The organism is Kitasatospora sp. NPDC004669 (assembly GCF_040609455.1).
Lineage (GTDB): Bacteria > Actinomycetota > Actinomycetes > Streptomycetales > Streptomycetaceae > Kitasatospora.
Genome location: NZ_JBEXKB010000012.1, coordinates 115,344 through 171,730, shown reverse-complemented (window position 1 = coordinate 171,730; position 56,387 = coordinate 115,344). Strand labels below are relative to the sequence as shown.

The window sequence follows — 56,387 nt, the reverse complement described above, 5'->3', positions numbered from 1 at the left end:
TAGCAAGGGTCGCCTTGCTACACGGAGAACAGCAGCACGCCCGGGTGCAGCAAGGGCAGCCTTGCTGCACCCGTGACCGTCCGGTTCGGCGGGCGGTTGCACCGGTGTGACGACCTCCCCGCTGCCCTGGCTGCCGATCCCCTCCTCGCTCGACGCCGGGCCCGAGCCAGCGCCCGGGGATGAGCTGACCGATAAGGAGCGCGCCGGGCTGCAGCTGGCCGCCGCCGCGGGTGAGCGAGCGGCGGCCTGGGTGCGGGAGCTGGCCCGCCGACAGCCAGTCGAGATGCACGGGCGGGTGCTGGAGCTGACCGCCGAGGCGATCGAGCAGACCTGCACCCGCGAGATCATCCCCGGCAACGACGCCGACCTCACCGCCGAACTGCGCTACCGCCTGGACGGCAGCATGCTGCTCGGCGCGACCAACCTGGAGACCGTCCCCGAGCTCACCGGCGGGGAGCGGATCGCCCTGGCCGCCGTCGCCGCCCTCGCCCTGGCCATGCCGGGCACCGCGCTCACCCGATACGACCGCGAGCTGCCCCACCTCGCCCAGGTGATGGACGACGCGGTCGCCGCTGGCCGCGCCGCCCAACCCGGCCAGTGAACCCCAGCAGCACCGGAGCCCGGCCCGGCCGGGCCCGGCGGGCACTCGGCCCCGGCGCAGACCGGGCCCTGGCCGACACCGTCCGCGCGCCCCGCACCCCGCCCCCGTGGGCGCAGGACCGGCCGCTGGCGCCAGGCCCGCCAGGCGCTGATCGAGGCCATAGCCCGCCACCACCACGGCACCCTGCCCACCGGACCGCCGGACGACCGACCGTGGTGATCACCACCGCCCGTACCCGGGAGAATGAGCCGGGTGACCAGCACCCAGCCTCTGCCCCGCGGCATCAGCGCCCTGATCCCCGACGCCCGCGCCAAGGCCACGCCCGGCGAGAAGGCGGCCGCCCAGCTCCTGCACCTGCGCACCGCGACCGTCCCGGTGCCGGTCCTCGCCGCGGCCGCCGAGCTGATCGCCCCGCATCTCGAAGACCCGGACCCGGCCACCCGCGAAGCCGCTGGCGCCGTCCACGCCCGCCTGCTCACCGCCATCGAGGACGCCGCGCCCGACCAGTAGCCGGCCGACCGGGGCCGGATGTCCCAGCACTGTCCCAGCCCGCGCGCAGAACACCGTCACCAGGGAAGAGGCCTGGGACTGTCCTAGCGAAACGGTCGAAACCGGACCCCCTGAGACACGGGTAGGACAGGCCTGGGACAGCCCCGTCCCAGCCCCGGCGAACCCGGTGACCTCTGACAGGTGATCTTGACCGTTTGCCGGGCGAGTCTGACTGCCTGATCCAACAGGCAGGTCCCACGTGTTTTCGGAGGTGAACCTGCTCCACCGGGGCCGGCAGTCGTGCCGTGCAACGGTGCCCGGCTATCGGCTTCCCTATTCGAGCAGCCCCGCGTGAAGATGGTGTCCCCGGGGCGGCGCGGGCCGCGCGACCCCGCCACCGCTTGGAGGGATCCGTGCCCCAACCCGCGCGACTGATCTGGGCCAACAACCTCGACAACCCGGCTGGCGTCACGCTCGCCGGGACCGGCCACTCCGAGCCCATCGACCTGACCGCGGCGGAGGCGGTCTTCCTCTCCGTCGTCGTCGGCGCCCCCCCCCGCAGGACTTTCTACAGCCGCCCATCGGCTTACCGCAGCCCCGGCTCACCGTCAGGCTCCAGGTGCGCGACGCCGGCGGCACCTGGCTCCCCATCGCATCTGTGGAACCCCGCCTTCGGTATGGGTTTGAGCCGGAGCCCGAGTCCATCGCCCAGCCCAACGGTTATGTCTCCGTGGGACTCTCCCTTTCCCAGATCCAGAACAACACCAGGATCGTGCCGATCGTCCTGCCGCCCACCGCACGGATCCGCTGGGACGCCCACCGCGCGGAGGGCTCCAAGCGGCCGCACACCTATCAGCCCGTGCCCTTCGGGCAGACCGTGATCTCCCTGTACGGGCGCTGACCGCACCGCCGTACCTGCCCGCGCATCGCACAGACACCAGGACCGCTGCAGAGGCCACCCTTCCCCAGGTCGAGATCAAGCGGCAGGGGCCCGCAGGCCGTCAAGATCACTTGGCAAATGGTCAAGATCACCTGTCAGAGGACACCCGGTCGCCCGGCCGACTGGCGACACAACCCCCACAGGAAACACAGGCAGGCCACTCCACCAGGGCGAACACGGCCCCTATAACACAGCCCCCACAGGGCGAAACGGACATACCTGCCCAAGATGTCGCGGCGGAACACAGCCATCACACAGGGCACGACACAGCCCCCACAGCCCCCACCGACCCGGCCGCAGGGCGAGGACCCGAGCGCCGCGCGCCCGGCCTTCACACCGGTCCGCCGTACCAGCTGTTCGGATCCAGGCTCAGTGGCGGCGCGCAGCCGGCCGGGACCGCGGGGGCAAGGGGGGTGTCCGGGTCCCGGCCGGGGGAGGCTTCGGCCGTGCGGGGGCGCGGCCACTCTGCTCGGCAGCCCTGTCTTGGGGACGGTGGGGTTGCCGTGCCGGGAATGCTAGACGCGCGCGTCGGTGGTGAACAGGGCTGCGACCTGCGATTTTTCGGCCGCGAACATGCCAGGTGCCTGACCGGCCGCTGGCTGTTCTACGGCTCGGGCACGGCCGGTGCCCCGTGTCATATCAGCGGTCGCACGCGCCGTCCGGTGCCGCGCTGGGTGTCCGCTGGGCTTTGAGGGCGAGAGCGGTGGCGGTGGCGGTCTCGGCGTGGCCGAGCGCGGCCAGGGCCGGCAGGAAGTCCCCTTCGGAGGAGAACTTCGCGGCTTGGTCGAGGAACATCTCGACCGTGTTCCAGTGGTCGTCGGTCTCGATGTCGTACGCGGTGCGCAGGTGCTCGGTGGCGGCGGTCAGCAGGGCGGGCCAGCCGTCGTGGTCGGCGAGGTGCAGCCCGGTCAGCGGGGTGAGCCACAGATCGGCGTGGGCGCGCAGCGCCTGGTCTGGTTCGCGGTAGTCCACGGCGAGTCCGCAGGCGGAGGTCAGTACGGCCTTGGTGCTGGAACGCATGGTCAGGCCGGCGAACCAGGCCTTGGGTGGTGGGGTGTGGTCTGCGCAGACCTGGACGGTCAGGGCGAGGCTGTCGTCGGGATCGCTGTCGGTGCCGGTGTCGGGCAGGTGTCCTTCGACGACGGTGGTGGCTCGGCCGGGGCATCGGTGGATGTTGCGCATGCTCGTCACGTCGCCGCGCGTCCACCGCCGCACGCGGGTGGGGCGCTGCTCCTGTAGGGCGGCGCTGATCTCGTAGGGCAGCTGTTGGGCGAGGCGCGCGATCGGCTTGAGGAGGTTCGACCACGGCGGGTCGTGCTTGTCGTCGTCCAGATCGCTCAGCGGTAGACCGAGCGCCCTGTCCGGGTCCACGCCGCGGTGCGCGGCCCCCGCGCGCACGCTGTTCAGGGTGCGGACCAGCTGTGTGTGCTCCTCCTGGTTCAGCGCCCGTACGGTGGCGTTGCGGGCGGCGTAGCGCTTCTCGGCATCGACCTGCAGCAGGTCGATCAGGCCGCCGAGCGTGGGTTCCGTGAACAGCGGCTTCAGCTCTGCGAGCGACAGCGGCGGCTGCCCGGCGACGACCCGGTCCAGGACCGTCATGCCGACCACCGCGTAGGCGGCGGCCTGCTGCCACAGCATCCGCTCCAGGCGGGAAGTGAAGGTGAACGCTTCGGCCGCGACGCCCGACAGCACCTCGAAGTGCAGCGGCAGACCACCGCCGGCCGCGTCCAGGCGCCGCTCGGCGGCCTCCGTCGTCGTGGTCAGCCGCTCGCCCGTCGCCTCCGCCGACGCCAGCTCGTGCACCAGGCTCCCGACCGTGTCGTCGAACACGGCGATGACCTCGTACTCCACCGCGCTGAGACCCGACAAGCTCTCCCTGCTCGGGAAATCCACCCTTGTTCCCCTCCCACCACGGCCTATTGTCCGTCCGACGGCTCCACGCTAGCCCCCGGCGGTCACCGAGCGCAGGCGAACCGCTACGACCGTTCCGGAGGACCTCAGCCGGGGGGCGATTTATGAAACCGCCGCAGGTCAGGGGCCTGTGGCGGGACAGTCAGGGCCGCTCAGATCTGCCGGTCCGGGTCGGAGAAGGTCAGCCCGCCGGGCGAGAGGCGGCGGCGGGCCGGGGCGGGTCCGGCCACGGTCTCGCCGGGCGGCTGGCGGAAGTCGGCACCCTGCTCGACCGGCAGCAGCCGGCGCCCGCCGGACTGGGCGGGCAGGGGCGCGTCGGTGGCGGACTCAGAGAAGGCGGGCAGGGAGAGCCTGCGGCGGTCGGTCATGATCACCAGTCTCGCAGCCCGGACGGGACCGGGTAGGCCAAACCGCTACCAGCGGTGATAGCGGTTTGGCCCTGGCCAACAAACAAGAGCCCGGCCAGCTCGCGGCCGCCGGCGCCGTCCACGCCCCCTTGCCCGCCGCCAAGGACGCGCACCCGACCAGTAGTCCGGATGCCCCACCTTTCTCGGTCCGTTTTACGGCCGTAAAACGGACCGCCAGAGCTGCGCCCAGGCCACGGGCTTGTAACTACCGGGGTGCGTCAGACCGGCTGTGTCTCGGGGTCGCGGGTGCAGAGATGCGCGGTGGGGCAGGCCGGGCAGCCGCGGACGTCGACCAGGTCCGCGACGGCGTCGAAGAGCTCCTGGGCGCGTTCGACCGAGCCGACGCCCTCGAACGTCGCATACTCCTCGGCGGTGCCGACGGTGCCCTCGGCCAGGTGGGAGCGCAGGTAGGCGAGGGCTGCGAACCTGTCGGCGCCCAGGGTCCGCGGGTCTCCGGGGATGCACGCCTTGGGCACCAGGTCGCTGGCGATGTCGCCGCCGAACAGCCACGGGTCACCGGGCTTGGCGGGCTTGCCGACCACCACGCGCAGCACGGTGTCGTCCTCGCCGTCCGGTTCGACCAGCAGCATGCCGTTGGCGTGGAGCTCGTGGACGGTGCCCCGCACGTCCACCGCCTCGGCCGTACCGCCGAGCATGGCCGCGAGTTCACCGGCGGGCAGGTTCCCGACGCTGCCGTCCGTGCGGCGCAGCCGCAGGGCGCCGCCGTCGAGGGCCACGTCCAGCCACACGGCCTGCACCGGGATCTTCGGCCCGTAGACGGGGCGCAGCCGGACCAGACGACGCATCAGGCCGAGGGCCTGCGCGGAGAGGCCGGGGTCGGCGGCGGCCCGCTCGGGGTCGAGGTCCGGGGCTGGCGTCATCCACCGGTCGTAGCCGGGCGGCTGGAGCTGCTGGAGGGTGTACTCGGCTGCGGTGCGCTCCCGGCGCGGCTTGCCCGGCTTCTTGCGGCCCACGGGGGTCCTTCCAGATCAGCGTGCGTGACGGGGCCATTGAACACTCGCCGCAGCCGCATGATTCCCCCGGGTAGCAGCATCGGGCGGACGGGCCGGCCCTGGCCGAAGGCGTACGGGCCGCCCGGGTTGCCAGCCGCACCTCAGGGAGTCGACGCGCGCGGTCAAGGCTCCCGGCTGCAGGGCGGTGGGCCGGCCCTGACTTCACCACGACGCGGGACGCGACCCCGGCGCCTGGCCGATGATGTGACCTGCCCGGCGCCAGCGTGTGCGCGGGCTGTCGGCACTCACGCGGCGCAGTCCTTCACCGGGTAAAGCTTGGCGTGCAGCAGCCGCGCCTCCCACCACGGATCGTCCGGGGCGGAGACCGGAGCGGCCACCTGTTCGCACTTGGTCGGGGCGGGCACCACCCGCGGCAGTATGCGGTGCCGGAGAGTGCGGCGCCATCTTGCCCTGCTGTTCGAGTGAGTTTTTCAGAACCAACGTCTCAGACTCACACGATCAGCCGATGTTATGTCAGTCATCAAATCTACCGTTTTGCGAACAAACGTCACCTATCTGACAAAACGGAGATTCCGGTGTCCTCACTCGTCATTCCAGCCGTACCGGCTCCGGCCACCAGTCCTGATACCGCGACCGACGCGCTACTTCTGGATGTGCCGCGCGGAGACTTGCGCCGCGTCCTCGCCTATCTCCTGTCTCCCTCACACCATCAATACGCCGCGATCATGGATGTCCTCGACAACGCCGCGGGTTACCTGACGCTGGCCCAGGTCGCCGAAGGGCTCCAGGCCCGAGGGCACGATGCGACCCAGACGGCCGTGGCGGCCCGGCTCGACCGGCTGCATCGACACTTCGAGGCTGTGCGGCCCGATCCCGCCAACGACTTCGCCCGGCTCGAGGACCTTCGGGCCACCCGCTGGCGCTACCACCTCACCACAGCCGGACGCATGGTCCACCGGTTCTGGGGCCGCCTACGCGAGGAGAACACCGGAGCGCGGGAAATCCCTCTTACCAGCCTGCAGGCCATGGCGGACGGGCTCGGTCACCTCGCGCGCGACCGTCTGTCACCCCAGGAAGTCGCGCGGCAGGTGGAGGCGCTGTTCCTTGCTCATGACGCGTTGGACCAGGCGATGGAGGCCAGCGCGGATCACCTATCGGACCTGGCGAACCGGTTCAACTTGGACCGCGACGAGGCGATCGAGTTGAAGCGGCTCCTGGTGACGTACGCGACCCATGTCGCTGCCCAGGTGCACGACGCGCTCTTCCAAGCATTCGATCTGCTGACGGATCTACGACCGCGTTTCGCTGAGTTTGCGGCCGTCGCGGCGTCCCAGTCCAGGGCTGCCGAGCTGGTCGCACGAGGCCATCTGGCGGCCGCTCGCGGGACTTGTGAGGAGCACTGGGTCCAGCTACTGGAGTGGTGCCGACCGGTGGAGGGGCGGGCCGCTCGGTTCACCCGTGGTCTGGTGCTGGCGATCCGGCCGCTGCATCTGAACCTGCGCCGGCTTCAGGGAAGCGGCCCCACATCGTTGCGGTCCAAGGCGTTGCAGCTGGCCCGGGTGTGCGAGGACCGAGAGTGGGGGCCTCGGGTGAGCGCGGCGGCGCTGGGGGACCACGGGTGGCTGAAGCTCACCGGCTGGAGCGAGGACGGTGACGGGGCTTCCTGGCACGACGGACCGGTGGTCGGTATCGGCTCCCTGGAGCGGACCGCTGCGCGCTCGGGAAGCGTTAGCGGCTCCGTGGCGCGTGCCCGCAGTCGCAGTGAGGCCCAGGCACTGCTGGAGGAGGCCGAGCGTGAACAGGCCATGGCCAGGGCAGCAGCCATCGCCGAAGTGCTGTGCGGTCGGGCACCGTTGTCTCCAGAGGCAGGCCGGGTGGCGCTAGAGGCCGTGACTGCGGCCCTGTCCAGCCACGGACGGGACGGGATGCGCAGCGGTACGGACCGCAGCCGCCAGTTGGTGTGCACGGTGAACCTCTCGGCGGACACTGGCCGGCTGACAAGCCAGGACTGGTCCGCTCTGCTGCCGGGGCATCAGGTCGCCTTTCACCAGGCCGGCTCGGCTGCACCCGCCAGGCCCATGTCGGGAGGAACGGCGTGAGCGGGCTTCGCCAGGAGGCGCGGATGGAAGCACCGGAGGTGAGCCGGCTGCTCATGCGGCGGCCATGGTTGCTGGCGGGCCGTGATGACGCGGCCATCGAGGCCGTCCACCGGTTCGAGGATCACGTGCGCTCGCTGGTGCGGGATCTGCAGTGGCGACTGGTGGTCGAGCCAGACATGGTGCGCCTGGTCAAGAGCCCGCCGACGCGGCTGGGTGACCGGTTGCTGTCCGAGAGCGCGGCGACTCGCTGGATGTGGCTGTGCGTGGCCGCCATCGACGAGCTGCCGTTCGTAACGCGGACGGCAGACCTGGTCGCCGCCGCGCGGGAGGCGTCTGGCGAGGTCCGAATCGCGTATACCGGCAGTCGAGAGGATCTGCGGAAGCTGCGGTGTGGCATCGAGATGCTGATCGAGCGAGGGGTGGTGGAGATCCTCGACGGCACACTCGATGAACTTGAGGACGGGGACACCAGTGCCTTGCTGAAGCTTCGTCACGACCGGCTGCTGTCGCTGATGGGTAACACCGGGCCCCTTCACGCGGACGGCACCTGGCTGGTCGACCCGGCGAGCGAGCCCGAGCGGTGGATCGAGGAGGGCGCGGCCGAAGCGGTTACCTCCGCGAAGGTCCTGCGCCGGCTGGTGGACGACACGGTCGTCCACTGGGGTGACCTGGACCTGCCTGAGGAGCACTGGCTGCGCACCGAGCTGCAAGGCAAGGTGGCCGAGGTCGCCGAAGCCCTGGGGATGTGGGTGGAGGAGCGGGCTGAGGGGGTGGCGCTGGTCTTGGACGGCGAGCACGCGGGCCTGCGCGGGCACTCGTTTCCGAACCGCGGCACCGTCCACCACGCTGCGGTCCTGGTGCGCGACCACGCCCTCGCTGCCGGCCGCCGTGAGGGGCCTGGGCAGCCGGGCCCGGGCTGGCGGTCGGTGTCGGCCGGCTCCGTCGCCGACTTGCTGGCCAGGGGGGCCGGCGTCCACCGCTGGTGGGCAGAGGAGTACCGCCGCAGCATCCCCCGCTTGGCCGATGAGGTCCGGTCAATGTGGGCGCACCTAGGGCTGTTGCGGGTCTCCGCTGGTTACACCGACCGGTGGTGGTTGTCGCCGGCCGTCGCCCGCTGGGGCACGCCGAAGGAAGCCGAAAACACGAGCGAAGGGCAGACCGCATGACGACCACCACGTTCACTCAGGAGACCGGCCCAGGTACGGGCGGCGAGCTCGATGACCCGGAGCGGCCCATGTCATGGGACCGCCACGAACGACGTTGGCACTTGACAGAGGTCGGCGTCAGCAACGTGTGGAAGTACACCTGCGAGGTGTGCCGCATGGACTCCGGGCGGCTGATGTGGCTGGCCAGCAACGGCGTCGGCAAGACCACACTTCTGGAGATGACGGTTCCGTTCCTGCTTGACCTCGACACCGACCCACGCAAGCTCTCGGTGGGCACCGGCCGCCACGCCCGTGTGGAGGAGTGGATGCGTCTGGGCGCCGACGACAGCACCACCCGGCGCATCGGATACCTGTGGCTGGCCTTCGAGGGACCGCGCAGCGGTCGCAGCCACGGTGAGCGGCAGTCCTACGGTGTTCGGATCGAATTCACGGCCAACGCCACCCAGCCCGTCGTCCTGGTCCCCTTCCGACTGCCCGAGGTCGCGGTCACCTCACTGACCCTGCACGGCGAGGACGGCGACGCCGTGACGCGCGAGGACTTCGCGCAGCAGGTGAGCAATGCGGGCGGCCAGGTGTTTTCGGACACCAACAGCTACCGGGCAGACCTGGCACGGCGGCTGTTCGGCTGCGCGGTGGTGCAGCTGACGGACCTGTGCACCCTCATCCGCCGGCTTCGCGATCCGCGCCTTCTCCAGAGCACCAAGGTCAGCGACGCACAGAAAGCCCTGAGCGATGCCCTACCGAACGTGAGCGAAGCCCTGGTGGCCGCAGTCAGCCAGGCCCTCACCGAGGCGGCGGCGACGCGGGCCCGCTACGAGCACCGCCGCCGCACCGCGGACCTCACCGCCGACCTCGCGTACCGCTGGAGCGGACACTGCGCCGCCCTCGTGGCGGATCTACTCGGTGGCCTCGACGCCCGCATCGACGAGAACGCCCGTTCCCGCTCTGCTTTCGAGGCCGCCGCCGCAGCCCTCGCACTCGCCCAGAGGGAGCATCGGTTCGCCCAGGATGACCTAGCTGAACGCCAGGAGCAGCATCGCGAATGCAAGGCCACCGAGCAGGCCGCCCGCGACGAGGCCATGCGAAGCGACGAGCAGATCACGGCGACTCGCAGGGAGATCGGTGACTGCGAGAACCTCGTTACCGCCAAGCGCCAGGCGCTGCACTCGGCGGTGGCAGCCGATGGGGTCGCGCACGCGAGCCTGCTCCAACAGGCCCGGGTCCTCGAGAACGACATCAACGCCCTGGCCGCGCGGGCACACGGCTCGGAGACCACGCTGCTGCTGGCGGAGCAGCCCGTGACGGCGCGCGGGATCAACCGCCCCGACCTGCTGTTCGGCGGCGAGGTCCTGCCGCAGGCGGACCGCGCCGACATCCACGCCGATCCGGCGGCCCTGGAGCGGATGCGGACGGACGTGTATGAGTCCGCCGAGCGCCACCGGCAGCGGGCGGCTCAGGCCGAGGTGGTCCTGGCCGACCATGCCGAGGTCGCCGATGCGGACGACCAGGCACGCCAGGCGCGGGCGCTCGCGACCATGCAGGCTGAGCGGGCGGCGCAGGACCGGGAGAAGAGCGAGGCGGCGCTGGGCGTGGCACAGGCCGAGGCTGCTGCGTACACAGGCGCCGTCGTGAGCTGGGCAGCGGCGCTGCCCGGGTTGGGGCTCACTCCGCACCCGCGGCCGCCGCAGAAAATCCCGGGCACAGAACTGTTCACCCCCGACGGGATCCGGCAGTGGGCCGAGGAGTGCGGGGGACTCGAACCGGCTGCGGTGCTGGCTGCCGGCCAGGAGCTGGCCCGCCACGCGAAGGCGGTGTCGGGCGGACTCCTGGCGTGGGCCCGGGAGCGGGCGGCCGTCCATGAGCAGGCCGCCACCGAGCGGCGCCAGGACGCGCAGGCCGCCAGGCGGGAGTCCCACGCATACGCCAACGGGCGCCTGCCCGCCTTCCCCGTTCCCGCCTGGGCCTCTCCGGCTGACGAGGATCAGGCATTCGGTGCGGCCCTCACCTGGGCCGCCGACGCTCCCAGCGCGGGAGCGGAACGGGATCTGCTGGAGGCGGCGATCGCCGCGACGGGCCTGCTGGGCGCCACCCTGGGCCAGGCCTCCATCGAGGTCGCCGGGGCCTGGCGCATCGACCTCGACGAGAACGGCACCGAAGCGGCGGGTGGCTTGGACCAGGTACTGGCCGCACTACCCGGCCACCCTCATGCCGAGGCCGTCACCCGGGCGCTGCGCCGGGTCACGTTGGCCGACAGCGCAACCCACGCGGCGGACACCTCCCTGGCCATCGGCAGGGACGGCACCTACCGCACCGGACCCGCGCTCGGTCGTATCCCGGGTGCCGATGATCCCGCCGTACTACGGCGGGCCCATCTGATCGGGCTGGACAGCCGGCAGGCCGAAGCCGCCCGTCGTGCACGCGAGGCCCGCCTGCGGGCGGACCGCCTCGACCACCAGGCCCAGCGGCACCTGCAGGTCCGCGATCTGTTCAGTGCCCTTACCGACGCACTGGGCACAGTCATCGGTGCCCTACCCGATAGCGGGCTCCTTGACGATGCCGAGCGAAACCGCGCCGCTGCGGCGCTGATCGCCGACGGCTCGGAGGAGCAGGCCGCGCAGGCCGACGAGAAGGCGCAGCTGGCCGAGGCCGCACATGACACCTGCCTGGCACGGTGGCGCACCCGGGCCGAGGAGCTGGGCCTGCCCGGGGACGTGGAGCGGCTGCGTCGTGCCCTGACCACGACCCGCGAAGGCGGGCGCGACCTGACCGAGGTTGCCGACGGGCTGGCCCGGTTGCTCGAGCGAGTACGTGACCTGGCCGACCAGCTCGCTGACCACGCCCTGGACCAGGGCCACCACGAGGGGGCGGTTCTCGACCTGCAGGCGAACATCGACCGGCGCAATACCCTGCGGGCCCGGCTGACCGCACAGCTGGCGGCCCGCGATGCTGCCGACCGGGGCATCCACCTCGACCACCAGGCTGCCGTCGACGCCTTGGACGCAGCCGCCCGGGCTCTGCGACGGGCCATCTCCCGGGAGAAGGAAGCCGAGCTGGCCGCTCGCAACTGCGAGCTAGACCTCGCCGGCGCCCAGGCCGCGCAGACCGGCCAGGAGACGATCGATGCCGCGCTCACCGCGCTGCGTACTGTCCTGGAGGCCAAGGGCGTAGCCGGTGCCATCGGGGTGGACCCCGCGCTGCCCGTGGACGATCTGCGCGCCACGCTGTCCGAACGCCTTGGCGTCCTGCCGCGCAGCAACGGCGGGGAGGTCCACGCCGCAGCCGACCTGCTCGCCGCGCACCTTCGGGACCAGAGCATCGAGGACGAGTGGAGGCTGGAGTGGGAGAAGGGTGAGAGTCCGGGCGGTGTCCTGCCGGTGCGCCTGGCCCGGCCGGGCGCCGCCTACGCCCCGCCGAAGGCCGCCGACCTCACCGCGGCCGCGAGTACGAGTGCCGAGCAGGAGCTGAACGCCGCCGAACAGGAACTCTTGGACAACATGGTGATCGGTGAAATCCCGGCCGCGATCGGGGCCGCCTGGCAGGAGCTGGAGCAGTGGATCCGGCGCACCAACAAGCTCATGCGCATGGCCGCGGCCTCCTCCGGTGTTGGGGTGCAGATCCGGCGGAGTCTGCGGCCGGGCTTGTCTCCGGGACTGCGCCGTATCCATGAGCTGACATGCAAGGACTCGCGGGCCTCGCGCACTCCCGAGCAGGAGGCGGAGGTCCGGGCCGAACTCCTCGCCCAGTTGCGGCTGTCGGACGAGCACGTGCGGGTGTCGGCGGCCGACACCATCGAGCGGCTCAAAGCGATCGTCGACATCACCTCGTGGATCGATCTGTCCTACATCGTTCAGAAGCCGGGCCAGCCGGAGGAGAAGCTGACCGACCGCAGGACCACCGTGTCCGGGGGCGAGCGGCGGCTGGTCATCCTCGCGCCCATGCTCGCAGCGCTGGCGGCCGAGCACGACAAACTCGACCCGGCGGCGCCGCGGCTGGCGGCGCTGGACGAGGTCCCCGCCGAGGTGGACGCCGCCGGCAAGGACGGCCTCGCCCGCTACCTGTCCCACCTAGACCTCGACCTGCTGTGCACCAGCCACGGGTGGGACGGCTCCCCCGGATCGTGGGACGGCATCGACATCTACGCCTTGGAGAAGCTACCGGACGGCACCGTGGCGTCCAGTCCGATGCATATCCGAGAAGCCCGCCTCGTCCAGGCATTGGAGGGGTTGCTTGCCCAGAGCGGCGCGTGAACGACTGCAACATGTGCCCGGGCGCCTGTGAAGGCGCCCGCTTGTCCGCGCTCACCACGCCCGACCTGCTCTGGCTGTGGGAGCAGATCGCCGCGCGCGCCGACAAGCGCGGAGACCGGTCCCTGGTCAGCGGGCACATGAGCGTCGCCGTCCCCGCCGACCCGCGTCAGGCCGCCGCGGTTGGCCGTCTCGTGTCTCCTCGGCCACCACTGGGCGGGACCCGGATCCGGGCCGATCTGGCCCGGCTAACCGAGAATCTGCGCGGCCACGGTCCCCGTCTCACTCCGGCGGCCGTGGCCGCGCACGCCCTGCACCGGCCGCTAGGTCTCGCCGCTCAGGAACTGCAGGCGGCGCGCGAGCGCGCCCGCGACCTCGCGGACTTGGTACGGACACGTCTCATCGGGCTGCCGAGAAGTGCCCGGGTGCGGCCCGATCCGGAGGCAGCGCTCGCGGTACTACGCGGCAGCCGTTGGCTGCACCGCCTCGCTTCGGACGCTGATGGTGAGGAGTTGGTGGAGCTAGCGGTCCGCGCCCTGGCCGCTTTACCGCCGCCTGGAGAGCGGATCGACCGCAGGGTGCTCGCCCAGCGGCTCACCGGCTCTCCCAAAGCACTCGACCGCGGGAGTCTGCTTGCGGGCCTGATTCTCGCGCTGGCCTCCGCCGGCGGTGCTGTCGCCGACACCAGTGACCAGCGGACCGCCTGGAACGGACTCGGTGTCGACTTCGACCAACTCACCGGTGGGCTGCTGTGCCTCAACGTGTTGCCCGACGGTTGGCTCCTGCCGGCGGACGAGCCTGTCACCGTGACCCCCCACACCCTGGCTCGCTCCAGGTGGGCTCAACCGCCGGATCCGCAGGCCTGGGTGTTTGTCACCGAGAACCCGTCCGTCGTCGCAGCCCTTCTGGATCTGGTGCCCCTGCCGCGTGGGGCCCGGCTGGTATGCACTATCGGCACACCGTCCGCGGTGGAGGTCGCCGCGATCGCGCGCCTGGCCGAGGCCGGATGGCGCATCGCGGTCCGCGCCGACTTCGACGTGGCAGGCCTGCACCACGTCAGCGCCGTCACCGTTGCTCAGCCCGCCGCTCAGCCCTGGCGCATGGCCGCCGACGACTACCGGCAAAGCCTGAACGTCGGTGCCGACCGGTGGACCTACCCGCTGGACCCGGCACACCTTCCGCCCACCCCATGGAACCCGGCACTAGAGGTGGCGATGCGCCGCCACCGGCGGCCCGGCTTCGAAGAGGGCCTGCTCGATACGCTCCTCGGTGACGTCCTCACCGGACATCCACCGCAAGCCGCACCGGCCCCGCCACGAGAGCACACGTGAGCTGGCCGCCGCCGGGGCTGAGGTCGGCTTGAGCAGCGGTCAGCTCGGAGCCCATGGAACGTTCCCGCGCCCCTTGTTTGGGTCGGCCAGCAGCTCGGCCGCAGGCGCCAGGCTGATCACGAGCTGTCTTGCCTGGCGCAGCCGTTCCGTCATCGGCGGGATCGCCTCTGCCGTGTCGTAGCAGCGTTGGCGGACCCGCTCGGCCAGTTCGTCGGTGTCACGGCCCAGCGGGTCCAGCAGTGTGCCTTGGCGCTGGGAACTCATGAGGTGGCCGCTGAGATGGCACAGGGTGTTCGGCAGGCGCTCGAAGAGCGCGATCAGCCCGTCGAAAGCCTCGGTCAGGGCCATCGGGTTCAGGGTGGGGCCCGTCATGGCGGCTTCGTTGAACCCACGCAGCACCTGTGCGGCCCGGACAACCAGCGTCTCCGGATTGGTGCTGTTCGCCGGGGCGGCCGCTTCGATAGTGAACTCCGTCATGCCCGGGAACGTATGAAGGAGCACTGACGTGCTGTCTGGTAATCGGAGTAACGCAATCGTCTGAGGGTGACGCGCCCACTCGTTCGGCCGCCGCCAGCTTCCGGCCTGCCCGTGCCAGGGGACAGAATAATCGCTTCGTTCAAGCTCTGTTGGCGGTGCCCTGCAGGCACCGCTCTCGCCCTGGACGGTTGAGCGCCCCGGTGGCCCGGCCGCACGGCGCCCTCACCTCGTTGGCCACCGAGGTGGCGGTGCCGGACGGCTGCGCCGGGAGCTGCGGCACGCCCAGGCGCACCTTGCCGACCGTCCATACGCTAGCCAGGCCGCACCCTGATCCCAGGGCTGACTCTGCCCGGCCGCTGGACTCACTCGCCGGGTCGTCCGCCGTCGCCGGGCAGGAGGTTCTACTGCGGCAACGAGTGGCCGATGCTGTCCTTCCACAGGGTGCGGGCGTGGTCCAGGTGCAGCAGCGCGATGTACCACCACAGCGCGCCTTCGGCCGAGTCGCCCACGGTGGTGCGGCGTGCGGCGCTCTGGGCCTCCTGCAGAGCACTGCTGACGTTCCACCACGCCGGGGCCGTGCTGTCCAGGGAGGCGATCCGGCGCCGGACGCTCTCGCTGACCGTCTCCCACAGCGCTTGCAGGCTGTAGCGCAGGGAGCGCTCGTCGGGCGCGTCCGCTTGCGTCGGCGGGAGGGTGGGATCGAGGACGACGCGCCCCCAGGTGTTGATGTACTGGGCGATCAGCGTGTGCGTGACGTGTCGCGGCGGAACCTGCGGACCGGCGACGACTGTGCCAAGGGCGGCTGGCGCGTTCGGGGAGGGCTCGAGGAATCCGGCCTGCGCCAGCAGCCGCGCGACGGGCAGGCACGTGTCCTCGCAGCGGTGGAAGGGGCAGTGTTCGGGCCGCATCGCAGTGTCCTCCGTTAATCGAGCAGGTCATGCTAGCCGCCCCGTGAGCGCCTGCCGCCCGAGTCCGGCTAACGCGGCGCGGTGCCGTCGACGACGCTGATCCTGGTGACCGTGACAGGCGTGAACCTGTTCACCCGGGCGGCCAGGGGACGCTCCAGGAGACGGATCTGCACCCGCCAGGCCCTGCTCCGGCAGGTGACGTGAAGGCGCCCCTGTCCGTCCAGGCCGAGCGGAGCGACATTGTCGGCGACGTCCTCGCCCACCGCCGGCAGCCACCAACGGCTCAGCCCCGCGAACCACTCAGGTCTGCGAAGATCCATCTCACCGGCCCCTTTCTCCAGGCACGAGCGATGCCCCACGCCCGCCATCGTGCTACCAGAGCCGAAGGGCATCAAACCGGTGACCGATCCGCACGGTCGGTCACAGCTTGTTCCGTCCTGGTCAGCCGGCGAACGCCAGCGAGTTCAGCTCCGCAACCGTGGTCTGGCGCCGTTCGTCGTTGGTGCGGCCCCAGTGCAGGTTCGAGTAGTCGACGCGCCGGCCGCCGGGCAGCCGAAAGTCGATCCTGCATCCCTGCGGGGCCGCGGACCCACAGGTGCACCAGGTGTGTTCCGCCTGCCATCCCAGGCCCCAGGGCCCCTCGCACAGCAGCCGCAGGAGCTCCGGGCAGGGCGGACCGTCGGTGGTCTCCAGACGCAGGCCTTCCTGCCCGGTGGACCACACATCGGTGCTGTTGATCTCCCCCGGCCCCGCGGTCGCCCGGATGCGCCGCAAGATCGCGGATACGACGGACGCCTCCCCGCGGTCGGTGGCCTGGTAGGCGTGGTGCGCCGCGCGTTCCACCGGCGTCCAGGTGGAACCGGTGAACAGCACGGGGCCGCTGGTTGCCAGCAGCGCGCTGACCCGCTGCCACCAGCGGGTGTTGAAGCCGGTCAGCAGCACCTGGGCGCCGGTGCCCGGCCGGTAGAGCGTCACCCCGCCCGCGCCGACACGGCTGCGCAGGCCGGCGACGCCGAAGACGCAGTCGCGGGGGTCATCGTCCTCACCGGCCACGGCGGCCTGGATCGGCAGGAGCCGCTCGGCCCAGTACCGCACGACGTACGGCTCATCGAGCAGCCGGATGGTCAACCGCTCCGGCTCGGGGCGCACCTTCAGGATGCCCAGGGGGTGGGGTGACAGGCCGCCCATCTTGCAAGCCCCGAGGAAGACCGCGGCTTCCAGGGCGGCCTGGTCCGGGTGGCGGGCCACCGGGATCGCGCATCCGTCCTTGCCCGCCTGCCGCAGCACTTGCAGGGCCTGGTGGGTCTCCCCCGTGCAGCGCCGGCGGCAGTCCGTGGAAAGGTCCGTGGTCAACTGGGGCATCGTCAGCTCTCCGCGTCAGCTGTCCCCCCGATGCTGCCGACGCTGTGAGGCACGTGCCGCTGCGATCCTGCGGTGAATGATGAGCTTCTGGCCGGTCCTCGGCAACGGATACGGGGGTCTCCGCTGCGCGGCCGGGCGCTCGCGGGCCCGAGCCGATGGAAACGCACAGCACGGACCCGGTCAAGACGCCTCGCCCCACACCCGCGGCCATCACCCGCCCGGCCCGCTGGTGGACCGGGGAACGGCTCACCTCCGCCACCCCAAGCACGACACCACCCACTCCGTCCAAGCCGGTGAAGCCGCGAGCCGTTCTTCCGCGACCTCGATCCGGGCCACGCTGCGGCGCCACGCCCTGCCAGACTGGTCCGGCCGCAGGCTGCGGGATCAGGAAGGACGTGAGGATGCTCGAGTTCTGGGACCGGTCGACCGAACAGCGCCTCCTGCGCGCTCTCGACGCCTGCTGCGCCCTGCTTGGCGACACGCAGGAGTCGACGGCACGGCGAGCGGTCTTCCAGCGCCTGCTCGCGGTCGTCTTCGAGGCCGGGGCCGGCACCGACGACCCGATGAGCGAGCTGTATGCCGCCGACACCATGCTCAGCGAAATCCCACCCGGCACCGGCCTCGACGACACCCAGGCGCTCGCTTGGCTCAAGCAGGCACAGCAGCGCCGCCTGATCGCCTTCCTCGAGGAGACCGACTCGTGGGGCACCGGATACTCGAGCGAGGAGATCGACGAGCATCCGATGTGGCGCATCCACCAGCTTGGTGCGCTCCCGCGCCGGCTACGCCTACTGATCGCCAATACGGACACCAACAAGATCGCCCTCGCCCGTACGGTCGGCGTCCCGGCTCATCAGGTCGGGCACTGGGCCGCCGGGCGCTCCCGGCCGGGGCCCGCAGAGCGGGACAAGCTCGCGGCCGCGCTCGGCATCCACCCTGGCTGGCTCGCCGACAAGCTCGACGACCAGGCGCCGAGCGGCTGGTACCAGTTCGAGGACGGCTGTCCCTGCGGAGCCTCGGACGGCACATTCGCCCGCGAGCCGCTGGACGGGCCGTGCGCGGACATCGGCGCCCACGCCGAGTGGGGACTGTGGTGCGCCGGCGACACCACCGGCGGAAGCGGCTGCGGCCAGCCCTACCTGATCGACGGCGACCTTCTCTACCCCGCCCCGACCATGCAAGGCGGCTACGGCCACCGCTTCACTGCGGTTCGTGACGGCGTACGCGCCACCAGCAACTGCGGCCCCGAACTCACCGCACCCTGGCCCCATTCCCTGTGGAACAACCCAGCCGGCCCCAACCAACGCGGCCCGCTACGCCTGCCCGACCTGCTTACCCAGGCCCCGGGGCCGAGGTAGCTCCCCAACCGTTTCAGTCCCCCAGAACAACGTGGTCAATCCAGTGCTATCACCGGTGGTAGTGCATCGGTCCTGGCCAGCAGGGCCAAAGCAAATGGCCCGGGAAAATGCCCGGGTCAAACCAGACCGTTCCTGAAAGTTCTGCGCAGGGATAACTTTCAGGGGGGCTGTAACCCGCAGTCGGCATCAGCCGGCAGCGGCCAGCCCGGCCTGTTGGTCACGCCCGCCTGCGGTGGCCCTGGACTACCGGCGCAGCACTGCGGGGTTGAGGTCGAGGGGGAAGGGGTCGGTGAGCGCGCTGCTCTCGCCAGCCTGGACGATCCGGTCGACGTAGGCGCCGTCCTCCAGGTGGCCGAGGTGGAGGCGCGGGGCGGGGTCGAGTTCGAGGCGCCAGTAGTGCGGGATGCCGACGGCGGCGTACATCGCGGACTTGAGCACGGTGTCGGCCACGCGCGTGGACGGTGCGGTGACCTCGATCGCGACCAGGACGTCGCAGGCGCGAAGGGTGGAGTCGGCTGTGGCGGCCGCGTTGGCGTCGGCGACCACCAGGTCCGGGATCAGCAGCCCGTCCGGGACGAGCAGGTTGATCGCCGTCAGCACTTCGAACGGGGCGGCGCAGGCCCCGATGGCAGTGTTCAGGAGTACGGCCAGGCGGGAGCTGGCGCGCTGGTGGGGGACGTCGGGGTGCGGAGTCAGCAGGAGGGCCCCTCCGAGGAGTTCGACCCGGTGGTGGGTGTCCTCGGGCAGTGCCAGGACGTCGTCCACGGTCCACGGCCCGACATGGTGCTCAACGGCGGCGACGCTCATGGGCCCCATTGTCCCAAGGGCCATATGGGGAGACCGGGAGGAAGTCGACTATTGGGCGGCCGGCTGCTTGACGGCGTTGGTCATGTCGGCGACGAGAGCCTGGGCGTCATGGTGGGCGCGCTGCCACCAGGCGGCGCCTGGCTGCTGACCTGCGAGGCCGACTGCGGGCTTCACCGCTGCGGCCAGGTCGACGAACGCCTTCTGCAGCTGGACCGCCAGCTGGTCGTGGTCGGGCACGCCGCCGCGAACAGCCCGGCGCAGCGCGCGTGCGGCCTCCCCGAGGTTCTTCGCGGCCTCCACCGCAGTGGAGGCCGCTCGTGTTGCCGGTGCGGTGTCGGTGAGGAGACGGGCCAGTTCGGTGCGTTGTTCGGCGGTGAGCAGGGTGCGCAGGACGCGGGCGTACTCGGTGGGTTCGGTGGTCGCGGGGGACGCCGGGCCATCGGCGACGCGGGTTCGGCTGCCGGGTACGCCGGTCAGCACGCCCTGGCGCTTGAGCTCGGCGATGACGCCGAACACGGTGGCGGTGGTGGTGCCATGGAGGCGGGCCAGTTCCCGGACGGACGGCACGGTGTCGCCGGGGCGCAGCCGGCCTTCTCGGATGTCGGCGAGCAGGGCGTCGGTGAGCCGCTTGGAACGGCCACGGACGGCTTCCTCTTCTTCCTCGGGCTGTTCGGCGGAGGGGTTCGCTACTCGAGTGCGGCCGCCGGCCGGTCCGGTGAGCACCTTCTCGTCCTTCAGCAGGCCGATCGCGCCGGAGACCACGGCGGTGCTGACGCTGTAGGTCGCGGCGAGTTCGCTGCCGCTGGGCAGGGGTTCTCCTGGCTGCCACCGGCCGCTGCCGATCTCGGCGCGCAGCGCGGCCGCCAGGCGCAGGGTGCGGCCTTTCCTCGGCCCGGGGAGGTCGGCGGTGTTGGTGGTGGTGGCGTCCATGGTGGCTCCGGGTTCGTGTCAGTTCGGGCGGGTGACCGCAGCACGGGAGCGATGGTCGGGCCCTCCCGAGGGTTTCGGGCCGGGTGTCTTCAGGGGCGGGTGGCGAAGGCGATCTCGTACGGCGCCTGGCCTGCCACCGTGAGCACGCCGTCGAGCAGGGCGACCCATGGTGCATCACAGCCCTCGATGGCGGCGACGGACAGTTGGGCGGCCGCCGCCGTCGGCCGGTCGAGCCGGTCCTCGACCATGTCATCGGTGAGGATCTCGTAGGCCGCCTCGACACCGTCGAGCAGGCGCCGACGGCGCTCCTCCTCCCGGGCGCGCACACCAGCTTCGCGGGCTCCCAGCAGCCGGTCGACCGGGATCCGCAGCAACGACTCCAACTCGGCCAGGGTCGGCTCCTCGCACAGCCGGTCGATGCTCTCCTCATCAAGCGGCGGCTTCCCGGTGACCACGCGATCCAGCACCGTGATACCCAGCGCCGCAGACGCGCTGGCGTACCGCCACAGCAACGTCTCGATCTCCCGCCCGTACCGGAACGCATGGTGATACAGCCCGCTCAGCGCCTCCGTGTGGAAGCCGAACGGTGCCCCGTCGAGACGGCGTTCGGCGGCGTCGCCCATCGAACGGGCCCGGCGCTCCACCGCGAGCGCCGAATGCCACTCGTGCGTCAGGTCGCCCACCGCCTCGCTCAACGCGGCCAGGGCCTCAACCTCCGGCCCACTCAGCACACAAAGCTGATCCTTGCTCGGAAACTCCGGCATGAACTTCCCCTCTTTCCAGAACGACAGGACACCGGCGCCGCTGGCTCGCGTCCTCTTGATGAACTACCGGCCCGCCCCAGGACCCAGCAGAACGGGGCGCAGGCTGGTGTGCGGTGGTTCATCGGTACCGGAACTGCTGCTGAAGGCGGAGGACTTCGGTCTGCCAGTGTGCGTGGGCCTCGCTAGCGGGGGCGGGGACCTGTCGGCCGAGGCGGGAGGCCAGTTCGCGGTAGAGGGCCGGACGGTTGGTGTCGGTGACAGCCAGCAGCGAGGAGAGCAGCGGTTCGTCGGCTGCGGTGCCGTCTTCCACCCGCAGCAGGACCTGGATCTGGTCGTCGGGGTGGAGCAGGGTGCTGTCGAGCACGCGGCTCAACTTCGACCAGGAGGTGGCGGACCGCTCGCGTGCGGCCTTCTTCAACGCGCCGCGCATCCCGGCCGCCAGATCGGTCAGCGCAGCCGGTGGCAACCGACGCGGGGAGGGGATCTGCCGATCCGCACCACCGCGCGAGCGGGAGGAAGCCGATGATTCGGCTGGCGTGTTTCCGGGGACGGGCTGCTGGCGCTCGGCCCGGGCGAGCCACCGGTCGACTGCCTTGCGCTGGCCCGGGGTGACGTGGGCGCCGGCTGCGTCTGCTTCCTTGGCCAGGGTGAACACCTGGTAGCGCAGTTCGCGATCCGGAAGCTGGTCTGCCGTGCGTCCGAGGTCGCTCAGGATGCGGCTCATCCGTGCATGGGCGGCCCGGGCCCGGTCGTTTCGGATCGGCTCGGCGCGGACTGGGCGAGGCCTAGTGTGGTACGTCGGCTGGAGCCTGGCTTCGCGGGCGGTCTGGGCGGCCCGGCGTTTCACGTCCTTCAGGAATGCGGCGGCCCTGGCGGCGATCTCGTGCTGCTCAGCGGTGCGTTCGCGGGCGGCCTTGAAGTTCACCTGGGTGAGCAGCGACTTCACCGCCTCGGCCTCGCCGTCGCTCAGGGCCTGCGCCAGCCGCCCGAACAGGTCCGTGCGCAGTTGCTCCTGCTGCTCCAGCCACAGCCGTGCCTGCTCCAGTAAGCCGGCCACGGCCCGCGCTTCGGCGCCCTCGTACGGCCCGCCGGCCTCGACCGTGCGGCACTCGGATCGCACGATCGTCATGGAGCCGGACTTCAGGGCACCTTCCAGGTACTGCGCGGCAGTCGGCTGCCGGGTGTACATCGGCTGGAATGGCGTCCAGGCGGTGCGCTTCGCGGCGGCGAGGATCTCCTCAACAGCGGGGGTGCGGAAACCGTCCGGGGACATGTGGCACTCGTCGAGGCTGAACCACTCGGTGTCCCGGGCGGGGGCCTGGGTGCCGATGCGGACCCTGCGGGAGGTGCCGGCGCTGTCCAGACGGACCCGGTGGACGTACCGACGGCGGACCAGCGTGTCGACGTCGACCGGCACCGTCGTGCCGAGGACCGGCTCGATGAGGTCGTCGTCCCACACCGGGGCCACCGCTGCGTCCAGGTGCAGGCGCAGCCCGCGGTCCTGATGCTCGAAGGCGATGTCGACGACGGAGCCGAGCGGTTCGCGCAGGTGGACGGCGCCCTGGTGGTCATGGTCGAGGAGCCAGGCCGTGGCGGCGGACTTCACGTAGAGGTGGTCGGCGCTGGACACGTCCCGAGCCCTGCGCTCGCACACGTGCAGGCCGGTGGGGTCGGGGAAGTGGGCGAAGTGGCAGACCCGGTCGGTGTAGAGCTTCGTCGTCAGCTGGTCACCGCAGCCGCCGAGCAGCAGCCCGCACCAGAAGGTGTCCGCGGCGTGCTGTCTGCGGAAGGCGTCCAGCTCGATCGCTTCCAGCGGCAGGATCAGCGGCTCCTCCGACGCCGCGCTGCCCAACACCGCCGTCTGGATCCGCCGCTTGTCACCCGGCAACGACAACCCCCAACTCGGCTCTGACCATGGTCACTTCATCGTGCCACCTCGGTCCGGCCACGGGCTGGACAACGGCACAAATCGACCGCCCCGGAACGGCTCGGCCCGTACGCTGATGGCCGGGCCCCTCGCGATTCGAGCGTGAGGGGCCCGGCCATCTTCCCGGGGGTGTCCTGATTCCTGGTCAGGGACCGGCGATGATCCAGGTCACGAACACCGACCGCATGCCCTCGTGCAGGCGGTAGACGACGCTGATGCGGTCGCCGGTATCGGCGGCCGGGTCGGTGCGGGCGGTGTAGTCGTCGACTTCGGGGTCGGTGCCGCCGGGCACCGGGATGCCGAGCCGCGGGTAGAGGGCGAGGCGCTCGACCAGTTTCTCGACGGCGTCCAGCTCGCCGGGGCGCAGCTGGGTGAGGGCCTGCTCGGCGGCGTTGGAGAGGAAGACGTGCAGCGGCTCGCGCGGTTCGGTCGGCTGGTCGTCGGTCACCGGCTGCCGCCGGCGGCGCGCACCCGGGCGAAGACGTCGGCGGCCGGGGTCCACTGCTGGCCGCCGATCGGCGCGGCCAGCGACGCCATCGCCTGTTCGTCGGTGCGCAGGGTCAGACGGTGGCGGTAGGTGGCGGCGACCTCGGCGACGGCGGCGAAGTCGCCGATCGGGGAGGAGTCGAGGGCGGCGGCCAGGTCCTGCTCGAACTGCTCGCGGTCGCCGGGCAGGCCGTAGCGGGACAGCGCGGTGCGCAGCTCGTGCAGGGTGGCCAGCCTGGCCGGGGCCGGGCTCTCGTGGTCGGGCTGGGTGGTCACCTGGGCCTCCTCGGTGTGGCGGCCGCCGGGACGGCGGGCCGCTGGTTCGACGGTAGCGGTCGGTGGGTGTTGGTTGGAATGGTCCTGGTCACGCGGCTCCGCGCGCGGGAGCCGGCTGCGGCTGGCGGGCGGTGCGCAGCGGGACGGCGTGGCCGCGGGCGACGGCGAGGGCGGCGTGGTGGCGGGCGAGGAGCTCGCGGGCTCGGGCGGCTCGGGCCAGGGCTTCCTCGTCCTCGACGCAGGGGCGGTGCGCGCTCTCGGGTTCGCGCAGGCGGTTGTAGTGCCGCCGCAGGATCTCTTCCCGGGCGGCGGCTTCCGCGTCGAGCGCGGTCCGGCGGGCGACGGCCTGGTCGCGCATCTGCTGGCGGAGCTGCTGGTAGGCCGGGCTGTCGGCGAGCGGCGGCGCAGCCGGCTCCGGGGCCGGGGCCGGGGCCGTGTGCTGCTGGGCCGAGCCGGTGGTCGGTTCGATGTCGGTTGCCGGAGCAGAGGGGGCGGTGGCGCCGACGCGGATGTCGATGGCGCGGACGGTGTCGGGCCGGGCGGTGTTGAGCTTGGCGAGGATGGCGCGCTGTTCCAGGCGGAGCTTGGTGGCCCAGGCCGGGGAGTCGCAGGTGATGCGCAGGGTGCGGGTGTCCGGGTTGAACCCGGCCGGGAACCAGTGGAGGGATTCCTCCGCGCCGACGAGCTGGGCCCAGTTGGAGCGCATGGTGCCCTGGGCGGTGCCGAGGGCCCAGCCCTGGGCGGAGGCCATGGCGGGCATGACGACGGCGATGGTGGAGGGGGCGCGTGCGATCTGCCGCCGGGTCGGCGGGGTCTTCTTCACGGGCGCGGTGCCGTTGAGCCGGGCGGTGCGGCGGGCGGCGCGCAACGCGGTGCGGGCCAGGTCGGCGCCGCCGGGCTGGTCGTCGGTTCGGGTCACTCCCAGCTGGATGGGTCGTTCCCTGCACGCGGGGCCGGACACCGACAGGCCGACGACCAGCCGGTTGGAGGGTCGTTCCCTGCACGCGCGGGCCGGACTCTTCTTGACCTGCTGGTTTAGAAGAGTGCCGGCTGGTTGTGCGTGGGTGGGAACGCCAGCGGATCGCTCCGCTGGGGTGGCAGCTGGCCGGGGGGCCGACTGTCTTCCCGCTTCACCGCGCTCTGCCAGCGGTCCCGAAGGGCCGCTGGTCTTACGTGCGCTCCACGGGCGTCCTCCTTGTGGGAGGCCACCCCTCTACCAGGGGCGGTTGGTGGTGCGGTGCCGGCATAGGCGGCGATGTTGCGGGCCGCGTTGAGGTCGCGGTCCAGGCGCAGGCCGCAGTGCCGGCAGTGGTACTCCCGATCGGCGAGCGTCAGGCGTGGGTCTTGCCGTCCGCAGGCCGAGCAGGTCTTGCTGGAGGGGAACCAACGGTCGACGACCGCCAGCTTCGAGCCGTACCAGGACGTCTTGTAGGTGAGCTGGCGCCGCACCTCAGCAGGCGCCGCGTCCAGCACTGACCGGTTCAGGCCGGCCTTCTGCCGCACCTTGCGGCCAGGCCGCTCGACGGTGCCGCGAGCCGAGGCGGTCATCCCGGCCACATTCAGGTCCTCCACCGCCACGACCGCGAACCCGGTCGCGAGGCGCTTGGTCAGCTCGTGGAGTCCGCCGACGCGCCGCACCGCCACGTCATGGTGCAGCCGCGCCACCCGGCACTTCGCCTTCTCCCGCCTGCCCGAGCCCTTCACGGTCCGGGACAGTGCCCGCTGAGCCTTGGCCAGGCGCTTCGCGGCGTTGCGCAGATGGCGAGGGTTGGCGACCAAGTCGCTGCCTGGCCGGTCGGGATCGAGCGGGTGAGAGAGAGCGGCGAGGACCTTGACGCCGAGGTCGACACCGACGGTACCGCGCTCGATCTGACGCCGGCTCGGCCTGCCGGGCACCTCCTGCTGGACCTTCACCAGGACAGAGGCGTACCAGCGGTGCCCACCACGCGAGACGGTGACGGACTGCACGACGGCTTGACCGCGACCGATGAGCCGGGCCAGGCGCTTGCCGGAGCCGTGGATCCGAACCTCGCCCAGCTTGGGCAGCCGCAGCCGGCGGCAGCCGACCAGCCGAATCCCAGGCCTCTTCACATCGTGGTGCAACCGGAAGCTGTCCCGGCACCGTCCCTTCTTCTTGAACCGCGGGTACCCGACCCGGCGGCCTGCCCGGACACCGCGCAGCGAGTCCAGCCAGTTCTTCCACGCCGCATCGGCATCCGCGAACGCGGACTGGAAGCAGTACGTGTTGACCTCATGCCACCACTCGCAGACACCCTCGACACCGGTCCGCGAGTCGCCCTTGGTCTGGTTCCACGCCTTCTGCACCGCAGCCTTGCCCGGCAGCGGAACTTTCACCTGTCGGCGCGCCACCGCTTCGTCCATCCCGGAGGCGACCAGGGCGTCGACCTGCTCCCGCCACTGCTGGTGGGAGGCGACCTTCGCCGCGAGCGCATGATTGAACGCCCACCGCGACGCACCCGCGTACCGGGCCAGCTCGCCCAGCTGACGCTCGGTCGGATCCAGGGTGAACTTGAATGCACGTATGACCGTCTGCTCCACGACGCACCTCACCCCTTCCGCATCCGTCGTCGACTGCGTGCAGGAACCGTAACTCGGAACACTGACAGTCCGGACCCGGTTCGTAACAAGTAGTCACCTCCCCAACTTGCGACCGACCCTGTCCAGCCGGAAGGCACCGAAGACGGCGACGTCACGCGGCACCGGTGAGACTGGACGGCTGTGGCGAGTCGATGGTGCGGAGCGGGACGGCTCCAGCGCGAGCCGCGCGAGCAACAGCGAGGGCGGCGTGATGGGAATCGAGCGAGCGGCGCTGGCGAGCCGTCGCGACCTGTGCGACCTGGTCGACGGGCGGGCCGGCGAGCGTCTCGGGTTCGCGCAGCCGGTTGTAGTGGTCGCGCAGGATCTGCTCGCGCCGGGCGGCGGCTTCGTCGAGGGCGACCTGGCGGGCCTGGGCCTGCTCGCGCATCTGCTGGCGAAGCTGCTGGTAGGCGGCCTGGTCGGCCAGCGGCGCGGGGCGCGCGGTCGCGAGCACCGGGTCGAGCGGGCGCTGCGGGTGCTCCACCGGGTCGGGGCGGTGCCGCAGCGCGGGCTCGGGTGCGGAGCCGTTCCGGACAGCGATCGAGCGGACGGTGCCGGCCTCCAGGTGCTGGTCCAGGGTGGCGATGACCTGTCGGACGGTCAGGCGCAGGGTGGTGGCCCAGCTGGGCGAGTCGGCGAGCACGGTGAGGGTTCGGGTCCGGTCGTCATAGTGCACGGCACTCCAGTGGGCGGCGCGGTCGGGACCGACCAGCTCGGCCCACCGGTCCAGGACGGTTCCGCCGGCGGCGGCCACGTCCCAGCCGCGGGCGGCGACCAGGCCGGGCAGGACCACGTCGAGCCGGGCCGGATCGCGAGCCAGCCGCCCCTGCCGGGCGACCTGCGCCTTCGTCGCCGGGCGCTTCACTGTGCCCTGGCCGGCCTTGCGGGCAGCGGCGCGCGCCGACTGCAAGGCCGAGCGGGCCAGATCGGCCCCGGAGGACTCCGCCGGGGCGCTCACGCGACCCACACCTGACGGTCGTTCTGGCCGCTGAGATACTGGCGCAGGTGGTGGTAGAGCGAGCGGCCGAAGACCCTCTGGGCCTCGAGCGGGCCGACCTCGCGTTCCAGCGTCTCGAACAGCGTGGTGTCGCCCCGGTGCTTCCACTCGAACCACACACGTTTCCGCAGCTCGCGGAGCTCCTCGTCGGTGACCTCCTCGGCCAGTTCCTCGCCGCCCTGCCCGGCCCGCTCCGCACGCTCAGCGGCCCGCATGTCGGTGCGGACCTGGGCAAACTCCGGGTTCGGGCCCACAGCGGCCGCCGCCTCCGCAGCCACCTGGCGGTCGTAGACGGCCTGCTCGACCTCCTGGCGCAGCGCGTGGGCGATCAGCGCGTGCGGTCGCTCCGGGCGCCACAGCAGCCCGCTGCAGGCGTACTGGCTGGCGACCTCGCCGAGCCAGGCCATGGCGCGCTGCTCGTCCCAGCCCCGGGCCGCGACGTCGTTGAGGACCCATCGCAGCTGGTCATGGCTGGCCTGGCGGACCCACGGCACCCGCCGGTACGCGACCCGGGCGAGCTGGTCCCCGGCGGCCATCATCGCCGCCGTGACGACCCGCCCGAGCACCGTCCACCGCCGCTCCCCGGCGGACTTGGCCGCCCGCTTCTTCCTGGTGATCGAGCTCGTGTCACGGGCCGCGCCCGTAGTCTTTTGATCACCCACGGAGGAAGAGCTGACGTAGTGGGTGGTACCACCCTCCATTGGGGTGCAACGCGAGGTGCTGACGGGCTGTCCGGTACGGCTGAGACGAGCGGTACGGCGGGGACGGCGGAGCTTCTTCGCCGCCTTCTTCCCGAGCTCCGCGATGACCGACCGGCCCTCCTCCGAGATCCGGGTCATCCGCCGCTCCAGACCCTCACCCGCGGTACGGATGCCGAGCGCCTGGTCGTAGCTGATCGGGATGAGGCGCTCGTACTCAGACGCCAGGCTCTCCACCCGGGTCTGGCCCTCCGCCATCGGCAGCCGGGTGCCGATCGAGCGCCAGGCCAGCAGGCCGGTCGTCCGCAGGATCTCCAGGTGGTACTGCACGGTGCGCTCGCTGCGCTTCAGCTCCCGCATCAGGTGGGCGATGCCCGGCCGGCACGGCGTCAGCTGCGCGAGGATCTCGGCGAGCTTGATGGTGGTCTCGCCGAACTTCGGGCCGTCCTGCGGGACGTAGAGGCCGGCGCCGTGCACCCAGTGCACCGCCTGCAGCCAGCTGTAGCCGTCCAGCGCGACCCGCCCCGCCGTCCCGGACACCAGCTGGTGCTCCTGCGGCACCCACGCCACCCGCGCCGGGGCCACTACGGCGGCGTCGGTCGGCTCCTGGCGCTGGCTGGGAACGGCTGAGGCGGCCGGAACCACACGGTTCGGACACGATCGTGTGACATCCAAAGCATCACCCGAACGAGTGATGTGCATCACATGGGCGGCAGTCTGCGCGGCGGATTCGACAACCGGTCCGCCAACCCGTCCGGAGACAGAACCCAAGCAAGACAGGGGGGAGGACAGATCTCTCCCCTCCCGGGGGACACCGTACGAGCTCAAACCCGGGACACGACGCCCTTCGGCCGCAGCACCGGGTGACTGGAAAGGGGTACTGAGCTGCTGCAAAATGACAGAGCCCTCCTACTCGCATGTGGGTACGGCAACGGGCCCCCTCGGGGGCTCGGGTTCCTCGCAAGAACCGCACTGCGCCCTTCCCGGGCCCCGGCCGCCAAGCCGAGACCCGTTCCGGGCCCTCGTCCGATCGCCAAATCGGACGGATCGCGTAAGACCGCTTGCTCGTGGCTCCACCCACTGCAGCGGTCCTGGGGTTGCTGGCCTCGCCAAAGGCTGGCGCCCCCAATGGTCTAAGTCACCACACCGACCCCCTTCGGGGGAGAGGTGTATCCGCATACAACGACGACGGCACCCCGCCGGAGCGACCCACAAGGGATCGCATCCACGGCGGGGTGCCGCGTGTGTGCCAGAGAGCGCGTACGGGTACGCTGCATCACGTCGACCTTCCTACAGTTCAGGTCTGACCACGGAGAGGGCCCCTGCCAGGGGGCGCTAATCCATTCGTGCCGTCCGGACTTGTCCAAGGTCCGGGCGGCGAATTCTTTTGTGTCGATCAAATGCGGAGCCAGCCTACCCTTTCCGAGGGCGCCACACGCAGCCGTCGATCGTTCGTGTCGATCTGACAGCATGAAGCTCTGATGACCAGGCAAGCACGAGGCATCAGACTCAACGACCTGGTGGCACGTCATGGGCACACCTGAATCAGGGCGTGCGTGCCGGCGGTCCGCCAGTCAGTCTCAGAGTCTTCCAGCTCAGCCAGCTTCTTCGGCCTCAGTCCAACGATGACGTCGGACTTCAGCGTGCGCAGCGTCGCAACCCGGCCTGGGAAGTAGCCTGTCGCCTCGGCGAACGTGGTCATCGGCTCCCACCAGCGGTCGCCGACCAATCGCCGGTAGTTCAGATCGCCCTTCAGGATCGTCACGGTAGCGGTCGCGAGTTCTGAGCGCAGGGACTCCGGCGTTGCGGTGAAGTCGAACGGTGCGCACCAGAAGGCGTTGGTGCGCACCTGCAGCTGGCCGACTGCCGCCGCTTCGCGCAGACGCTCTCCGACAGCGCGGGCCTCGCCCTTGCCGAGCAGCAACGCCCGCAGGCAGTCGGCGACGTCCGCGAGTGTGGCGTCGGAGACGTAGTACGGCGTCGGCTTCACGTGCAGTACGACCTTTTCGGCCAGTCCGTGTGCCAGCAGGTGATCGACGAGGACCAGGTCCGCGACCATCTCGGAACCGGCGTTGTCTGCGACCAGGGCGACCGTTCCGCCCGGGGCGGATCGGAGCAGCTCCCACAGGTGCTTGCTGTCGTCGGCCACCAGCCCGGAGGCCTGAATATCCCGACCTGCGGTGATCTGGAGCGCCAGATCGGCGCGGTTGCCCCACAGGCTCGACAGGAGCAGCGCCTGCCCGCGCTCGTCGTCGGCCAGGTCGGCGACGTCGTCGAGCGCTGAGATCTCCGCCGACACCACTTCGCCTGCGAGCTCGGCCTGCTTGAACGGCGCGAACGGATCGACGCCCCGCCAGGGCCCGGGCTCGAAGAAGTCGGTGGCCTCGAGCAGGCGCCGGTAGAAGAAGCTCTCCGCCCACAGGAACGGCGCCTCCGCCCACCGGCGGCCGAAGTAGGCGCTCCCCCATTTGCGCCAGAGCTGGTAGTCGCTGGCGCTGTCGGGCAGCGGACGAATCACGCCGTGGACGCCCTCCTCGGCGAGCTCGGACAGCGCCTGCCGTTGCCCGGGCTCGAAGGGCCAGGCCCCGGTGAGCCGTTCAATCAGCGCGGGATGCCGCTTGGCGAACACGTCGCTAGCGAAAGGAGACTCACTAGAAATGATCACCGGGGCCTGCTGGGACATGAGCGTCTATCCCTCTCAGAACTGGTTCAGGTCGAGGTCCAGGGCGACAACGCCAGCCGCGCTGCCGACGAGGATGCGGCCGTGGACCGGGTCGTAGGCGGCACAGTTGAGGCTGCCATCGATTCGGACCTCTGCGAGCTGCTGCTGCTCGGCGAGCGACCAGAGCCGGACGGTGCCGTCAGCGGCAGCAGAGACGAGCCGGTCCGGGGCGCTGGTGAAGGCGACCATGAGGATGCGGCCGGAGTGCCCGCTCAGCTGGGCGGTGAACCGGTCGCTCGCCAGGTCACGGACTGCGATGTCGCCAGTGCCGGCGCCGACGGCAGCCCGGAAGCCCTGATCGTCGAGCGTGACGGCCCGGGCCCAGCCGGTCGGGCATGTGAACCGGGAAACGAACTCGCCGTCGGCTGCCCTCCACACGCGGACGGATCCGTCTCCGCCGCAGGCCGCGAGGACCTGGCCGTCTGCGTTGAACGCGATCGAGCGGAGACGGCCAGCGTGGACGTCCTGCGACCACAGCAGATTGCCGCTCGGGAGGTCCCAGCAGCGGATGTGCCCGTCACCGGTGCTCGCCGCCAGCCTCGGAGCGGTGCGGGCCATGGCCACCGCCCAGGTACGGTTCGTGTCCTGGTTGAGGGTCAGCTCCCAGGCCTCGTCCGCGAGCGACCAGGCCCGAACGGCGCCGTCGCCGCACGCGGCCGCAACCAGGTCCGTGCCGGAGGCGAGGGACCAGACCCGTCCGTGCCCTGCTGGCAGCCGGCGCAGCATGGTCGAGTCGGTGGCGTCGACCAGGTCGACCTGCCCCGCGCCATCGCCGATCAGCCCAACCGTGCCCGTGCTCGAATACGCCGTCGACCAGGTCGTGTTCGACCCATGGGCCAGTGTCTGCAGCGGACCTCCGTGCGTCGGCCACAGCCGTACAGCCCCGTCCTCACAGCCGGCGACGACCGTGCCATCACCGCTCCGTGTGAGCGAGCGGACCCAGTCGACGCCTGGCGGCAGCGCGGTCTTCCCGGCCTCACCGTCAACAGTCAGCGCGTGGATCGTCGGCTCCTCCGTCGCGGTGAGCACGAGCCCGCCGTCCGGGGAAGCGACGACGGAGCGCACCCGGCCAGGCAGGTCCGTCGTGCGCCGGACCGGGGTGAGTGTGCCGCCCTTCGTCGCCCACACCACCACCGATCGATCACCGGAACCGGAGGCCAGCAGGCCCGAACCAGCGGCGAACGCCACCGAGCGCACCCAGTCCCGGTGCTGGGCCTTCTCGTCCAGCAGCCGACCGGTGGTCAGGTCGAAGAGCCGGACGAACTCGTCCTCACCAGCGACAGCGATCGCCGGCTCGTCCCCGCCGCCGACCGCGACCGACCACACCGGCGTGCCGGTGGTCTGCATCCGGCGGACCAGCAGCAGCCGCTCGGTGTCCCACACGCACACAGCCCCGTCCTCGGCGCCCGAGACCAGCAATGGCTGGTCCGGCGCGAACGCCAGGGCCCGGATCCGGCGGGAGTGCCCGGCCAGCACACCCACCGGCGTGCCGGAGTCCGTGCGGTACAGCCGGACCAGACCGTCATCCCCGGCGGAGGCGACAACCGCTCCGTCCGGCGAAAGCACAGTGGCGAACACCCAACCGGTGTGCGCGCGGAAGGTATGCAGCGGCTGACGGGTATCGAGATCCCAGAGCCGCACCGTGCCGTCCTCGCCGCCGGAGGCGACGATCCTCGCCACGGTGGAGACGCTGACGATCGCTCCCACGTGCCCGGCGTCCTTCGACTCGGCCGCCGCGCCGCGGCGCAGCCACCCGGCGGTGAACGCCGCCCCGAGCGAGGCCGTTTCGGCGAGCGCCTCCGGCGCTACTGGCGAAGGTGAACGGTGCAGGGCGATCGACAGCGTCGCGGCCACATCGGCCGGCTCCACCAGCCCGGTCAGCAGATACCCGGAGCCAGCCATCACCCGCGCCGCCGTCCACGCAGCCGAGCGCCGCCCCGTGGGCAGGGCGTCGAGGACCGCCGCGTCGGCGACCAGCGACTGCTCCCCCACCAGCGCGACCTTCCGCACCACGTAGGAGGGAGAGGAGAGCAGCGCGACAAGCTCGTCCTCCAGGCCAGCTTCACGCAGGTGGTACGGCAGGTGACGCCACAGGTACCCCTGCTCGGCGCCCAGCTCCTCCCACCGGCCGCCGGTCGAATCGCGAAACGCATCCAGCAGCGAGCCGTGCAACTGCGCCCAGTCGTCCGCGACCAAGTGCCGCAGGTAGGACCGGAATACGTCATGCAGCGTGATCGTCTCCGTGTCCGCCTGGTAGCTGCTCACCAGCGACCGGTCCGCCAGGACACGACAGAACTGCCTGGTGGCGTGCGGAGACCAACCGAACGCCACCTTCCACCAATGCGTCAGCGCCCGGACCGGGATCGCTGTTGCTGGCGGGAACACCGCCAGCGACATGTACCGCGCCCGCAGGTCCGAAGCGCCGTTGAGCACGACGCTCTCCTCCAGGCCGTCCAGGCTGGACGCGATCGCCTGACCGATCGCGCTGCGCCGCTGGTCGGCGTCGAGCACGTCGAAGGCCTGCGGCCCGTAGTCGCGGATCGTCTCTGACGTCTCCGCCACAACGCGCCCCGAGGATGCCCCGGAAGCCACGTCCTGGCCGACGGTCGAGCCGACAATCTGCGCAAGCAGCGGCCAACCGCCCAGCAGCTCGGCGAGCTGCTGGGCCTCCGAGTGCTGCAGCGAGGCGACGTTTCGGGTCAGCATCTCGCTGATCTCGGCCGCCGTCATTGGCCCGAGTCGCACGACCTGCGCGGTTGACGGACACACCCGGACGTTCCGTGTCGTCACCAGCCGCACGCACTCCTCGCCGCCAAGGAGAAACGGAGAGAGGTCGGCGGCGGACCACACGTTGTCGATGACCAGCAGCGCTCGCCGATCCTGCAACAGCCGTGCGAGATGGAAGCCGGCCTGCTCCGGATCGGTCAGCGCCGGGCGGGTGCCGCTGAGGTGGACGCAGATGTCCGAGATCAGCTCCACGACCCTGGCCGGGGTGCAACCTTCACCGGTCTCCACCCAGAGGATCTCCGGGTAAAGCTCCTGGATCCGCCCGTCGTTGACCAGCTGAGTTGCGATGGTCGTCTTGCCGAATCCCCCAGGACCGACGACAGCTACCGTCGCGATCCCCTCAGTGTTGCGGGCCTCCTCCAAGACGGAGATAAGGCCATCGAAGTCAGTGTTCCTGCGCACCAGACTTGGCTCCGCGTTCGGGATGGGGAGGAAACTGCCCGGTGGCGCCGCGGCCTCTTTGGGAGTTCTTGGCATCTCGCCGAGCGCTTCCCAAAACCGCTCCTGCTCCGCCGGGCTGCATCGCTCCAAGGTTGAGTCCAGCGCCTCCTGGAGGGGTTTACTGATCGCCTTCGGGTTGGAAGGCGACTCCCAGTCAGACACTGTCCGGCTTCCGACTCCCACGTGGGCCGCGAACCCCCGCACCGACAGGCGCTTGGCTTCCCGTAATGCGCGCGATTCCCTTCCAGTCCAGCGCTGCACCGTGCCCACCGAGACCCCCTCGACCGACTCTCCGACGCTAACAACCGCTTGTGCCAAAACCCATGGTCGCGGGCGTACTCCGCAGCACACCCGCAGCACCGCCGCCACGCCTGGCCGGCAGGGTGGTGCAGAGCATGAAGTAGATCTTCCCCGACGTATGCCCCAGCCCGCAGCGCCGCCGCAGCACCGCACCAGCCACAGCACGGAGAAACCCCGGCACTCTTCTGGGCAACGGAGCAGCACCGCTCCGCTCCGCTATCGCATCGGCAGGTTGGGAGGGGAGTACTGGTGGCTCTGGCTCACCGTTGGAGTTCAAAGCTCAGTCCGCTGAGCTTGTTCCAGCTCCTCAACGCGCTTGCGAAGCTCGGCGAGTTCACGTGCCAGATCCTCGACTGTCGGTGCTGCCGATGGCGTGGAGTCTGGAGAGCTCACGAAACTGCCGCGCCCTGCCTGGGAGTAGACGACGCCGCGAGAGCGCAGCTCGGCCAGGGCTCGCTGCACCGTGCCGGTTGCGAGGCCGTGCTCGGCCGCCAGCTGGCTGGTGCTCGGGAGCTTGTCGCCTGGGCGGAGTTCTCCGCGGCGGATCTGCGCAAGGACAGCCTGTACCAGCTGCTGGTACGGCACCTGCTGCCGGCTCGGGTCGCTACTCATGTGCGTCATCGTACATTCGCCAGCCCGCCATAGATAGCCATGGCAAGTATGTTGACATGGTTGCCAATGGCGATTACGTTGATTGGGCAAGGCCGGCGCTGACAGCGCCGGAGTAAAACACGCAGCTGTCACCGCTTCGGCGGCGGTTTGGGGTTGAGCCTTCGCTCCCCCGGGCCGAGGCAGCTGTATCTCATACCGGGCACCACCGCAGCACCCACAGCGCTGCTGCGCTGCCTGTCCGCCAGGACCACCGGGTGACCGGTCCGGCCTGGCGGGTGGAGAGAGCAGCAACCGCTCCCCCGACGTCCCCCGCTCCCCTCCGACTCTTCGGGAGGTACCGCCATGCCTGCACGCGTCCGTACCAAGCGCACCAACAACCGGCCAGCTCTTCGGCTCAGCACCATCCGCCCCTCCGAGCTCAACGTCCGCAGCGCCGAGGTGATGACGATCGTGTGCCGGGACTGCCGGACGTGGCAGCGGCTCATGGGCGCCACCACCCTCAAGATCCGCGACCACTACGTCCCCGACGGTGGCGAGAAGGACGAGCACGGCAAGCTCAAGGCGGAGCGGCTGTGCCAGGGCGCCCGCCAGGTCGTGGACATCGACATCGACGTGGCGAAGTGGCAGCGGGCGCAGGACCGGCGCATCTCCCCTGACGCGATGCCGGCCGAGACCCGCCGCTCGGCCCGCCAGCACTACAAGCCGCTGCCGCCCGTGGCCGCTCCGGTGCACCGTATTGCCGCCCCAGGGCCGGCCGTCGCCGCGCCGAGCGTGGCCAGCCGCGTCGAACAGTGGACGCAGGTCCGACTGCCGGTCCTCGTCGCCGACACCAAGCGCGAGATCCCGCTCGAGGACGCGATCGGCCCGATCCGCGGCGCCCAGGCCCCCACCACGACGCTGCGTCCCGCCGCCTGACCCACCACCAATAGCACGAACTCCCACGGCGCCGCCGACCCCGAGCACGACGGGGTCGGCGGCGACCGCCGCATGCCCAGACCGCCTTGAGGAGATAGCCATGCCCGAAACCGCTGCCGCCACGCTGCTCGCCGAGGTCTACACCTGGTACTCGACCGGACTGCGGGACCTGGTGCAGGAAAAGCTGGACGACGCCGGCCTGGACACCGCCAACGACCTCATCGACGACCTGTGCGGCGAGCTGTGGCTGCACGCGGCGGAGCTCGCGGTGTCCCACGGCCGCTCCTTCACGGAGCTCCTCGACACCCTGGACGTCAACGCCGAGATCTTCGTGAACCGCCTCTACCACCGGCCGGCGGTGACTCTCGGAGGCTGCCTCGACGCCGCCGCCGACTCGATCGACGTCGCCGAGCACGCCAGCAACGCGGTCGATGGCACCGGCTACCGGCCGGCGCCCCGCCCGCAGCGCCCCGTCGCGACGAGCCTCGTATTCGAGCACTTGGCTGTGCTGCGCTCCGCCGCCTGACCAGCGTGCTCTCTCCTGCGACGCTGCCTGTCGCCGCCGCCCCGGACCGCCGGTGCGGCGGCGGCAGGGGGACGGCAGGAGCCGCCCTAGAAAAGCGAAAGCCCCGGGATTGCCCTCCCGGGGCTTTCAAGTCCGTCGCCTAAACAGGAGGCAACGACTGTGCTGCACAACATCATTGCACGCCCCGAGACGAACCTCGCCCCGGGCGACAGCGACCCGGACATGGACGAGGCGCTGCGCCGCGTCCGGGGCGGGGGTCGGTGATGACGGCCTTCCTCGACCGCGCGATCGTCCGCAGCTTCGCCGGCGGCGGGACGCCTGTGGCCAAACCCAGCAAGCCGAAGGGCGGCACCCGATGACCACGCCCGCGCCCACGGTCTTCGGCACCGGCACCGCTTCCGACCTCACCAGTCACGACCCGGTCCTGGCTCCGCCCCGCCCCGGCTTCTACCTGCGGCAGCGGCCCGGCGGGATCACCGCCCACCTGACGGCCGACCAGGACACCGTGCAGACCATGCGGGCCCTGGCCCTGACCGTCCTGGTCGCCCACGGCGTCGACCTGGAGACCGCCGCGTCCGCCCAGCTGGTCCTCTCCGAGCTGATCGGCAACGCCGTGCGCGCCTGCGGGCCCCACACCCCGCTGGTCGTGGAGGTCCACCGCTCCCGGGGAACGGACGCGGTCGTCACCGTCCACGACCCGCTCTCCGGCGCCGGCCCCCGCCGCACCGACACCGCCCCCGACAGCGACGAGGCGGAGTCCGGCCGCGGCCTGACCCTGATCGACATCCTCGCCCCCGGCTGGACCGTCAAGCCCTCGCCGATCGGCAAGGCGATCCGCTGCCGCATCCCCGCGGCCGGCTGACCGACCGCCCCTCCCCTCGCTCCCGCTGCGCCCCGGACCTCGGCCCGGGGCGCAGCGGGAGCTCCGTGAACTTCTCCGGCCGGAGGCCACCATGAAGCACCGCGCCCGTATCTCCTCGCCCGCCCGCCGCGCGTACTACGAGGCGGCCAGCACCCGCCGCTGGATCGCCCGCGTGATCGGCCCGCGCCGCGTCGGCGGCATCTACCGCGGCGCCTACGCCAGCGACACCCCCTACGAGGTCCTGGCGATCGACCCGGGCCCGCGCGAGGGCTGGCCGACCTGGCAGATCACCGTGCGCACCGTCGGCGAGGACCGGATCCGCCGGCACTGCACCGCTTGGGACCACGAGCGCGACGTCGTCATCAAGCAGCCCGAGGACGAGAACTTCGCCCAGGCCTGGGCGGCCTGGCAGCTGACCCACGACCCGGACCCGTGGACGCCGCGCGAGGCGGACAGCCCGGCCTGGCAGCACGTCCTGGACGAGATCGCCCACCCGGTGAGCACCGCCGCGTTCCAGCAGCTCGCCCACACCGCCCGGATCAGCTGACCGAGAGGAGCTCCCACCATGAGCACGATCACGCTCACGACCGCCGCCGAGACCGACTGGCGGATGCGCGCTGTCTGTCGCGAGGAGGACCCGGAGCTGTTCTTCCCGATCGGGAACAGCGGCCCGGCCCTGCTGCAGATCGAGGAGGCCAAGGCCGTGTGCCGCCGCTGCCCCGTCATGGAGCAGTGCCTGACCTGGGCCCTGACCACCGGCGAGGACGCCGGCGTCTGGGGCGGCATGTCGGAGGACGAGCGGCGGGCGATGAAGCGCCGCGCCGCCCGCAACCGCGCCCGCACCAGCTGACCCCGCAGCGGTTGCTGCCGTTCGCCCCCGCCCCGGACCGCCGGCTGCGGGGGCGTTCGACGGTGCCCGACGCACCGCCCCTATAAGAGAGGACACCTCCGATGGCGCTTCCCACCTGGATGGCCAACCGCACCGAGGCCTCGCCGATGCCGCTGGCGGCGCTCGGTGAGCTGCTGGCCTGGCTGAACACCTTGGACAACCGGGTGGCCTGGCGGTCCGCCCGCCTGGCCCGCGAGATGGACCTGATCGAGGCCGAGCGCGCCCTGACCCAGGCCCAGTTCGGCCGCCGCAAGCCCGCCGAGCCGGAGCAGATCGTCATGCTGCGCGAGCGCGTCGCCGCGGCGAAGGGCCGCCTCGGCCTGGCCGAGCTGGTCGAGGAGTTCGCCGAGCGGACCCGACTGCGGATCGCCGCTGCGGCCAACCACCCCATCAACGACGGGGCCTATGACGCGACGCTGCGGGACCTGGCCGTGCGGATCAACGTCGGCACCCGCCGCGTGATCGCCGCCCTGGCCGAGGAGGAGCACACCCGTCCGGCCGAGGCGTACCGCAACGCCAAGGCGGCCCTGGACGACTTGACCTCCGGCTACCGGGCGGTCCGGGCCACTAGGGCGGCGAGCGACCTGCGCGTCTGGGCCGAGGCCCTGGAGCTGGTGCTGGACGTGACCCGGCTGACCACCGAGCGGGCCTGAAAGCGACCAAGGTGTCCGAGATGGGCGAGAACGTTTCGCGCATGACCACTCATCACACCTGCCAGGCCTCGCTGGACGAGGGCACTTTGTGCGGCAAGGCCGCAGTGATCACCAAACCGGTCGCGCTGTGCTACGAGCACGAGATCGAGGTCGGCCTGGTGATCGTCCCGAGTCTGCTGAAGATGCTGCTCCATGAGGCGCGGACCGCTTCGGCCGGTCGCACCCGGGTGCTGACCGAGGCCGAGGCGAACCTGGTGGACAGCGCCCAGACCGCGCAGTGGCCGGAGGGCGAGCGGCATTCGCCGCTGGTGTACTTCCTTGCTAACGGCGGCCGGGTGAAGATCGGCCAGACCAACGGGATCCGTGCCCGTGTCCGGGCGCTGTCCCTGCGAGAGGACGCGGTCCTCCTGCTTCTGCACGGCGGGTTGAGCCTGGAGCGGGCACTTCACGCCAAGTTCGACACCTACCGGATCGACGACAGCGAGTGGTTCGAGCTGTCGCCCGAGCTGGTCCGGTTCGTCGGTGACAAGAGCCACGGCCAGCTGTTCGTGCAGCCCGCCCAGCATCTTGCGCCGGCGCGGGCCAGTGCCGGCACGAGGGTTCCGCGACAGGTTCGGGAGGCGCAGCGGGCGCAGGCCGAGCAGGAGATCGCAGACATCGTCAGGGCCGGCGGGATGCCTGATGTCGGCCAGCTCTCCCGGAAGTTCAACAAGCGCGAGACCTGGGTTGGCGACCGGATTCGCAGTGTCCGGCGCCGCCTTGAGGAGGCCGGGCCCACCGACCCGCCACAGGCACCGACCTCGGCCCCGCACGCCACCTGACGTCGGTCGGTTGTCGTTCTTCGTCGCCCCGCGCCCAGCACCATCGGGCCGGGGCGACGGCGTTCGACGGTGCCCGACGCACCGCCCGCCGGCTCCGGCGGGACCAGAGAGGAGAAGCCCCTGATGTTCGAGCGCCTGCGCAGCGCCGTCTGCGACACCGTCGTCGAGTTCCAGGGCCACCGGGCCCGCTACGTCCGGCTGGTGATGGACGCCGACGGCAACGCCGACCGCGTCGCCTGGCTCCACCGCTGACCCGCGTTCCCCGCGCACATATATGGAGGAGGAGCCCGCCGTGGCTGCCCGCACCCGCAACCCCGCTCGCCGTACCATCGCGGCCAAGCCCGCCGTCCCGACGACGAAGACCGTGCCGGCCAGCACCACTGTGCCCGCCACCCACGACCCGGCCGCCGCCGACGCGCTGCTGGAAGCGGCCCGCACCGAGGCCGATCAGCTGCGCACCGCCGCGCAGGCCGACGCCGACCAGCTGCTCGCGCAGGCTCGCGAGCAGGTCGCCCAGGCCGAGGTGCGGGCGAAGCAGGTCCGGGCTGAGGCCGACGCCGTCCTGGCCGGTGCCGAGCAGCAGGCGACGGCGGCGGCCGCCGACCTGGAGCACCAGCTGGCCGGCGCCCGCGAGGAGCTTGCCGATGCCATCCGGCGGCGCACCGCCGCCGAACAGGCGGTCGCCCGCCTGGCGGCGCTGACGGAGCAGCAGGTTCAGGCCGCCGAGGACACGGTGGCCCGGGCCCGCACGATCGCCGACGGCGAGCTGACCGCCGCCGAGCAGACGGTGGCCCGGCGCCGCCAGGCCGCCGAGAAGCTGCAGGCCGAGGCCGAGGCCGAGTACGACCGGATCGTGGCCGCCGGCCGCGACCGGGCGCAGCAGATCATCGCCGAGGCCGAGCAGGTCAAGGCGCAGGCGGAGGAGGAGGCGCGGGCCACGGGGGAGCACGCCGAGCACCTGGTCGCCGAGGCCAGGCAGCGCGCCGAGCATCTGGTCGCCGTCGCCGAGGCCGACGCGAAGGAGCGGCGGGAGAGCGCGGCCCGGATGCGTGGGGAGGCCGAGGCTGAGGCCGCCGAGCTGCGTGAGCAGGCCCGTGGTGAGGTTGACGAGGCGAAGGAGATGGCCGTCCGGCTGCTCGACGACGCCCGCGGCCGTGTCGCCGACCTGACCGCCGAGGCCGAGACGGAGGCGGAGCAGCGCCGGGCGGAGGCGGACCAGGTTCTGGACGCCGCCCGTGCGCAGGCCGAGGAGGACGTCGCCGAGGTGATGGCCCGGGCGCAGGCCAAGGCGTCCGGCGTGGTCGCGAAAGCCGAGACGGAGGCCAAGGAGCACCGGGCACAGGCGGAGGCGGAAGCCGACGCCGCAGTGGCCCGGGCCGAGCAGCGGGTGCGCGAGGTGCTGGCCGAGGGCGCTCGTCAGCACGCCGAGGCGCAGGCCCGGGTGGACGCCTGCCGGGCGGAGGCCGCGAAGGCCGAGGAGCTGATCGAGCGGCAGCGGGTGCGGGAGGACCGCACCGACAAGTGGGGCCCGAAGATCGCCCTGTGGGCGACGATCACCCTCACCGCGTCCGGCGAGTTCGAGCTGGCGCAGCTGGCTGGCTGGCCGTGGTGGGTGGCGTGGGCGCTGCCGCTCGGCATCGACGTGTACGTCGTCCAGGCGTTCCGCCGGCACCGGGACGTGCCCGGCGCGCTGATCCTCATGGTGCTGGCCAACGCGACCTACCACCTGGCCAACGCCGGGCTGTTCGGCGTCGTCAAGACCGGCCCGGACAAGGGTCACGCTCTGTGGTGGCTGATCGTGGGTGTCGCCGCCATCGCCCCGTGGGTGATGTGGCGCCTCCACAAGATCACCGACAAGCCGAAGGGAAAGCGCGGCGAGAACGGCGGCGGTGAAACCGCCCCGGCCGCCCCGGCCCGTGAGAGCGCCGTCGTCGCCGGGGCCGGTCTCACCGAGCCGGGCGGGGCGGTTTCGCCGCTCTCACCGGCCGACCCGTTCGACCCGCGAGAGCCGGGCGTCTACGAAACCGACCCGGGTGAAAGCGGGAGCGGTGAGAACGGCCGCCCGATGAGGCTCGTTGAAAGCGGCCCGGCCGTCGCTGATAACGCCAGGTCAGGCCGTGAAAGCGGCCGTGAAAGCGGGCGCGGCGCCGCGCTGGTCAAGCGCGGCGGTGAAAGCGGGAAGCGCCCCTCCGCCAGCGACGCGGAGATCGAGGCTCAGGTCACCTCGCTCGTGACTCTCATGATCCGCCGTCAGGGCGCGGACACGGTTTCACTCGACGAGGCGATCAAGGTCACCGGCAAGAGCCAGGCCACCGCCTGGCGCCGCCTTGAAACCGCCCGCGAGCGCTACACGCAGACCGGCTGAGAACCGGGCCGCTCCCACCGCTCTCAGCAGAGCGGCGCACGGCTGCGGCTCGGTGAAGCCGATCACGGAGAGCAACGCATTGTCGGTCTCTCCGGTGGCCACCAGGGCGCGGGAATCGCCCTGGTGGCCACCGACGGCGCCGACGGCGCCGAGCACCACCGTACAGAGCCTCGCCCCGCTGAAGGAGCCCCCGATGAACACCCTGGAGTACCTGGTCGGCCTCGTGCTGGTGGTCCTGGTCGTCGTTCTGGCCGCGACCACCCCGCTGTTCCTGGTCCACGCCCGCGGGCGGGACCACGGCGCTGGCTGCTGGTGGTGCCACCCGCGGCTGCGTCGCCGCTGACCGACCTCCCACCCACCGAGATCCGGACATCTCGGCTGGTCACCGGGCCCTCGACAGGGCTTCCGGCGGCCGGCGAAGGCGTCCGGCCCCGGCGCCGAGCACCACCGCAGCGACCCGGACATCCGGCCGGAGCCCGGGTCCACAACATCACCTGGAGAACACATGTCCCAGAACCACAATGGGTGGACGTCGGAGCACCTGCTCAAGCCGCAGGGCACCAACCTCTACGCCGCGCAGCAACGCGAGCGGCTGCGGAAGATGGCCAACGAGGTCCAGGGGCTGCTGAGCGAGTACCGCGCGGCCCTGGAGGACATTCACATCGACGGCGACAAGCCGCTGGAGGCGAAGGTCCGCGCATTCCGCGCGACCCGGCCGATGGCTGCCCTGGAAAAGCACCTGCGGGCGGCCGTGAACGAGGCCGGAAAGATCGACACCGCCTACAACAGGCTGTATGTCGAACTCCCGGTCAAGCGCGAGAAGCGCGCGACCGCCAAGGCGCTTCAGAAGGCCCACAAGGCCGGAATCAAGAACGGCCAGGGAATGCAGGCCGTGAACACGGCGGCGAACCTGCACGGAATCGCCGCCGGATTCTCCGCCGACCAGAACGGAAACGGTGACGGAAACGCGCAGGAAAAGCCCGCCGCGACGTTCCTGGATTTCCTGAAGGAGGCGTGAATCCATGGCACTCACTCCCGGGCAGCTCGCTCACTGGAATCAGCGCATCGCGGCGACCGCGACGAATTCCGACCGGGCGCAGGCGCTGTGGGACCTGGCCCGCACGATGGCTGGCCCGGACGAGGCGGCGTGGGCGGACCTGGTGCGGATGCTCACCGCGTGGACGCAGGCCCGCGCTGGCTCCTGACGGCCCGGCTGGCGGGTGACTCTTCGCGCTCACCGAATCCGCCGCGATGCCGTCATCCGGGGTCTCCACGTGCGCGCACTGTGCGCGCACGCGAGGGGCCCCGGATCGGTGACGGACAGTGACGAACGATTGGAGGCGGCCGGATGGCCGACGACACCACCGGGGGGACCTTGATCGGCCTCCCCGGCCTGACCCTGCCGGGGGTCGTGGGCGAGGGCGGCCCCGGCGACGGGCTGCCGACCCTGGCCCCGCTGACCACCGAATTCGCCCCGCCCGCGTCCCTGTCCGTTCCCGAGGGGCCCGCACTCGGCGGGAATGCGGAAACCGCCGTCCACGGAATGGAGGCCGCTTCGGCCGCCGGGGACGGCTCGCTCGCCGGGGTCGCCTCGATGTCAACCGTGATGATGGCGGGAATCACGGTCGCCGCGCTGCGTGGCGCCTATCACGCGGTCGCCTACTTGAAGGCCCGCGCGGAGCACTTCAAGGCCGTCCGGGACCAGCAGAACGCGGCCACGGGAAAGGCCAATACCGAGCTGGAAAGGGCCCGCGCGGCCGCCCTGGCGGCGCAGCAGCGGGGCCGCGTGCAGTCAGGTCCTGAATTCGGTCGGAACTCCCGGAATTCCGGGCCGAATTCCTCCCCGAATTCGGGTCGTCCGAATAGTCAGGTGCCCTCGACGTTCCGGTCCACTGGGCAGACGGGGCCTGGCGGTCCGCAGCCGAAGAAGCCCGAGACGGGCCGTGGAGGCCCCCAGGGCGGGCGTCCGGGACCTGCGGGCAGCACCGGGCCCAGGAGGGTCCAGGAGGCTCGCAGGAAGGCCCTGGAGGACTCCGGCCGCAAGGGCCGCCAAGAAGGGAATTTCGGGGCCCAAAACGGCTCCCGGAACGGTTCTCTGAACGGCGGTCAGCAGCGCCCGGGACGGCAGCCGGCCGGGTCGGACACGATCCGCGGAGCGGCCCGCCAGCGGGCCGCCGACCGGATCCTGAACGGCCCGAAGGACAAGCAGCCGGGAAGTGACCGGAAGGGGCCGGGCGACCGGCCGGGCAAGCCCGAGCGGCAGCCGGCCGGGCCGGACACCGTGCGCGGGGCGGCGCGGCGCCGGGTCGCCGACCGGATCACCACCGGCACCTGGAAGCCGACTGGCACCCACGGCGGAGGCGGGGCCACCCCGACCACCATCCGCGGCGCGGTCCGCAAGCGGGCGGTGGACCGGATCCTGAACGGCAAGAAGCCCAAGGACACGGCGAGCACGGCGAAGGACGGCACGGCGGACACGTCGAAGCCGACGACGCCGAGCACCGAACTCGTCGTGCGGCCCGGGAGGACGGGAGCCGGAACGGGGACGGGCACCGCGGGCACCGCGTCGGCCGGCGCCCGGTCCGGCCGCCGGTTCCGACGGGTGTTCACCCCGGGCGGGGAGAGCGGCTCGCGGCCCTGGCGGCTGCGCAGGCCCGGCACCACCGCCCCCGGCAGCCCGGACGACCTCCGGGCCCGAAAGCGCCGCGAGCAGCAGGAGCGCAAGGCCCGAAAGCGCCGGGAGCAGCAGGAACGGAGGGCGCGGAAGGCCCGCGAGCGCGCGGAACGTGCGAACGTCCGCCGCGCGCAGCGGGCCCGCCGCGACTACGGCACCGGCCCGACGGGCCAGGCCGACGGTGCGGGCGCGGACGGGTTCGGTCCGCCGCCCGGCTGGGTCCACAGCCCGGGCGTCAAGGTGCGCCGCTACGACCGGCCCGACCCCGACAGAGCGGCCCCCGCCATCGGCCGGGGCCAGGCCGCGCTGCCCCGTGCCCCGCATCGCAGCCCGCATGCGAGGCCCGGCACTACCCGCCCGATCCCGATGCCTGCGGCATCACCCGTTGGAGGACGACCCGTGACCATCCCCGTGCCCAGAGCGGCGTACGGAACCCAGTACCAGGGTGACTCGGAGCTGACGATCCACGACGTCATCGAGGCGGATGCCGACATGGCGGAGGAGATCCTGCAGGGCGCCGACGACGCCCGTGAGGCGGCGGAGGGCTGCGAGAAGCTGCTCGGCCGCCTGGAGGCGCTGCACGCCAAGGTCGTCGACCGGAAGGTGCCGGGCGTCCTGGAGGGCATGGTCGCCTCCCTGATCGAGAACGCGGAGGAGGTCAAGGCGAAGGCGGACTCGGTCGCCGAGAAGATCCCGGCCGCCGCCGAGGCCATCGCCGTCGCCGGGACCAACGCGGCTCGCCGCGACAAGCAGGTCGCCGACACCACGCGCGACATGGGCCACGCCGCGCCCGCCGAGCGCGACTACCACGAGAAGTAAGGAGGACCAGCCCGATGTCCGACACCGACCTCGCGCCGGTCGCAAGCCACGCCCCGGCCGCCGTCCACGACGCCCCCACCGAGCGGCCCGCCCCCGGAGCCGAGGTCGCCTCCACCGGCGGCGCGCTCGCCTCCGCCGGCGAGGTGATCCACGATGCCGTCAGCTACGGGATCGTCGTCGCCCAGCTCGCCATCGCCGCGGTGCGCCTGGCCTACCTGTCCGAGAAGGTCACCGGCACCTACGAGTACGTCGAGGGCTGCGCCGAGTCGGTGCAGCGCCTCGCGGACCAGGCTGCCGGGATGAACGTCGACCGGGACACCGTTGCCGAGCACCGCGACGCTGCTGCGGTCATGCTCTCCGTCCTCGACGAGGCCGAGGCCATGGCCACCGCCACCGCCGAGCTCTCGACCCTCTTCCAGCAGACCGCCGACGCGCACGAGGCCGACTACGGGCCGGTCGACGACGCGATCGCCGCCAAGGAAGGCGAGATGGCCGACCGCGAGTTCTACGCCAACCGCTGACCCCACCCCAGGGGCGGCCGGTGCCGCCCCCGCTGACGGGTCCGCGCCGGCCGCCCCTTCGCACACCCGAAACCCCGCCGCTTCCCCGGCGGCACCCGCGAAGGAGCCCCCTCCGATGATGTCCCTCGGCCCGCTGCGCGGGCGCATCGCCGTCGCCCGCGGCTACGTTGGGCGCACCGCGACCCTCGCCGGAACGGCGGGACTTGCGGCTGGCGCGCTCTCCACCGACGCCCTGCCCTTCGTCGTCACGATCAGCGGTGCGGGCGCCGCCACCGTGTGGGGCCTGATCTGGTCGGCGACCCTGCCCAAGGGCCGCATCCGTGACGCCGCCACTGCCCTCTACCTCGTGGCCCCCGTCAGCGCGGCGGGACTGCTTGTCACCGAGCGCCTGGTCCACGGCCTGCGCTGGTGGGAGCTTGCGCTGGATGCCGCGTGGGCGGTGGTTACCTGGAAGGTCCGCCCGGCCCGCATGGCTCGTGTCCTGGCTGGCCGCGAGCGCTCCCTCACCCCCGAGGCCGTCCAGCAGGTCCAGGAGCAGCAGGCCGCCGCCCTCGTCCCGGCCGGCTCCACCCACCCGATGTCGATCTGGTGGGCGCAGCGGGTCGCCGTCGAGGGTGGTGTCGCCCCCGGCACCGTGCTGACCGACGTCGAGCGCACCGGCGAGAAGGGGATGTCCGGGCTGATCCGCGCCGCCGTCCCCGGTACGCCGGTGCCCACGATCTCCATCACTGCCCTGTCGGCGCTCCTGGACTGGGACGAGGAGGAGATCAGCGTCGCGAAGGTGGCCGGCCGCGGCGCCGGGGTGCGGCGCCTGACGGTGGGCACCGCCGACCAGGAGGCCCTCGACCCCTACACGCACTGGATCAAGAACATCGCCCCGAAGGGCATGCCCGGCACGGTCATCACCGGCGTGCGCATCATCGACACCGACACGAAGGAACTGCACTGACGTGGGCCTCATCTACGAGCTGACCGTCCAGGCCCCGCCCGGCGACGTCATCGGTTACGACATGGCCCGCCTCGCCGACGCCATGGACATCAAGGACCCCGCCCGCCTCGCCGTCGAGACTCACGGCAGCAAGGGCCTGGTCACCATCTACCCCGAAGACCCCCTCGCCGACGTCCTGCTGCCCGACCCCGAGTGCCTGGCCATGGACTCCACCGGCCGGATCTGGGTCGGGCTCCACCACAACGGGCGCCGCACCCGGCTGCGCCTGTACGACCCGAAGTCCGGCAGCGCGCAGCGCATGCTGCTGTTCGGGACCACCGGCGCGGGCAAGTCCACCGGCGGGCAGATCATCCTCGCCGGGATGAAGCGCTCCGGGGTCGGCGTGTTCTACGCCGACCTCAAGGGCGGTCAGTCCGCGCCCGAGGCGCGCGGCAACTGCGACTGGTGCGTCTACACGCAGGAGGGCGCCATCGCTCAGCTGCGCGTCTTTTGGAACGTCATGAAGGCCCGCGAGGTCAGGTACGCGGCGGCCGGGCGCTCGAAGTTCCTGATGGACCGCCCGGACCCGCTGATGTACATGGTCCTGGACGAGGCCAACCGCTTGTTGGAGAAGGGCGCCCCCTACCGGGACGAGGCGACCTTCTACATCAAGGACATCGGCCGCACCGGCCGCTCGCTCGGCATGGGCATCGCGCTGTTCGCCCAGGCCGGCCACCTCGAGGAGCTCGGCGGCTCCGACACCCTGCGCTCCATGCTCAAGGAGGGCGAGGTGATCCTGCTGCGCTGGACCAGCAACCTGATGCGCCAACTCGTCAGCGACGGCCTTCTGCCCGCCGGGCAGAAGCTCGCCCAGATCCCCAAGTACGCGGGCGCCGTCGAGCTGATCAGCCAGTTCGATGACACCGAGGCGGACGAGGACCGGCCCGGCACCCAAGGCGGCGGCTACCACCTCTCCGGCCTGCACCCCACCGCCCGCATGCGGTTCTTCCGCGTCGGCTCGCCGGTGCCGACCGACGGCCTGGACCCCGAGATGCTCGCCCTGTACGGCGACGGCCCGCACGCCGTGTTGGAGAAGGAGTCCTGGGAGGACGCGGGCGAGGCCTACGTGGGGAAGCTGGACGAGATGGAGGCCTACCAGGCCGCCTGCCCGGAGAAGTTCCAGGAGCCCGAAGACGGCGGTGGCGGCCGGGGCCGTGGCGGCAACGGCGGGAACCGGGGCGGTGGTCGGGGGGCGCGCAGCGCGCCGGTCCCCGTCATCCCCGCCTCCACCCCCGAGCCGCGGGCCGCCGGCCGCCTCAACCTCACCGACCGCGTCCTGGCCGTCCTGGAGAACACCGACGGCGAGGACCTGGATGACCTGGAGGTTCTCGCCGCAGTCAACGCCGACGGCGGCCGCAAGGTCAGCCTCGGCGGCGTCCGCAACGCTCTCACGGGCCTGCGCGGCTGACCACAGCAGTACCGGCAGGTGCGGCACCGGTCAGTCCTCGCAGAAGTTCTCCGCGTCGCAGTCCCAGCAGAACCACGACTCCGGAACCTCCACGACGTCGCAGCAGTCGCAGCCCTCGCCGTACACACGGTTGTCCGCACCGCAGTTCCAACAGGCGTAGTGCACGTGCGCCATCGCGACCCCCTCGTCTCCAAGCCCCGCACCGCTCGGTGCGGGGCGCAGTCCGAACCTGACGTACCACCAGGCCCGGCCAGCAAACACCCGCTCCGGCCCGCCTGTCCGCCCAACCCGCCAACGACCCGCCAGGAGCAGCCGTGGCCGTCACCGTCTCCCTCGCCGTCCTCTTCGGCGTCATCACCGTCGTCCTCTACCGGGGCCGCGCCGTCGGCTTCTGGCCCGGCCTGGCGCTCGTGCTGTTCGGCTTCACCCTCGCCTCCACCGGCGCCGGCCCCGCCATCAACCAGCTGCTCACCAACCTGGTCACCGCGCTCAGCAACGCCGCCTCCTGACCCACCGCCACCCCGACCAGCCCACAGCGCCCCGGAAGGACACCCGCCCGTGAACACCCACCGCGCCACCGCCACCCCGCTCGGCTCCCACCAGGTCGGCCCGGTCGACCTGCTCCTCGCCGAGGCATCCCTCGACCCGCGCGTACGGTCCCAGCCCTTCAAGTGCACCTTCGAGGACGCCGTCACCGCGCTCGCCGCCCACCGGGCACTGATGGAGCTGCGCTACCGCAGGGCGCTGCCCGCCGCGCCCCGACGCCCGCAGCTGCCGCCCGGCCCGCCGCGCGCCGTCGTCGTCCTGGACGAGGCCGCGTACCTGATCGGGCAGCCGCGCAGCGGCAAGCAGCCCCCGCAGACGGCCCGCCTGATCCGCGAGATCAGTGCGCTCGGCCGCACCACTCGCATCCACGACTGACCACCGCCCACCACCGCCCACCACCGCCACCGTGCCCGCCGCCCCACCCCGGAGCGGCGGGCACGACCGTCTCCCGAAGGGATCGCCCCCATGACCACCACCGCCACCGAGTGCTACGCCGAACTGACCCGCGACCACGAGGAAAGGATCCGGCTCGCCGTCCCGGCGCCCCGCCCGCCGGCCGACCGGCTCCTCGACCCGCGCACCGGCACCGTCGCCATCGGCCGCTACGCCGACGGCACCGAGGCCCAAGCGCTGCTGTGGGACGCGGACGGCGCCGTGCACGGCCGCATCGCCGCCGACACCGGCGCCGGCTCCAGCACGCTGATCGACCACCTCCTGGCCGCTGAGCACACCAGCCCGCTGATCGAGTCGTGGGCCGCCGCCCCGTACGGAATCCGCCCCGGCCTGGCCGACCACACCGCCTCCACCCGCGGCGAGACCCTCGACCTGCTGCGCGAGGCGGTCGCCCTGCTGAACCAGCGCCTGGCCGACACCGACTTCACCAGCGGCCCCTACGCGCCCACCCCCGAGCGGCCGCTGATCTCCATCACCCTCGCCGACTGGCCGCGCCTGGCCGCCGGCGCCCCGCAGATCCGGCACCTCGCAGGGGAGATCGCCTGCGCCGGCCGCCCGGCCGGGATCGGCCTGCGGGCGGAGGGCAAGGGCGAGCTCCCCACGTCGATCCCCCTGCAGGCCCACCTGCGCCACGTCCAGCTGATCGTCCTCGGCACCCGCCACACCCCGGGCCTGGGCGTGATTGGCCAGGCCCCGTTCGCCTTCGCGCAGAAGTTCCGCACCTGGGCTCCCCAGCTGTAGCCGCTCGCTCCCGGCCTCTCCGGGGGCCGCCGGACCCGCCCGCCACCCGGCGGCTGGGCCCGGCGGCCCCAGAAGGCGCCGCGGCGCCCCCGCCCACCCCGCTTCCCCGAAGGAGACCCCCGTGCCCGGCACCGACATCCCGAACAACGACTCGCAGGTCATCCTCCTGGAGCGTGGCTACGTGCCGACGAACATGGACGGGCAGCTCGTCGCCGTGCCGCTGGGCCCGGACTGCGGGGACGCCACGTGCGTGCCCGCGCTCGTCGACGGCCAGGCCGTCGCCGTGCCCGTCTTCGACGTGAGCGCCCACCTGGACGCCATGGCCGCCCGCCTGGCCGACCGCCGCCGCGCCGTCGACGCCCTGGACCCCGTCCCCGCAGCCGCACCGGCCGTCGACCCCGGCCTGCCGCTCGCGGTACGCCAGTACGTCCTCTACGGCTCCATCGCCTCCCTGGCGGCCGGCGGGGCGGTGTGGATGCTCGGCGCCGCCGTCGCCGAGGTCGCCCCCCACGCCGACCAGCTCGGCGACCTCCTCAAGTGGGCCGCCGTCCTCGTCGCCGCCGTGGTGCTCGGCGTGGCCGGCCTGCTCGGCAAGCTCCGCTCCGTCACCGCCGGGACGGCCGGGGCGTCCGCGACGGCCAGCGGCGACGGTGCCAGCGCGACCGGCACCGTCCTGGCCCTGGTCCACCGCAACCACACCACCACCATCGGCAAGCAGTCCGCCGGCTGGCGCGGGGTCATCAACAACCACAACGGCTGAACCCGCCGACCGGCCCCCTCGCACCACGGCACCCCAGGCCGGCCGCACGACGCGGCCGGCCCTTCCGCCGCACCACCAGACCTAGAACAGGAACACGCCGTGAACCAGACCGACTCCCCGTTCGGACAGCACCAGCCCGGCACCTCCTCCGACGAGCAGCAGGCCAGCACGCTACGCGAGGCCGCGGCCCGGCGACTGCGCCGACTCACCGCCCCCGGCGGCTGGCTCGACCAGCGCCGCCGCGAGCTGACCGCCGCGATCAACGACTGGAGCAGCGCCGAACACTGGGTCCGCACCGTCACCTACACCGTGGCCCTCGCGCTCGGCCTCCTGATCCTCGGCACCGCCGGCGGCATCCTCCTCCAGGCCGCGGCCGCCGCCATCGGTGCTGTCCACCTGCCCGAGCACATCCCCGGCACCGGCGACGGCCTGGCCACCACCATCACCCACCCCGTCCACGCCTACCTCGCCTCTCACACGCCCGCGCCGCTCACCGAAGCCAGCGCGTACGGCGTGTGGAAGACCTTCGGCCTGGCCGCCGGGGCCCTTGCCTGCTTCTCCCAGGCCGCGACCTGGCGCCTGGCCTGGACAGGCTGGTCCGTCGTCACCGTCACGATGGTCTGGAGCGGCACGGACCCCGCTGGCCGCACGGTCGCCGTCGGCATCACCGCGGCCGCGCTCGCCGCCGCCTCCGCCCTTGCCCTGCGCGGCATCTCCTTCAGCCTGCGCCCGCTGGTGATCAACCGGACCGAAGTCCAGCCGCAGATCACCGTCCAGGCACCCGCGCCCCAGCCCTCCCCCGGACCGGTCCGGCTCACGTCGCTGCCGAACCCGTCCGGCCCGTTCGACCAGCGCCACTGATCCAGCCCCCGGGTGGCGGCCCACCGGCCGCCACCCCACCACTTGCCCCCGCACCGCCGACAGGAAGGCACCACCACCGATGAGCTGGGCGATATCCCGCGAAGCCCGCATCGCAGCGCTCTACGAACGGCTCCACCACCGCTCCGGAATCCTGGCCGGCCTCACCCCCGGCAGCCCCTCCCACGCGGGCATCCAGGCCGAATGCGACGCCATCCACGCCGAGATCAGGCGCCTGGAAGCCGCCGTCGGCATCTCCCCCAAGGCCGTCCTGGTCACCATCGGCCTCATCCTGCTGATCGCCTGGAGCCTGCTCCACCACTGACAACCGGGCCGTGACGCTGCCCACCACCACGCCCCGTTCCCGTGCCAGCCAGGCCCGGGGGCGGGGCGCGGTGGTGCGCGGCGCGGCCGCCCGGCCGGACACCCTCCACCAGGGAGCAACCCCATGCCCAACACCGCCACCGCCACCCCGACCTTCGCCAGCCTGGCCCAGCGCCACGGCCGCGAACTCGCCTACATCGCCAAGCAGGACACCAACCCCACCGCTCCCGCCGACCCGGCCAGCATCGACGCCACCGCGCTGATCGAGCTGGTGACTGACGCCGCCTCCGTCCTCGACCGGGCGCACCACGACCAGGACGCCGAGACGCTCGAGTCCGCCGCCCGGCTGCTCACCGAGGCCCACCACGCCCACGACGCCGACCAGCCCGCCCTGCTGCGCCGTGCCGCGCGCTACCTCCGCGACAGCTACGACATGGCCTGCGAACTCGCGGACGAACTCGGCGACGACCACGACTTCTGACCAGCCGCCCCGGCCGGGACCGCCCGCGCGGTCCCGGCCGGGGGCGCGCCGGTCGCGGCCTCACCGGCGACGACGGCCGCCAGCACCCCGGCACCCGCCGGTCACGACCGTTCCGGCCACCGCCCGGTGATGCACGCGTTCCGCACCCAGCACACCTCCTGACACCCTGCTGGAAGGACCCTCCCGAATGACCACCACCGTTGCCGCCCACCAGCTCGCCGAGGCTCTCAGCCAGGTCATGCCGCACATGGCCAGCCCGGCCGGCAGCACGCCGATCCTGGCCGGCGTCCACGTCGCCAACGACGGCACCCACCTCCACGCCGTCGCCACCGACCGCCACACCCTCGCCGTCGCCCGCCGCCGCCTGCGCGACTGCGAGGACGAGTGGACCGTCACCGTCGGCGCCGTGCACATCGCCTACCTGCACGCCTGGGCCGAGTCCCACCCCACCCACCGCGACACCGTCGACCTGGCCGTCGAACCCGGCCAGCTGACCGCGAGCAGCACCGCGGGCCGCATCGCCGTGCCGACCATGGACGGCGTTCACGCCCCGTGGCAGGCCCTGCTCGGCAAGCACCTCGACCGCCCCGCAGAGACGGTCGACATCGCCGGCCTGGACACGCAGTACCTGGCCCGCTGGGCAAAGGCCGGCCGCCACCTGCAGATCAGCCAGGCCGCGCCCGAGGCGCCGTTCGTCCTGGCCGGGCTCGACTTCATCGGCCTGCAGATGCCCGTCCGCCAGATCCGACAGGAGGCGCCGAGCCGCGCCGCGCTCGCCGCCGACTGGGCCACGTCAATCGCTAACGGCGCCCCTGCGAACGTCGACCTGCCGCTGCCGGCCGACGGCGACGCGGCACCGGCCATGACCGAGAACCTCCTCAAGCAGGTCCTCATCTCCACCCAGGAGCTGTACGACGTCGTCGGCGGCGAGGACCGCGCGGCAATCGCCGCGCACACCCGGGCCGGAGCGCACGCCTGGACCGCGCACCGCCTGCTCCAGGTCCTGCGGGTGATCGACCCGCGCACCACCGAACTCGCGCTCGCTGACATCAACGGCGAACTCGAGGCCGGCGACTTCCCGGAGCTCGCCTTCGACGACGCCGAGACCCTCGGCCACCAGCCGCAGGCGTGGATCGACTCCTACACCACCGCCCGCGACAAGCGCGCCGCCCAGGCCACCGAGAGCCCGGCGGCCAACTGACCGCCGACGCCCATACGGCTGCTGACGACCCACCGACACCACTGACCCCGGCCACCCGGGCCGAGCCAGCGTCCCGCCGACCGAGCCACCCAGGCCCGGCGAGCGGGGCGCCGCGGTGCGCGGCGCGGCCGCCCGGCCGGACCACACAACGCCCCACGCCAGGACACCGCACCCGCACCCAACCGGAGGACCAGTGACCGCCAGCCCCGACCAGGCCGCCCCGCAGTACCGGGCGGACCTCTCCGACCTCGAGCCCCTCGCCGCCCGTTGGGCCGCCAGGCGCGACGGCCGCCCCATGCCGCCCCTGGACCAGGCCACCCGCCGGAGCCTCATCCGCATCCTCACCGAAGCCGCGGCCCGAGGCGCCGCCCTCAACCCCCAGGCCGCGCAGCTCGCCCAGACCCGCGCCGACCAGCTGCGCGCCGGACTGGACTGACCGCCGCCGGACGCTGACGCTGCCCACCACCGCGCCCCGCCCACTGGCCAGCCGGGCCGGGAAGCGGGGCGCCGTGGTGCGCGGCGCGGCCGCCCGGCCGGACATCACCTCTTGTGATCGGAGAACCGTGGCACCCGAAACCACCGCCACCACCGAGTCCTGCAAACACCGTCTGCGGCGGCTGGAGCGGATCGAGTCCCCGCTGATCGCCCAGCTCGCCGCCGCGATCGGCCACCTGCGCACCGCCGGCGAGCACGCCGACCCGGCCCAGAGCCTCGCCCACTACCCCGGCCGCACCGTCCGGGATCTGACGAGCTGGGTCGGCGGCAACGTCCAGATGATCGCCGAGCTACTCGTCCCGTTGATCGCCCCGCACACCCGGGTGGAGATCACCAGCTACGGCGTCCTGCACCAGGACCCGCCGCTCGGCGACGCCCTGACGCTCGACCTGACCACCGCCCTGCGTAATCCCCCGGAAGACCCGGAGGTCCGCGAGGTGATGCTCCACGCCAGCGGCCTGGACCAGGTTGTTTACGACTACGTGCTGGCCACCCCCGGCGCCGTCGAGATCGCCGAGCGGACCGTGCTGCGCGTCCTCGCCCAGGCCGCCGCGCTGCCCGGCTGGCCGGTCGCCCTGCACGTCTACTGCAGGGGCGGAAAGCATCGCAGCGTTGTCCTGGCCCGCAAGGCCGGTGAGCTGCTGCGGGACGTCGGCGCGGACGTGGGCGTGACGCACCGCCACGTCCACCTGCCGGTCGTCGAGATCGGTATGGCCACCGTCACCGTCCCGTCGGCGGAGATCAGCGACGACCCGACCGGCGCCTGGACCGGTGACGCGTGAAGCGCACCGCACTCCTGACCGCCGCGGCCGGCACCGCACTGGCCGCCGCCGGAATCACGCTCCGCCTGCGGCGCCACGCCACCACCGTCCCCGTCCCGGACGAGCCGGCGGCCCGGTGGGGCGACCTGCCTTGCCCGCCGCTGCTCGAGGACGTCGGGCACCTGCACGACTGGCTCGCCTCCGGCGACTGGGCCGACCCCACCGACGTGCTGGAAGCCCTGCGGCAGCAGGCCCCGGCCCAGCTCCTCGCGGACCTGCTCCGCGACCTGGCCGCCGACCTGTCCGCCGCTGGCCACCCCGGGTCGGCCGCGCGGGCCCGCGAGGCCGAGCAGCTGCTGCGCCGGGTCGGCGCGATCCTCGGCGAGGCCGACTACGACGAGGACGGCTCCCCGTGCCCGGACGAGCCGCACGAGGCGGACTGCCCCGGCGGCTGCGGCGGCACCGGGGTGCTCCTGGAGACCATGACCTGGGACGACCAGGGCGACGGGATCTACGTGCCGGTCCACCAGGAGCCCGCTGACTGCCCGGGTGGCGGGGACCGCCTGCCCCACGGCGAGGACTGCGAATGCGCTGGCACCAGCTACACGTACGAGCCGGGCTACCGGCACCGCTGCCTCGGCACCGTGCCGCTCCGGGCGTTCCCGTCGTCCGACGACGACCCCTGGGACAGCGCCCCGCAGTACAGCGCGGACGACTACCCGGGCTGACACACCCTCCCACACAGCACCGCGGCCCGCCTGATCTCTCAGACGGGCCGCAGCCGACTCCCGGGCGCGGCCGGCCAAGACCTTCCACAGCCGACCGGCCACACCCGGGCATCCCTCCAGCACGAGACAGAAGGAATACCCAGTATGGCGACCACCGTCCTCACCCGTCCCGCCCTTTGTCCCACCCCGTCGCCGGGCCAGCGCCAGCACGCGGCGTCCGCGATCCGCGCCATCGGCCAACTGGCCCCGCGCCCGAGCCGGGCCCGCTACGCCTGCAACACCTGCTCGGTCGCCTGGTCCGGCCCGGAGGCCGACTGCTGGTGCTGCGGCATGCCCGCCATCCACGCCCGCAACGACGCCTCCCTCCTCCACCACCTGCTGCTCGCCCCCGTCACCCCCAGGAAGGCGGGCCCGCGGTGAGCACCCACCTGCCCGAGGACCTCGACCGGCGCCTGGCCGCCGAACTCGTCCCCCAGCGCCCCGCCCCGCCGGCCCGCCGCCGCACCGCGCGGTCGGCGCCGGTCGCCGCCGACCCGCTGGCCGCCGAGCACCGCCCCAGCTCCTGGCCGCCCTGAGCACCACCACCCCGAGGAGGACCGCAGCATGAGCACCGACCACCACGGCCAGGCCGTGCCGCTGGACCTGATCCTCGGCCCGCACCTGGCCGCCGCCGTCATCCGCCGCGCCGCCACCGCCCTCCAGCACGACGACCTGCTGCCCGAGCACACCGCGCTGCGCCTGGCGTGCGAGCGCGCCTCCGACGGCGATCCGCTGGTCCTGGCCGCCCCCGGCCAGATCTGGGAGCTGCGCGCCGACGTCGACCCCGACGACGCCCCCGCCCGCCGCCTGGCGGTCCACCTGCGCCTGACCGGCCCGCCGCGCGTCTACGTCTCCGACCTGGACGACCCGACCGGCGACGGCGCGATCGACGAGCTGCTCCTGGAGGTCCTGGACCTCTACATCCTGGCGTCCTGGGACACGCGCTT

The 56,387-nt window shown here is 72.1% G+C and carries 60 protein-coding genes (1 of these 60 only partly in view); 38 read left to right on the top strand and 22 right to left on the bottom strand.

Annotated features, from left to right (window positions below; all coding sequences use genetic code 11):
* Window positions 1–106 precede the first annotated feature (106 nt).
* From ABZW30_RS13490 to ABZW30_RS13480, 3 genes are all read left to right on the top strand, one after another.
* Complete coding sequence (locus tag ABZW30_RS13490; RefSeq protein ID WP_355671233.1) at window positions 107–601, top strand: hypothetical protein; 495 nt, start codon at window positions 107–109, stop codon at window positions 599–601.
* Window positions 602–853: 252 nt separating this feature from the next.
* Complete coding sequence (locus tag ABZW30_RS13485; RefSeq protein ID WP_355671232.1) at window positions 854–1,111, top strand: hypothetical protein; 258 nt, start codon at window positions 854–856, stop codon at window positions 1,109–1,111.
* Window positions 1,112–1,820: 709 nt separating this feature from the next.
* Window positions 1,821–1,991, top strand: coding sequence for a hypothetical protein (locus ABZW30_RS13480; protein ID WP_355671231.1), 171 nt, complete (start codon window positions 1,821–1,823; stop codon window positions 1,989–1,991).
* Window positions 1,992–2,669: 678 nt separating this feature from the next.
* Here the strand turns inward: ABZW30_RS13480 and ABZW30_RS13475 are convergent.
* The 4 genes from ABZW30_RS13475 to ABZW30_RS13460 all read right to left on the bottom strand — a co-directional run bounded on the left by ABZW30_RS13475 (window position 2,670) and on the right by ABZW30_RS13460 (window position 5,729).
* A complete protein-coding gene (locus ABZW30_RS13475) occupies window positions 2,670–3,899 on the bottom strand; it encodes a hypothetical protein (RefSeq protein WP_355671230.1) in 1,230 nt (409 codons plus the stop codon).
* Window positions 3,900–4,093: 194 nt separating this feature from the next.
* Window positions 4,094–4,309, bottom strand: coding sequence for a hypothetical protein (locus ABZW30_RS13470; protein ID WP_355671229.1), 216 nt, complete (start codon window positions 4,307–4,309; stop codon window positions 4,094–4,096).
* Window positions 4,310–4,566: 257 nt separating this feature from the next.
* Window positions 4,567–5,322, bottom strand: a complete 756-nt coding sequence (locus ABZW30_RS13465) for a hypothetical protein (RefSeq protein ID WP_355671228.1) — start codon at window positions 5,320–5,322, stop codon at window positions 4,567–4,569.
* Window positions 5,323–5,606: 284 nt separating this feature from the next.
* Window positions 5,607–5,729 (bottom strand): hypothetical protein, encoded by a 123-nt coding sequence (locus tag ABZW30_RS13460; protein WP_355671227.1) that lies wholly within the window; start codon window positions 5,727–5,729, stop codon window positions 5,607–5,609.
* A 168-nt stretch (window positions 5,730–5,897) separates the two neighbouring features.
* Here ABZW30_RS13460 and ABZW30_RS13455 point away from each other — a divergent pair, with 168 nt between their 5' ends.
* Genes ABZW30_RS13455 through ABZW30_RS13440 form a run of 4 tightly spaced genes read left to right on the top strand, consistent with a single transcriptional unit; the run spans window position 5,898 to window position 14,162 of the window.
* A complete protein-coding gene (locus ABZW30_RS13455) occupies window positions 5,898–7,421 on the top strand; it encodes a DUF2397 family protein (RefSeq protein ID WP_355671226.1) in 1,524 nt (507 codons plus the stop codon).
* 23 nt (window positions 7,422–7,444) lie between these two features.
* Entirely contained in the window at window positions 7,445–8,587 is a 1,143-nt protein-coding gene (locus ABZW30_RS13450) for a DUF2398 family protein (protein ID WP_355671225.1), read from the top strand.
* Window positions 8,584–12,834, top strand: a complete 4,251-nt coding sequence (locus ABZW30_RS13445) for an SbcC/MukB-like Walker B domain-containing protein (RefSeq protein ID WP_355671253.1) — start codon at window positions 8,584–8,586, stop codon at window positions 12,832–12,834. Before ABZW30_RS13450 ends, ABZW30_RS13445 begins: the two co-directional genes overlap by 4 nt.
* Before the next feature lie 41 nt (window positions 12,835–12,875).
* Window positions 12,876–14,162: a DUF2399 domain-containing protein gene (locus ABZW30_RS13440; protein ID WP_355671224.1), complete on the top strand. Its 1,287-nt coding sequence runs from the start codon at window positions 12,876–12,878 to the stop codon at window positions 14,160–14,162.
* A gap of 39 nt (window positions 14,163–14,201) precedes the next feature.
* Here the strand turns inward: ABZW30_RS13440 and ABZW30_RS13435 are convergent, their stop codons facing one another.
* The 4 genes from ABZW30_RS13435 to ABZW30_RS13420 all read right to left on the bottom strand — a co-directional run bounded on the left by ABZW30_RS13435 (window position 14,202) and on the right by ABZW30_RS13420 (window position 16,900).
* Window positions 14,202–14,639 (bottom strand): hypothetical protein, encoded by a 438-nt coding sequence (locus ABZW30_RS13435; protein ID WP_355671223.1) that lies wholly within the window; start codon window positions 14,637–14,639, stop codon window positions 14,202–14,204.
* Window positions 14,640–15,040: 401 nt separating this feature from the next.
* Window positions 15,041–15,547: a hypothetical protein gene (locus tag ABZW30_RS13430; RefSeq protein WP_355671222.1), complete on the bottom strand. Its 507-nt coding sequence runs from the start codon at window positions 15,545–15,547 to the stop codon at window positions 15,041–15,043.
* 68 nt (window positions 15,548–15,615) lie between these two features.
* Window positions 15,616–15,915, bottom strand: a complete 300-nt coding sequence (locus ABZW30_RS13425) for a DUF721 domain-containing protein (protein WP_355671221.1) — start codon at window positions 15,913–15,915, stop codon at window positions 15,616–15,618.
* A 73-nt stretch (window positions 15,916–15,988) separates the two neighbouring features.
* Window positions 15,989–16,900 (bottom strand): hypothetical protein, encoded by a 912-nt coding sequence (locus ABZW30_RS13420; protein WP_355671220.1) that lies wholly within the window; start codon window positions 16,898–16,900, stop codon window positions 15,989–15,991.
* A 410-nt stretch (window positions 16,901–17,310) separates the two neighbouring features.
* Between ABZW30_RS13420 and ABZW30_RS13415 the strand changes: the two genes are divergently transcribed.
* Window positions 17,311–18,267, top strand: a complete 957-nt coding sequence (locus ABZW30_RS13415) for a helix-turn-helix transcriptional regulator (RefSeq protein ID WP_355671219.1) — start codon at window positions 17,311–17,313, stop codon at window positions 18,265–18,267.
* A gap of 243 nt (window positions 18,268–18,510) precedes the next feature.
* Here the strand turns inward: ABZW30_RS13415 and ABZW30_RS13410 are convergent, their stop codons facing one another.
* The 13 genes from ABZW30_RS13410 to ABZW30_RS13350 form a co-directional block, all read right to left on the bottom strand.
* The gene (locus ABZW30_RS13410; protein ID WP_355671218.1) at window positions 18,511–19,074 is read right to left on the bottom strand and encodes a Uma2 family endonuclease; all 564 of its coding nucleotides are present in this window, start codon (window positions 19,072–19,074) and stop codon (window positions 18,511–18,513) included.
* Window positions 19,075–19,122: 48 nt separating this feature from the next.
* Complete coding sequence (locus ABZW30_RS13405; RefSeq protein WP_355671217.1) at window positions 19,123–20,004, bottom strand: GntR family transcriptional regulator; 882 nt, start codon at window positions 20,002–20,004, stop codon at window positions 19,123–19,125.
* A gap of 89 nt (window positions 20,005–20,093) precedes the next feature.
* The gene (locus ABZW30_RS13400; RefSeq protein WP_355671216.1) at window positions 20,094–20,735 is read right to left on the bottom strand and encodes a hypothetical protein; all 642 of its coding nucleotides are present in this window, start codon (window positions 20,733–20,735) and stop codon (window positions 20,094–20,096) included.
* A gap of 151 nt (window positions 20,736–20,886) precedes the next feature.
* A complete protein-coding gene (locus tag ABZW30_RS13395) occupies window positions 20,887–22,662 on the bottom strand; it encodes a hypothetical protein (RefSeq protein ID WP_355671215.1) in 1,776 nt (591 codons plus the stop codon).
* 178 nt (window positions 22,663–22,840) lie between these two features.
* Window positions 22,841–23,143 carry a hypothetical protein gene (locus ABZW30_RS13390; protein ID WP_355671214.1) on the bottom strand — a complete coding sequence of 101 codons (303 nt, stop codon included), beginning with the start codon at window positions 23,141–23,143 and terminating at the stop codon, window positions 22,841–22,843.
* On the bottom strand, window positions 23,140–23,457 hold the full coding sequence (locus tag ABZW30_RS13385; RefSeq protein WP_355671213.1) for a hypothetical protein: 318 nt from the start codon (window positions 23,455–23,457) through the stop codon (window positions 23,140–23,142). The genes ABZW30_RS13390 and ABZW30_RS13385 overlap by 4 nt, the downstream gene beginning before the upstream one ends.
* An 88-nt stretch (window positions 23,458–23,545) precedes the next feature.
* Window positions 23,546–24,376 (bottom strand): DUF721 domain-containing protein, encoded by an 831-nt coding sequence (locus ABZW30_RS13380; protein ID WP_355671212.1) that lies wholly within the window; start codon window positions 24,374–24,376, stop codon window positions 23,546–23,548.
* Window positions 24,377–24,492: 116 nt separating this feature from the next.
* Window positions 24,493–26,016 carry an RNA-guided endonuclease TnpB family protein gene (locus ABZW30_RS13375; RefSeq protein WP_355671211.1) on the bottom strand — a complete coding sequence of 508 codons (1,524 nt, stop codon included), beginning with the start codon at window positions 26,014–26,016 and terminating at the stop codon, window positions 24,493–24,495.
* Window positions 26,017–26,167: 151 nt separating this feature from the next.
* Window positions 26,168–27,013, bottom strand: a complete 846-nt coding sequence (locus tag ABZW30_RS13370) for a DciA family protein (RefSeq protein ID WP_355671210.1) — start codon at window positions 27,011–27,013, stop codon at window positions 26,168–26,170.
* Window positions 27,010–28,311, bottom strand: a complete 1,302-nt coding sequence (locus ABZW30_RS13365) for a hypothetical protein (RefSeq protein WP_355671209.1) — start codon at window positions 28,309–28,311, stop codon at window positions 27,010–27,012. The genes ABZW30_RS13370 and ABZW30_RS13365 overlap by 4 nt, the downstream gene beginning before the upstream one ends.
* Before the next feature lie 967 nt (window positions 28,312–29,278).
* Complete coding sequence (locus tag ABZW30_RS13360) at window positions 29,279–30,433, bottom strand: damage-control phosphatase ARMT1 family protein (RefSeq protein WP_355671208.1); 1,155 nt, start codon at window positions 30,431–30,433, stop codon at window positions 29,279–29,281.
* A 15-nt stretch (window positions 30,434–30,448) separates the two neighbouring features.
* Window positions 30,449–33,970 (bottom strand): NB-ARC domain-containing protein, encoded by a 3,522-nt coding sequence (locus ABZW30_RS13355; protein WP_355671207.1) that lies wholly within the window; start codon window positions 33,968–33,970, stop codon window positions 30,449–30,451.
* A gap of 303 nt (window positions 33,971–34,273) precedes the next feature.
* A complete protein-coding gene (locus ABZW30_RS13350) occupies window positions 34,274–34,612 on the bottom strand; it encodes a GntR family transcriptional regulator (protein ID WP_355671206.1) in 339 nt (112 codons plus the stop codon).
* Window positions 34,613–34,954: 342 nt separating this feature from the next.
* Between ABZW30_RS13350 and ABZW30_RS13345 the strand changes: the two genes are divergently transcribed.
* From ABZW30_RS13345 to ABZW30_RS13270, 16 genes are all read left to right on the top strand, one after another.
* Window positions 34,955–35,527: a hypothetical protein gene (locus ABZW30_RS13345; RefSeq protein ID WP_355671205.1), complete on the top strand. Its 573-nt coding sequence runs from the start codon at window positions 34,955–34,957 to the stop codon at window positions 35,525–35,527.
* Between the two features lie 100 nt (window positions 35,528–35,627).
* Window positions 35,628–36,053, top strand: coding sequence for a hypothetical protein (locus ABZW30_RS13340; protein ID WP_355671204.1), 426 nt, complete (start codon window positions 35,628–35,630; stop codon window positions 36,051–36,053).
* Between the two features lie 355 nt (window positions 36,054–36,408).
* A complete protein-coding gene (locus ABZW30_RS13335) occupies window positions 36,409–36,915 on the top strand; it encodes an ATP-binding protein (RefSeq protein ID WP_355671203.1) in 507 nt (168 codons plus the stop codon).
* A 91-nt stretch (window positions 36,916–37,006) separates the two neighbouring features.
* Window positions 37,007–37,462, top strand: a complete 456-nt coding sequence (locus ABZW30_RS13330) for a hypothetical protein (RefSeq protein WP_355671202.1) — start codon at window positions 37,007–37,009, stop codon at window positions 37,460–37,462.
* Window positions 37,463–37,480: 18 nt separating this feature from the next.
* Complete coding sequence (locus ABZW30_RS13325; protein ID WP_355671201.1) at window positions 37,481–37,765, top strand: WhiB family transcriptional regulator; 285 nt, start codon at window positions 37,481–37,483, stop codon at window positions 37,763–37,765.
* Window positions 37,766–37,866: 101 nt separating this feature from the next.
* On the top strand, window positions 37,867–38,457 hold the full coding sequence (locus tag ABZW30_RS13320) for a hypothetical protein (RefSeq protein WP_355671200.1): 591 nt from the start codon (window positions 37,867–37,869) through the stop codon (window positions 38,455–38,457).
* 41 nt (window positions 38,458–38,498) lie between these two features.
* Window positions 38,499–39,278, top strand: coding sequence for a GIY-YIG nuclease family protein (locus tag ABZW30_RS13315; protein ID WP_355671199.1), 780 nt, complete (start codon window positions 38,499–38,501; stop codon window positions 39,276–39,278).
* Between the two features lie 123 nt (window positions 39,279–39,401).
* Complete coding sequence (locus tag ABZW30_RS13310; protein ID WP_355671198.1) at window positions 39,402–39,530, top strand: hypothetical protein; 129 nt, start codon at window positions 39,402–39,404, stop codon at window positions 39,528–39,530.
* 40 nt (window positions 39,531–39,570) lie between these two features.
* A complete protein-coding gene (locus ABZW30_RS13305; protein ID WP_355671197.1) occupies window positions 39,571–41,643 on the top strand; it encodes a hypothetical protein in 2,073 nt (690 codons plus the stop codon).
* A gap of 193 nt (window positions 41,644–41,836) precedes the next feature.
* Entirely contained in the window at window positions 41,837–41,986 is a 150-nt protein-coding gene (locus ABZW30_RS13300) for a hypothetical protein (RefSeq protein WP_355671196.1), read from the top strand.
* Between the two features lie 162 nt (window positions 41,987–42,148).
* Window positions 42,149–42,661 carry a hypothetical protein gene (locus ABZW30_RS13295; RefSeq protein WP_355671195.1) on the top strand — a complete coding sequence of 171 codons (513 nt, stop codon included), beginning with the start codon at window positions 42,149–42,151 and terminating at the stop codon, window positions 42,659–42,661.
* 4 nt (window positions 42,662–42,665) lie between these two features.
* Window positions 42,666–42,848 (top strand): hypothetical protein, encoded by a 183-nt coding sequence (locus ABZW30_RS13290; protein WP_355671194.1) that lies wholly within the window; start codon window positions 42,666–42,668, stop codon window positions 42,846–42,848.
* A gap of 143 nt (window positions 42,849–42,991) precedes the next feature.
* On the top strand, window positions 42,992–45,136 hold the full coding sequence (locus tag ABZW30_RS13285) for a hypothetical protein (protein ID WP_355671193.1): 2,145 nt from the start codon (window positions 42,992–42,994) through the stop codon (window positions 45,134–45,136).
* A gap of 14 nt (window positions 45,137–45,150) precedes the next feature.
* The gene (locus ABZW30_RS13280) at window positions 45,151–45,657 is read left to right on the top strand and encodes a hypothetical protein (protein WP_355671192.1); all 507 of its coding nucleotides are present in this window, start codon (window positions 45,151–45,153) and stop codon (window positions 45,655–45,657) included.
* Window positions 45,658–45,772: 115 nt separating this feature from the next.
* Window positions 45,773–46,606: a hypothetical protein gene (locus ABZW30_RS13275; protein ID WP_355671191.1), complete on the top strand. Its 834-nt coding sequence runs from the start codon at window positions 45,773–45,775 to the stop codon at window positions 46,604–46,606.
* A 1-nt stretch (window position 46,607) separates the two neighbouring features.
* Window positions 46,608–48,053 (top strand): transfer protein, encoded by a 1,446-nt coding sequence (locus ABZW30_RS13270; protein WP_355671190.1) that lies wholly within the window; start codon window positions 46,608–46,610, stop codon window positions 48,051–48,053.
* Between the two features lie 30 nt (window positions 48,054–48,083).
* Here ABZW30_RS13270 and ABZW30_RS13265 read toward each other — a convergent pair whose 3' ends face one another.
* A complete protein-coding gene (locus tag ABZW30_RS13265) occupies window positions 48,084–48,227 on the bottom strand; it encodes a hypothetical protein (protein ID WP_280684927.1) in 144 nt (47 codons plus the stop codon).
* 140 nt (window positions 48,228–48,367) lie between these two features.
* On the opposite strand from ABZW30_RS13265, the gene ABZW30_RS13260 reads away from it, so the two are divergent.
* The 14 genes from ABZW30_RS13260 to ABZW30_RS13195 form a co-directional block, all read left to right on the top strand.
* Complete coding sequence (locus ABZW30_RS13260) at window positions 48,368–48,562, top strand: hypothetical protein (RefSeq protein WP_355671189.1); 195 nt, start codon at window positions 48,368–48,370, stop codon at window positions 48,560–48,562.
* 49 nt (window positions 48,563–48,611) lie between these two features.
* Window positions 48,612–48,974, top strand: coding sequence for a hypothetical protein (locus ABZW30_RS13255; protein ID WP_355671188.1), 363 nt, complete (start codon window positions 48,612–48,614; stop codon window positions 48,972–48,974).
* A 90-nt stretch (window positions 48,975–49,064) separates the two neighbouring features.
* Window positions 49,065–49,793: a hypothetical protein gene (locus ABZW30_RS13250; protein WP_355671187.1), complete on the top strand. Its 729-nt coding sequence runs from the start codon at window positions 49,065–49,067 to the stop codon at window positions 49,791–49,793.
* A 121-nt stretch (window positions 49,794–49,914) separates the two neighbouring features.
* Window positions 49,915–50,553: a hypothetical protein gene (locus tag ABZW30_RS13245; RefSeq protein WP_355671186.1), complete on the top strand. Its 639-nt coding sequence runs from the start codon at window positions 49,915–49,917 to the stop codon at window positions 50,551–50,553.
* Between the two features lie 99 nt (window positions 50,554–50,652).
* Window positions 50,653–51,414 carry a hypothetical protein gene (locus ABZW30_RS13240; RefSeq protein ID WP_355671185.1) on the top strand — a complete coding sequence of 254 codons (762 nt, stop codon included), beginning with the start codon at window positions 50,653–50,655 and terminating at the stop codon, window positions 51,412–51,414.
* Window positions 51,415–51,493: 79 nt separating this feature from the next.
* Window positions 51,494–51,736: a hypothetical protein gene (locus ABZW30_RS13235; RefSeq protein ID WP_355671184.1), complete on the top strand. Its 243-nt coding sequence runs from the start codon at window positions 51,494–51,496 to the stop codon at window positions 51,734–51,736.
* Window positions 51,737–51,859: 123 nt separating this feature from the next.
* Entirely contained in the window at window positions 51,860–52,216 is a 357-nt protein-coding gene (locus ABZW30_RS13230; RefSeq protein WP_355671183.1) for a hypothetical protein, read from the top strand.
* A gap of 187 nt (window positions 52,217–52,403) precedes the next feature.
* Window positions 52,404–53,417: a hypothetical protein gene (locus ABZW30_RS13225; RefSeq protein ID WP_355671182.1), complete on the top strand. Its 1,014-nt coding sequence runs from the start codon at window positions 52,404–52,406 to the stop codon at window positions 53,415–53,417.
* Window positions 53,418–53,610: 193 nt separating this feature from the next.
* A complete protein-coding gene (locus ABZW30_RS13220) occupies window positions 53,611–53,853 on the top strand; it encodes a hypothetical protein (RefSeq protein WP_355671181.1) in 243 nt (80 codons plus the stop codon).
* A gap of 127 nt (window positions 53,854–53,980) precedes the next feature.
* On the top strand, window positions 53,981–54,694 hold the full coding sequence (locus tag ABZW30_RS13215) for an RNase adapter RapZ (protein ID WP_355671180.1): 714 nt from the start codon (window positions 53,981–53,983) through the stop codon (window positions 54,692–54,694).
* Entirely contained in the window at window positions 54,691–55,401 is a 711-nt protein-coding gene (locus tag ABZW30_RS13210) for a hypothetical protein (protein WP_355671179.1), read from the top strand. Before ABZW30_RS13215 ends, ABZW30_RS13210 begins: the two co-directional genes overlap by 4 nt.
* 144 nt (window positions 55,402–55,545) lie before the next feature.
* Complete coding sequence (locus tag ABZW30_RS13205; protein ID WP_355671178.1) at window positions 55,546–55,821, top strand: hypothetical protein; 276 nt, start codon at window positions 55,546–55,548, stop codon at window positions 55,819–55,821.
* Window positions 55,818–55,976: a hypothetical protein gene (locus ABZW30_RS13200; RefSeq protein WP_355671177.1), complete on the top strand. Its 159-nt coding sequence runs from the start codon at window positions 55,818–55,820 to the stop codon at window positions 55,974–55,976. The genes ABZW30_RS13205 and ABZW30_RS13200 overlap by 4 nt, the downstream gene beginning before the upstream one ends.
* Window positions 55,977–56,004: 28 nt before the next feature.
* On the top strand, window positions 56,005–56,387 hold the 5' portion of the coding sequence (locus ABZW30_RS13195; RefSeq protein ID WP_355671176.1) for a hypothetical protein. Its footprint extends 31 nt past the window's final position; the window shows 383 of its 414 coding nt (coding positions 1–383); it begins with the start codon at window positions 56,005–56,007; the stop codon falls past the right edge of the window.

What these genes read in the sequence shown, in the direction of transcription:
- ABZW30_RS13470 (WP_355671229.1), bottom strand. Translation starts at nt 4,309, where the DNA reads ATGACCGACCGCCGCAGGCTCTCCCTGCCCGCCTTCTCTGAGTCCGCC.
- ABZW30_RS13425 (WP_355671221.1), bottom strand. Translation starts at nt 15,915, where the DNA reads ATGGCGGGCGTGGGGCATCGCTCGTGCCTGGAGAAAGGGGCCGGTGAG.
- ABZW30_RS13295 (WP_355671195.1), top strand. Translation starts at nt 42,149, where the DNA reads ATGTCCCAGAACCACAATGGGTGGACGTCGGAGCACCTGCTCAAGCCG.
- ABZW30_RS13250 (WP_355671187.1), top strand. Translation starts at nt 49,065, where the DNA reads ATGACCACCACCGCCACCGAGTGCTACGCCGAACTGACCCGCGACCAC.
- ABZW30_RS13285 (WP_355671193.1), top strand. Translation starts at nt 42,992, where the DNA reads ATGGCCGACGACACCACCGGGGGGACCTTGATCGGCCTCCCCGGCCTG.
- ABZW30_RS13415 (WP_355671219.1), top strand. Translation starts at nt 17,311, where the DNA reads ATGCTCGAGTTCTGGGACCGGTCGACCGAACAGCGCCTCCTGCGCGCT.
- ABZW30_RS13310 (WP_355671198.1), top strand. Translation starts at nt 39,402, where the DNA reads ATGTTCGAGCGCCTGCGCAGCGCCGTCTGCGACACCGTCGTCGAGTTC.
- ABZW30_RS13235 (WP_355671184.1), top strand. Translation starts at nt 51,494, where the DNA reads ATGAGCTGGGCGATATCCCGCGAAGCCCGCATCGCAGCGCTCTACGAA.
- ABZW30_RS13325 (WP_355671201.1), top strand. Translation starts at nt 37,481, where the DNA reads ATGAGCACGATCACGCTCACGACCGCCGCCGAGACCGACTGGCGGATG.
- ABZW30_RS13410 (WP_355671218.1), bottom strand. Translation starts at nt 19,074, where the DNA reads ATGAGCGTCGCCGCCGTTGAGCACCATGTCGGGCCGTGGACCGTGGAC.
- ABZW30_RS13350 (WP_355671206.1), bottom strand. Translation starts at nt 34,612, where the DNA reads ATGAGTAGCGACCCGAGCCGGCAGCAGGTGCCGTACCAGCAGCTGGTA.
- ABZW30_RS13265 (WP_280684927.1), bottom strand. Translation starts at nt 48,227, where the DNA reads ATGGCGCACGTGCACTACGCCTGTTGGAACTGCGGTGCGGACAACCGT.
- ABZW30_RS13275 (WP_355671191.1), top strand. Translation starts at nt 45,773, where the DNA reads ATGATGTCCCTCGGCCCGCTGCGCGGGCGCATCGCCGTCGCCCGCGGC.
- ABZW30_RS13225 (WP_355671182.1), top strand. Translation starts at nt 52,404, where the DNA reads ATGACCACCACCGTTGCCGCCCACCAGCTCGCCGAGGCTCTCAGCCAG.
- ABZW30_RS13320 (WP_355671200.1), top strand. Translation starts at nt 37,867, where the DNA reads ATGGCGCTTCCCACCTGGATGGCCAACCGCACCGAGGCCTCGCCGATG.
- ABZW30_RS13315 (WP_355671199.1), top strand. Translation starts at nt 38,499, where the DNA reads ATGACCACTCATCACACCTGCCAGGCCTCGCTGGACGAGGGCACTTTG.
- ABZW30_RS13335 (WP_355671203.1), top strand. Translation starts at nt 36,409, where the DNA reads ATGACCACGCCCGCGCCCACGGTCTTCGGCACCGGCACCGCTTCCGAC.
- ABZW30_RS13405 (WP_355671217.1), bottom strand. Translation starts at nt 20,004, where the DNA reads ATGGACGCCACCACCACCAACACCGCCGACCTCCCCGGGCCGAGGAAA.
- ABZW30_RS13430 (WP_355671222.1), bottom strand. Translation starts at nt 15,547, where the DNA reads ATGCGGCCCGAACACTGCCCCTTCCACCGCTGCGAGGACACGTGCCTG.
- ABZW30_RS13360 (WP_355671208.1), bottom strand. Translation starts at nt 30,433, where the DNA reads ATGTCCCAGCAGGCCCCGGTGATCATTTCTAGTGAGTCTCCTTTCGCT.
- ABZW30_RS13345 (WP_355671205.1), top strand. Translation starts at nt 34,955, where the DNA reads ATGCCTGCACGCGTCCGTACCAAGCGCACCAACAACCGGCCAGCTCTT.
- ABZW30_RS13340 (WP_355671204.1), top strand. Translation starts at nt 35,628, where the DNA reads ATGCCCGAAACCGCTGCCGCCACGCTGCTCGCCGAGGTCTACACCTGG.
- ABZW30_RS13450 (WP_355671225.1), top strand. Translation starts at nt 7,445, where the DNA reads ATGGAAGCACCGGAGGTGAGCCGGCTGCTCATGCGGCGGCCATGGTTG.
- ABZW30_RS13435 (WP_355671223.1), bottom strand. Translation starts at nt 14,639, where the DNA reads ATGACGGAGTTCACTATCGAAGCGGCCGCCCCGGCGAACAGCACCAAT.
- ABZW30_RS13230 (WP_355671183.1), top strand. Translation starts at nt 51,860, where the DNA reads ATGCCCAACACCGCCACCGCCACCCCGACCTTCGCCAGCCTGGCCCAG.
- ABZW30_RS13330 (WP_355671202.1), top strand. Translation starts at nt 37,007, where the DNA reads ATGAAGCACCGCGCCCGTATCTCCTCGCCCGCCCGCCGCGCGTACTAC.
- ABZW30_RS13300 (WP_355671196.1), top strand. Translation starts at nt 41,837, where the DNA reads ATGAACACCCTGGAGTACCTGGTCGGCCTCGTGCTGGTGGTCCTGGTC.
- ABZW30_RS13290 (WP_355671194.1), top strand. Translation starts at nt 42,666, where the DNA reads ATGGCACTCACTCCCGGGCAGCTCGCTCACTGGAATCAGCGCATCGCG.
- ABZW30_RS13445 (WP_355671253.1), top strand. Translation starts at nt 8,584, where the DNA reads ATGACGACCACCACGTTCACTCAGGAGACCGGCCCAGGTACGGGCGGC.
- ABZW30_RS13280 (WP_355671192.1), top strand. Translation starts at nt 45,151, where the DNA reads ATGTCCGACACCGACCTCGCGCCGGTCGCAAGCCACGCCCCGGCCGCC.
- ABZW30_RS13205 (WP_355671178.1), top strand. Translation starts at nt 55,546, where the DNA reads ATGGCGACCACCGTCCTCACCCGTCCCGCCCTTTGTCCCACCCCGTCG.